Below are 56,410 nucleotides of genomic sequence, written 5' to 3'. Positions count from 1 at the left end.
CCTGATTACTCATGACCCTCACGCATTATGACGTCGCTTGTCGCCGGATTATTCATTGCAAAATTAAAATATGTCATCCCGGCCCCGGTTCTGGCCATGTCGACGGGAATTGGTATGGAGCATTTTGCGCGTCGTTCGCAAGTCCCTTAAGGAAATTGGGCGCAATTGCTTGCGCCCAAGGCAACTATGTCGTTATTTTCCCACAGCGTTGTTGTGGGTTGTGGCTTTCGCTCAATAGGTCATTTTTCTTTTGAGTGCCTGATAAAGCGACGAATAGGCATAGGTATCCTCGCCGCCGCGATCGCGAATCTCGACCAGTTGCATGCGGGCGCCTTCAATGTCGCCATCCAGAATCAGGGCCTGGCCCATGTAGGACCGCGCCAGGAGATAGTTTCCGTCGCGGGCAATCGCCTTGCGGTAATAGGTCATGGCGAGATCGACCCGACCCGCCTTGCGGTTGGCAAAGCCAAGATAGTTGAGAATGCGGGGATCATCCTGATTGCGGGCAAGTTTCAGGATCTTGATGGCATTCTCATATTGGCCGGCATAAGCGAGTTCGCGTGCAGCCTTGTAGAGATCGGTATCGTTGAATCCGCTCTTCTGCGGATCGACGCATTCCTTCTTCTTTTCGTCCCAGACCTTGCCATCCTTGCATTCGGTGGTGGTCTTGGTGGGCTCGGGCGGCGTTCCTGAATCGGATCCTGCAGCCTGGGCCCAGAGCGGGGCAGACAGGAACAGAACAGCAATTGCTGCCGTCAGGGTTCCCTTTGAAAGAGCGGATTGCAGCATTTCAGTTCTCCTCTTCCTCACGAATTCGGTTTGTGCCGGTTGCCGGCGACCACAGGCGTAAGCCTCCTTCCGAATTTGCTAAATCGCAAGTGATTTCTTCGTGATTGGGGTCTTCCGAATTGGGGGAAAATGATTTAATCAATCATTCGATTAAAAACTGGAGATGGATGATGGATCGACCGATCTCAGGCGCGGAAGTCACGCGCAATACACTCGTGGAATCAGCGATCCGGCTTTTCGGCGACAAGGGCTATGATGCCGTTTCCACCCGCGAGATTGCCGATCTTGCAGCGGCCAATATCGGATCGATCGCTTATCATTTCGGTGGCAAGCCGGGTTTGCGGGTCGCTTGTGCTGAACATGTGATCACGATGATCCGCGGCATTGTCGGCCCGTCCTTTTCGCGCCCACTCCCCCGGCTTGGCCAGAACGAGGCGCTTTCGACGATGGAAGAGATGTTGCGGGTCTTCTGCAATTTCTGGCTCTGCAATCCTGACAGCCGTATCTATGTCAACTTCGTCCTGCGCGAACTCCTGGAAGTGAACAATGTCACCGAGGTCTTCTATGATGGCTGGATGAAGCCGATGCATATCCGCTTCTGCGAATTGTTCGGAATGGCAACCGGGCTCGATCCCAATTCGGACGAAGTCAAGATTGCCGTCTTCTCCTTTGTCGGGCAGGTCTTCCATTTCCGCGTCGGGCGGCCGCTGATCATGCGCCGTCTTGGGTGGACAGAGATCGGTGACCCGGAGGTGAAATCGATCATCGATGGCCTGATCCGCAATACGCGGGCAATCGTGCTGGCCTACCGGGGGCAATCCTGATGGATTTCTTATGCAGCATTCCCCTTTTCGTTTCCCTGATCGGTGGCTGCCCGGCGCCGCAACCGGTCGCCACCGGCTATGTCGAAGGGGAATATGTGCTGCTGGCTCCCGTTGAGACAGGTCGGATCGAGACGATCCTCGCCAAGCGGGGCGATCGCCTCAAACGTGATCAAACCATCGTTTCAATGGAAGCGCAGGACGCGGAGATCGCCGTCGACGAGGCGGCTGCCGCCATCGACCAGGCCCGCGCCCAGCTGGCGAACCTCAAGGAGGGACGGCGTCCGGAGGAAATCGCGGTCATCACAGCCGCGCTCAATTCCGCCCAGGCGCAGGCCGATGAGGCGCGGCGGGTCTATGAGCGCCAGAAAGACCTTCTGGCACGTGGCATCGCCCCGCAATCGGATTTCGATGGTGCCAAGACCCGTTACGATCAGGCAAAGGCGCTCGTGGAGCAAAGTTCGGCCAATCTCGAGGTAGCCCGTCTGCCGGCGCGGCCGGAAGAGATCCGCTCTGCCGAAGCGCAGGTGCGGCAGGCCGAGGCGCGGCTGGCCAATGCGCGCTGGCGGTTCGACCATCGTCAATTGAAATCGCCGGCCGATGGGGTGGTGGACGACGTCATCCGACGGGTGGGGGAAGTTGCCGGTCCCTCGCAACCGGTCCTGTCGATCCTGCCCGATGGGGGTGTGAAGATCCGCCTTTATATACCCGAAGCCATGCTGTCGCAGCTCGCGCCCGGCCGCAAGCTCGCCGTACGGTGTGATGGCTGCGCGGATAGCCTGACCGCGACGATTTTCTACATCGCCGATGGTCCAGAATTCACGCCGCCGGTGATCTACTCGCTCGAGAACCGCCAGAAGCTCGTCTATTTGATCGAGGCGCGGCCCGATGATCCGCATTCCGCCCTGAAGCCGGGGCAGATTGTCGATGCGGTACTGGCGGACAAGCCGCAATGAACGCGATCGAGGTCAGGGGTCTGGTCAAGCGTTTTGGCGACCGGGTTGTCGTGGACAATGTGTCGATGAATGTCGAGGTCGGCGAGATCGTCGGATTTCTCGGGCCTAACGGATCGGGCAAAACCACGACCATCCGCATCATGTGCGGTCTTCTGAAGGCCGATGCCGGCAGCGGCAGCGTGCTGGGCTTCGATCTCTCCAGCGAGGCGCTCAAGATCAAGCGCGAAGTTGGCTATATGACGCAGAAATTCTCCTTCTACGAGGATCTGTCGATCGAGGAGAACCTGCTCTTCGTCGCTCGCCTATATGATCTGAAGCCGGCGCGGAAATATGTCGACGACACTTTGGCGGATCTCGGCCTTACCAGCCGGCGCAAGCAGCTTGCCGGCAAGCTTTCGGGCGGCTGGAAACAACGGCTGGCGCTGGCGGCCTGCATCATGCACAAGCCGAAGCTTCTGCTGCTGGACGAGCCGACAGCAGGCGTCGACCCCAAGGCGCGGCGGGAGTTCTGGGACGAGATCCACCGGCTGGCGGCACGCGGGCTCACCGTGCTCGTCTCGACCCATTACATGGATGAGGCGGAGCGCTGTCACCGCATCCATTATATCTCCTACGGCAAGCTGCTTGCCAGCGGCACGGTGGAAGAGGTGGTCGCCAATGCGGGTCTGATTACCTTCGTTGTCGAAGGCGAAAATGTCTCCGCGATTGCGGATGACCTGAGACAACAGACGGGTGTCGATCAGGTCGCCCCCTTCGGCAAGGCGCTGCATGTGGTCGGGCGCGAGCGGGTGACACTCGAACAGGCGCTCGCGCCCTATCGGAACCGGACGGATCTGAAAGTGGCGGAGGGTCGCACCAGCCTCGAGGATGTCTTCATCCAGTTCATGGCAACGTCACGGGACAATATGGAATGAGCGCGATGTTCTCCATCTCCCGCCTGATGGCGATGCTCTACAAGGAGTTCATCCAGATGCGGCGCGACCGGCTGACATTTGCGATGATGCTCGGTGTGCCGCTTCTGCAGCTGGTTCTGTTCGGCTATGCCATCAACAGCGATCCGAAAGGATTGCCGGCGGCGATCGTCACCTCTTCGTCGGATCGCTATGTCCGTGCCATGGTCTCGGCGCTCGAACTGACCGGGTACTACCGTTTCGTCAAACCCAGCGTCAGCGCTGCCGAAGCCGAGGCTCTGCTTGCCAGTGGCGAGGTTTCCTTTGTTGTCACCATCCCATCGGATTTCGCTCGTCGGGTGGAGCGCGGCGATCATCCGCAGATCCTGATCGAAGCGGATGCGACCGATCCATCGGTGGCATCGGGCGCCATTTCCACGCTTTCGACCGTCACGAGCCAGGCCCTGTTGCGCGAGCAGGGTCTTGAGCGACAGGCCGCCGAAAGCAGTGCCAATGCGCTCGAGGTCGTCGTCCATCGCCGCTACAATCCCGAAGGCATCACCCAGTATAACATCGTGCCGGGCCTGCTCGGCGTCATCCTGCAGATGACGATGGTGATGATGACCTCCATGGCGCTGACGCGGGAAACCGAGCGTGGCACGATGGAAAATCTGCTGGCGATGCCGGCAAGCCCGCTGGAAATCATGCTCGGAAAGATCCTGCCCTATCTTGCCGTCGGGGCAGTGCAGGTTTCGGTGGTCCTCATTGCGGCGAAGATGCTCTTTCATGTGCCGTTCGTCGGCGACATGGTGCTGCTGCTCTCCTCGATCCTCGTTTTTGTTCTGGCGCTGGTGCTGCTGGGCTATACGATCTCGACGGTGGCCCGCACGCAGATGCAGGCGATGCAGCTGACGTTCTTCTTCTTTCTGCCGTCGATATTGCTGTCGGGTTTCATGTTTCCCTATCGCGGCATGCCGGATTGGGCGCAGCTGTTCGGCGAGATCTTTCCGCTCACCCACTTCCTGCGCATCATCCGGGCGGTGATGCTGAAGGGCGCCGATTGGGCCGGCATTGCCCATGAAGTCAGCGTTCTCTGGCTGTTCGTCTTCGCCTATGCCGGGCTGGCACTCCTGCGCTTCAGGCGGACCCTGGATTGATCAGCGCATCCTGATGGGCGAGCGCGATCGTCTTGCCATCATCGCCGAGGCTGTAGCGTTTGCGATTGAGCGACCAGGCGCCCGGCTCGCCGTCGATCTCGAGAAGATTGTATGCGGCATTCGGGCGGTTGCCGCCCGGTCCCTGGCTGGCAGACGAAATGCCGACCACGGGCACGCGGCGTTGCTTGCCATTGAGCCAGTAAAGCGTGTTGAGATGGGTGTGTCCGTGCAGCACGAGTTCGGCGCCTGCCATATGAAGGACGGCGGCGAAGCGTCTTATGCCGATCATGCGCTTGTAGCTGGCGATAGCGCCGCGGATCGGCGGGTGATGGATCATCACCACCCTGAAGAAACCGCGCGCATCGAGGTCTTTCAGGTGATTGGCGAGTTCGCGGGCCTGCCGGTCACTGAAAAAGCCCGAAGCCATGAAAGGCGGCGTTGCCGTAGCAGTCGAAACGCCGATGAGGGCCACCCGATCGCGGATCCGCACATAGGGAAAGGTCTGGCTCGGGGTCAGGGTCGCGCTTTCGAACCCGTCGCCCCGCATCCAGGGCGCCCATTTGCCGCAGGTCTTTTCGATCGCACCCGGCACATAGGCGTCATGATTTCCCGGTACGACGGAGACGGTGGCCGGGTCCGGCAGGGTCGAGAGCCAGCGCGAGGCTGCTTCGATCTCGATATCGGTCGCCAGATTGACGAGGTCACCGGTAATCGCCAGATGGTCGGGCTCATGGGTTGCGATGTCATCGATGAGCAATTCCAGCGTATCGCCGAAAAGGTGCTTGCGCCGATTGCGGTGCCAGTTCACATATCCGGTAATGCGCTTCGACATCAGTTGGCGCAGCGTCAGGTCCGGCAAGGGGCCGAGATGCACATCGGAGATATGGGCGAGCTTGAACATGCCCTTCCATAAAGGCAGGTATCAGCAGGAGCAAGAGCCATGGACGATGTAACGCCACCGGAGATGAGCGCGATCCGTTACCGGATCCTGACGAAGATCGCGCATACGGTCTATTTCTTCATCAAGGGCATGACGGTGGGGGTGCGGGCTGCCTGTTTCGATGAACAGGGGCGCATCTTTCTCGTCCGCCATTCCTACATTCCCGGCTGGCACATGCCTGGGGGCGGGGTCGAGCGTTACGAGACCGTGCGACAGGCAATCGCCAAGGAGATCCGCGAAGAGGGCAATCTCGAACTTCTGGCGCCGCCCGAGCTCCTGCATGTCTATTACAATCGTCGCACATCCAAGCGCGACCATGTCGTTTTCTTCCGCTGCCTCGTCCGGCAAACGCATCCGCGGCTGGCCGATCGCGAGATTGTCGAGAGCGGCTTTTTTGCGCTCGATGCGCTTCCGGAGGCAACGACATCAGCCACCCGCCGCCGATTGGCCGAGATCAGCGGCGAGAAGGATTATGACGAGCTCTGGTGAGGCGGTCAGGCCTGTGCTCGCGCACCGTCATTGAGATGCTGCGACAGTTCCGTGATATGTTCGGGCGAGATGCCGCAGCAACCGCCCACCATCGTTGCGCCGGCATCGACCCAGCTCCTGGCCCAGCGCAGATAGCCGGGCGGGGTCAGGTCGGCACGAATGCCGTGCAGCGTTTCGTTCGCCGCCGCATCGTCTGCTTCGCTGGTGAAGGCGTTGGCATAAACGCCGATTTCCATCGGGATTGGTCCCAGTGCTTCGCGCGCGGCCCTGACGGCTGCTTCCATCACTTCCGGCTGGCTGCAGTTGAAGAGAAGCGCGGAGGCGCCAAGTTCGGCGGCGAGACGCGCGGCATCGGCAACGCTTTCGCCGGAGCGCAGGCGCGGGGCGTCGCGGCCTTCAAGCACCGCTTTGGAGTCGTGATCGTCAAGGGTGAAGGAGAGCCAGAGCGGACGCGGATCATCTCCCAGAAGGTCGCGAACGAGGCGAACTTCTGCCAATGAACTTTGCGTTTCGGCCAGCCAGTGGTCCACGGAGGGCGAAAGACCATCGATCAGCACTTCCAGGATCGGACGCGCCTCCTCGACCGTAAACAGGTCCGGACGGTAGGAGCCGAGAACGGGCGGCAGTGAGCCGGCGACCTTGATGCCATGCCGGTCGGCGACAGAGCGGGCCAGTTCGCCGGCCAGACGCGCCAGCCTGAGACCATCGGTTCTGAAACGCTCCTCTCCGATATGGAAGGGAACGACCGCATAGGAATTGGTCGTGATCACACGGGCGCCGGCGGAGGCGAAAGCATCATGGGCGCGGGCCACATGCTCAGGCGATTCAATCAGCGCCAACGCAGACCATTCCGGCTGCTTGAAGGGGGCGCCGGAACGTTCGAGTTCACGGCCCATGCCGCCGTCCAGAATTGTCACCACCATGATCGAATGCTCCTCCGCTTTCCCGTTTGTGGGTTGAGCCTTTAGTAGCCGATCGTCTAGTGGTTAGGCAAGGTCGATCTCCGGGCCGACAGGGACAATTCCCGTCGGGTTGATCGTCTTGTGGCTCTGGTAATAATGCCGCTTGATGTGATCGAAATTGACGGTCTCGGCGACACCGGGATGATTGTAGAGATCCTTGAGATAGCGCGTCAGAGCGGGGTAATCTGCAATCCGCTTCAGATTGCACTTGAAGTGGCCGACATAGACGGGGTCGAAGCGAACAAGTGTCGTGAAGAAGCGCCAGTCGGCCTCGGTCAGGCGATCGCCGAACAGATAACGGTTGGCACTCAGCCGTTCTTCCATGGTATCGAGGGCTTCGAAGAGCTTGCCGAAATTCTCTTCATAGGCCTCCTGCGTGGTGGCAAAGCCGCATTTGTAGACGCCATTGTTGATGCTGTCGTAGATTTTGGCATTGAGCGCATCGATATCCGCGCTCAGATCCTCGGGATAGAAATCCAGCCGGTTGCCGGTGATGTCATCGAAGGCGCTGTTGAACATGCGGATGATTTCCGCACTTTCGTTGGACACGATCGTACCGGTCTTCTTGTCCCAGAGCACGGGCACGGTCACGCGGCCGGAATAGGTCGGATCGGCCTTGGTATAGACCTGCCAGAGGGCCGATGAACCGAACAGATGATCGGTTGTGGCCGCGCCCTCGTCACGGAATTCCCAGCCATTCTCCAGCATCAGGGGATGGACGACCGAAACATCGATATGGTCTTCCAAGCCCTTGAGCTTGCGGAAGATCAGCGTGCGATGCGCCCAGGGACAGGCCAGCGACACGTAAAGATGATAGCGACCGCTCTCGGCGGCAAAGCCACCTGTTCCCGTCGGGCCGGCGCTGCCATCGGCGGTCACAAAATTGCGGAACTGCGAAACCGATCGGACGAAGCGGCCGCCGCTCTTGGATGTGTCGTACCAGACATCGTGCCACTGGCCGTCTACGAGCATGCCCATGATGAATTCCTTTCCTTGCTTGCCGGCAATGTGGCGCGTCTTGAGGCTAAAATCGATAGCGGATCGTTGAACGCTGCGTTTTTGCCCTTGGCGAAGCAATTTTTTCCTGCTATCGGCGCCGTCACATTTTCTGAAAAGGTCAGATAACGCTTATGACATTCCTGCGACGACCACGATGACGATCTCTGGGTTCCAGCAAGTTCCTTGCCGGACCGTCCGTTATCCTGTCTGTTGCACTCCGGAATTGTCTCCTCATGAAAAAGCATGACCTTGTCTATCTGACCGAAGACGCGTCCCACGATCACGCCATCGAAATCATCAATGACGAAGCGTTCGGCCCCGGTCGTTTTGCCCGTGCCGCTGCGCGGATCCGGGAGCAGGGACCGCATGACCGGTCGCTCTCCTTCGTCTGCGCCGACCGTGGCGAAACCATTGCCTCGGTGCGGATGACGCCGGTCTCGGCCGGTTCGGTCAAGGGCCACCTGCTCGGACCGCTTGCAGTCCGGCCGTCGCACAAGAATATGGGGATCGGCCGCGAACTGGTGCGGATTGCCATCGAGGCGGCCAAGCGCAAGGGCTCGGAGGCGATCATTCTTGTCGGTGATCCGCCTTACTATATGCCGCTCGGTTTCGAGAAGGTCGCCTATGCGGCGCTCGAATTTCCCGGACCTGTCGATCCCGCCCGCGTGCTGGTGGTGCCGGTCGGCGAGGAGATCCATTCGAGGCTGAAGGGCAAGATCGGCTGGCGGCCGGAAGCGGCCTAACGGCCCTCGCGCCACCAGGTGGCACCGAAGCCGAGAAGCAGCAGGCCCAATCCGAGCAGGCCGCCGAAGAGCGGCAGGGACGTGATGCCCTTCAACACCGTCTCGTCGGTCATGCGGATGACCATGCGGTTCGGATCGTCGATCCGCACCTGACCGCGCACGGTGAGGATCTGCGGCAGACTGATCGTTCCGCTGCCGTCATCCAGCCGATGCACGATGCCCTTGCTGGCTTCGGCCAGGGGCTTCAACTTGTCTTCGGTGGAAATCATCTCGCGGAATTCCGGCGCATCGACCGCCCCGACATGGACGAGGGTGGCGAACTTGTCATTGCGGACTTCAAAGAGACCGGTCGAGCGCGTCTTGAAGGTGCCGCGATAGAGGCCGGGCTCGGCTTGCTTCAGGGCGAGCGTCGTCTCCGTGCCATCGGGCGCCCGGATGATTGCCTCTTTCGGCGCTGGACCGAGCGTCTGGCGGGTGACCTCGATCTCGCGGCCACGGCCACGGGCCGTCAAGGCTTCCTCTTCGAGTGCGGGTTCCTTCATCAGCCAGTGGGCGATGCGTCGATAGAGATCGACATGCGGTCCGCCGCCTTCGAAGCTGCGGGCCCAGAGCCAGCCCTGATCGGAGAGCAACATGGCGATGCGCCCTTCGCCGACGCGCGAGAGAACAAGAAGCGGCGACTTGTCGGGGCCATCCATGATGACATTGCCATCCGGCGGGTTGACCGCAACCGAGCGGAACCAGCGGCCCCAATGCGGTGGTTCGCTTTCTGCGCCATGCAGCCCCCTTGTGACCGGATGCTTGGCTCCAAGTTCGGAAAGGCGCGGGAAGAACGGTTTCACGGTCATGTCGCCGGTCGGCATGGCGGGCAGCACGCTCGACAGCGGCGTATAGGCAATGGAATCACTGCCGGCATGTTCGGGACCGGAGACCAGAAGCAGCGCGCCGCCATCGCGCACATATTGGGCGATATTGTCGTAATAGAGGATCGGCAGCACGCCGCGATGCTGGTAGCGGTCGAAGATGATCAGGTCGAAATCCTTGATCTTCTCGACGAAGAGTTCGCGGGTCGGGAAGGCTATCAGCGACAGTTCGTTGATCGGCGTTCCATCCTGCTTTTCCGGCGGCCTGAGAATGGTGAAGTGGATGAGATCCACCGACGTGTCGGATTTCAAAAGGTTGCGCCAGGCGCGCTCGCCGGCATGCGGCTCGCCGGAAACCAGCAGCACTCGCAGATTTTCGCGGATACCATCGATCGACTGCACGACGCGATTGTTGATCGGGGTGATCTCGCCGGCAATCTCTTCCACCGAAACTTCGACGATGTTGGTCCCTGCGAGCGGCAGGGAGAAGCGGATACGGCGTTCCTGGCCGACCTGGGCATCGATCCGTCCGGTCAGTTCACCATTGATCTTGAGCAGGATCTCGACCGGTTCGCCGGCGGGACGACCATCGTCGATCACCCGCAGAACCATCTCCTGTTCCTGATTGACGATGCCGAAACGCGGCGCTTTGACGATTTCGATCCGCCGGTCATATTCGCCCTTCCGGCCGGTTATCAGACCATGCACCGGAGCATCGATGCCAGCCAGCCGGTTGTCGCGCGGCAGGTCGTGGATCTGGCCGTCGGTGACGGCAATGACGGCGCCGATGCGGGCGGGCGGCACGTCCTGAAGGACGCCGAGGACCGAGCTGATCAGCCGCGTCGAATGGGTGTCGCTTCCGTCATCGCGAGCGGCATCGATCACGCGCGGCTCGATGCCCGGGTAGCGGGAGAGTTCCGCCTTCAATTCAGCAATCGCCTTGTCGGTTTCGGCGGTGCGGCCCGCCACATCCTGGCTCTGGCTGCGGTCGGCGGCAATGGCCACGATGGTCGAAAGCGGTTCGCGTTCCTCGTTGAGGATCAGCGGATTGACGAGCGCGCCGAGCAGGAAGGCAAGTGCGAAGCTCCGGATCAGCACGCCGCGCTGGCGCCGGTAGAAGCCGAGCGCGACGAGCAGGGCGGCCAGCAGGGCGGCAAGGCCGATGAGCGGCAGCGGCAGGAAAGGATCGATCGTGAGCGTCATGTCACTGTCCCAACCGTTCGAGCAGGGCCGGCACATGCACCTGGTCGGCCTTGTAGTTGCCGGTGAGCATATACATCATGATGTTGACGCCGGTGCGGTAGGCCATCTCGCGCTGGTTCTCGTCCGGCGGAACGAGCGGCAGAAGCGGCGCGCCCATGTCATCGATCGCCCAGGCACCGGCAAAATCGTTGCCGGTAATCAGGATCGGCGTGACGCCATCGCCCGCCCGCGCCGGGCGGCCAGGATCCGGCTTGCCATGCGGCTGGGCTTCGATCCAGAGCGGACTGCCGGCATAGCGGCCCGGATAGGCTTTCAGGAGATAGAAGCTCTTGGTCAGCACATGGTCGTTCGGAACCGGTTCCAGTGGCGGAATGTCGATGCGGGCGAGAATGGCGCGCAGCCGCTGGGTATTGGCGCTCACAGCACCTGAGGCCGAAAGCGCGGAGAACTGGTCGCGCGTGTCAAAGAGAACGGTGCCGCCCGAGCGCATATAGGCATCAACGCGGCTGATTGCGTCTTCGCTCGGCATCGGCGCGGTTGCCGTCACCGGCCAATAGAGGATCGGGAAGACCGCCAGTTCATCCTTGGTTATATCGACGCCGACCGGGTCGCCCGGTTCCAGCGTGGTGCGGTAGAAGAGATAGTCGGTGAGGCCGGCGAGACCGCGTTCCGAAATCCGGTCGACCTCCTGCTCGCCGGTGATCACATAGGCGAGATGGGTCTTGTCGAGCCGTGCCATCAGCTGTTCGTCGCCGGGGCGGCTGTCATCGGCGCGCGCGAAATCCGGTGCAGTTCCCGAGACGATGAAGGCGGCAAGCAGGGTCAGCGCAGAAGCACTGATACGGCGGCTGAAGGCGCCCGAGAAGACGAGCATTGCAAGTGTATCGGCAAGAGCAAGAATCATGGCGGCGATCAGGAACCAGGGGGTGAGCGACCGGCTTCCATCGCCGACAAGCCCCGCCTCTTCGTAGGCAAGCCCTGCCGGAATGGAAAGGGCATTGAGCGGCGTGTCGGCATCGAACAGATTGACGGCCTGGAACCCGTCTTCGGACCCATAGAGGCCGGGCGGGCTTGCCGAGGAAATTGCCGGTTTGCTGTAGGCCTGGATGGGCTTGGCCGAACCCGTTTCCGATGTCAGCGCTCCATCGGCATCGAGCAGCCGGTAAGGCTGCAGCAGCGAGGCTTCCGCCCCCTTGCCATTGCCCTGCAGGCTGGTGCGCGCCAATTGCACGATCCGGCGCAGCATTTCCACGAAACTGCCGGACAGCGGCAGGTTCGACCAGCTTGTCTCGGCACTGACATGGAAGAGAACGATCCGGCCGGCACCGAGGTCGCGGGCCGTCACCAGTGGTGTCCCATCCTTGAGGCTTGCCCAGGTGAGGTTGTCGAGTTCGTCGGACGGTTCGGCCAGCACCTGGCGATTGACGAGCACGCCGTCGGGAACCGGAAGACCTTCGAACGGACTGCCGGTGCGGAAGGCATCGAGAGGCTGCGGCTCTGCCCAGGACATGGCGCCGCCGAGCGCACGCTCGCCGGTGCGCAAGCGTACCGGGATCAACGGATCATCGGCCGATGCCGTGGCCAGCCGTGGTCCGGCAAAACGCACCAGCGTACCGCCGGCCTCGATCCAGTTCGTGAGCGCGGTCTCGGCACTCGTCGGCAGGCGTCCGATATCGGCGAGCACGATCACGGACGGCTTGCTTTCGATCAGCTTAGGAATTGCGGTGGCGAGGTCGACACCCTGCGCTTCGCCAAGATTGGCATAGGGAGCAAGCGCGCGGTTGATATAGTAAAGGGGCGACAGCAGCGGCTGACTGCGATCGCCGACTTCGCCCGAGACCAGGCCGACGCTGCGGCGCTTGAAACTGTCATCCAGCAGACGGGTGCCGCCGGCGGTCTTCTCGCCATCGAGCGTCAGGCGCGCAAAATCGTTACGCAGTTCGTAGGGCGTCTCGAGCGTCGCGCTCTTGCGGGATTCATTGACCGCAAAGGCCACCTGGGTCTGGTCGATGATGCGGCCCTGCAGATCCCGCGCCGAGAGATTGACCACCAGAGGGGCACTCGCATCGAGACGACGCAGGTCGACCGTCATGCGGTCGGCACTGTTGGCGGCATCGGCAATCACGATCGCATCCTGATTGCTGCGGCCGATGAGATCGAAACGCGAGGGGCCGAGCCTTTCGATCGCCTGCAACAGCGGCCCATCCCCTTCGCTGGCGATGCCATCGGTGATGAAGGCGACGAGGCCGGGTTTCTGTCCGGCAAAGCTCGCTTCGAGTGCTGCGGCGGTGCGTTCGCGCAGGCTCGGCAGGGGGCGCGGGCGGGCCGCGGCCAGCAGGCGCAGTGCCTCGTTTGCTGCCATCGGCGTTGCATCCTGGCTGTCTTCGGCGGTCAGGAGAAGGCTCACAGGCAGATCCCGCGCTGCGGCTTCCGAAATCAGCTGCGCGGCCGTCTGCCGTCGCTTTTCGAAGGCCGGTGCCGTGGACCAGCCATTGTCGAGCAGAACCACCAGCGGCCCATCGGCCGGGATACCGGCCGTGCGGGGATTGAGCACGGGTCCTGCGAGCGCGATGATGATGGCTGCGGCAAGCAGAAGCCGCAACAGGAGCAGCCACCAGGGCGTCGTCGCCGGCGTCTGCTCGCGGCGGCCGAGTTCGAGCAGCAGCCGGAAGGGCGGAAACACTTCGCGCTCTGGCTTGGGCGGCGTGAGCCGCAGGAGCCACCAGATCACCGGCAGCGCTGCGAGGGCCAACAGAAGAGCAGGCGTCGTAAAGGCGAGGGCACCCATCACGGCGCTCCGCCAATGGCGCGGCCCGGCTGGCCCGACAGATACATATGAACGGCGACGAGTGCCTCGGAGGCCGGTCGCGACGTGTTGTGGGCGATGTAGTTCCAGCCCATATGGCGGCACCCATCACGCAGGGCTTCACGCCGGGCGAAATAGAGCTGGCGATATTCCTCCCGCAATCCCTCGGACCGTCCCGAAAGGAACTTCTCGCCGGTGGCCGGATCGGTGAACTCGACCCGTCCCGAATAGGGGAAATCTTCCTCGACCGGATCGGACACTTCGACGATGTGGCCGCGAAGTCCGCGCTGGGACAGGGGCTGCAATTGCTGGAGCGTCTTGTCCGGCGGATCGAGGAAATCGCCGAACAGGACGATTTCGCTGGCGCCACGGATCATGCCCGTATCCGGCATCGACCCTTCGAGATCGGCATGGATCAACGCATGCGCCAACCGTTCGGCGGCATTGCGGGCGGTAATCGGTTCCATGACGCCCGGGCAACCGATGCGCTCACCGGAGCGGGCGACGATTTCCGCCGTTGCGAGCATCAGCACGAGCGCGCGACTTTCCTTGGAAACCATGCCGAGTTTCGAATGAAACATCATCGAGGGCGACATCGAGGCCCAGAGCCAGATCGTGTGGGCTGCCTCCCATTCCCGATCGCGGATATAGGTGTGGTCGTCGCGCGCCGAGCGCCGCCAGTCGATGCGGGTAATGCTGTCGCCTTCGACGAAGGGGCGGAACTGCCAGAAGTTTTCGCCGATGCCGCGCTTCTTGCGGCCATGCCAGCCGGAAATCACCGTATTGGCAATCCGACGGGCCTCGACCAGGCAATCGGGCAGCAGGCGCGCCCGCTCGCGGGCACGTGACAGGGCCGCCGCCGATGGCGTTGGCGAAACTTTATGGCCGATGGGCGCCACGATACCGTTGCCCGCTTATCCGCGACCGAGGGGCTCGACGAGCCGCCCGATCACTTCGCGAATGGTCACGCCATCGGCGCGGGCGGCAAAAGTCAGCGCCATACGGTGCTGCAGCACAGGTCCGGCCAGCGCCATCACATCATCGATCGAAGGCGCGAAGCGGCCATGATAGAGCGCACGTGCACGCGCCGTCAGCATCAGCGCCTGTCCGGCGCGGGGACCGGGACCCCAGGCCACCTTGGCATTGGCAAAATCATTGCCGTTTCCGGGGCGGGCGGAGCGTACCAGCGACAGGATCGCATCGACAACGCTTTCCGGCACCGGCATGCGGCGGATCAGCGACTGGATCTCCATCAGCCGGGTCGAGTCGATGACGGCACTGACTTCGGCTTCAGTGGTGCCGGTCGTCTCCAGAAGAATGCGCCGCTCGGCAGCAAGATCGGGATATTCGACGTCGATTTCCATCACGAAGCGGTCGAGCTGGGCTTCCGGAAGCGGATAGGTGCCTTCCTGCTCCAACGGGTTCTGCGTCGCGAGCACATGGAACGGCTGCGGCAGGTCATAGCGCTTGCCGGCAATCGTCACATGATATTCCTGCATGGCCTGCAGCAGGGCAGACTGGGTGCGCGGGCTTGCACGGTTGATTTCGTCGGCCATCAGAAGCTCGGTGAAGACCGGCCCCTTGATGAAGCGGAAACTGCGACGGCCGGCCTCATCCTGGTCCATGACTTCCGAGCCGAGAATGTCGGAGGGCATAAGGTCGGGCGTGAACTGGATGCGGCTGGTGCCGAGCCCCATGACGCGGGCGAGCGTGCCGACGAGCTTGGTCTTTGCCAGACCCGGAACGCCGACCAGAAGCGCATGGCCGCCCGAAAGCACGGCCAGAATGGTCTGTTCGACCACGTTCTCCTGGCCGAAAATCACCTTGGCGGTTTCGGTCTTCATGCGTGCGATATCGGAAAGGGCCTGTTCGGCCAGGGCTGCCACTGCTGCTTCGTCCAGTCGGGCATCCGCCGGTGTGATTGCGCCCATCATATCCTCCGGTGATAATGCCGTTGTCCGGGTCGAATCGGGTTTTGGCTTGTCTTGAATGGAGATAACACCTTACAGGGGTATCCCCGACAGACAAGCGAGATTCCGATCACGTCTTCGTCACAGATGGAATGAGAAGAGGTCAGAAGAATGGCAGACAGCGGAATGGGCCGTCAGACCGACGCGGGCAACCTGGCCGCGCTCATTGCCCGTGCCGCCGAAGATTCAGGCGGCCCGCGCGGACTGCCGCCTGTGGAAAAGTGGAACCCGCCCTTCTGCGGCGACATCGACATGGAAATCCGCGCCGATGGTACCTGGTTCTACATGGGCACACCGATCGGCCGCCAGCCTCTGGTGCGCCTGTTCTCGACCGTTCTTCGCAAGGATGAGGATGGCAATACCTATCTGGTGACGCCGGTGGAGAAGGTTGGGATCCGGATCGAGGATGCGCCGTTTCTGGCCGTCGAAATGAATGTCGAAGGCGAGGGGCGTGATCAGACACTCACCTTCCGCACCAATGTCGGCGATGTGGTCGTTGCCGGTCCGGACCATCCGTTGCGCTTTTCCATTGTCGGTGAAACCAACCAGCTCAAGCCTTACATTCACGTGCGCGGACGGCTGGAGGCGCTGGTGAGCCGGGCGGTGATGTATGATCTGGTGGCGCTTGGGGAAACAATGCCGATCGACGGGCGCGACATGTTCGTGCTCCGCTCGTCCGGCTCCGTCTTTCCGGTGATGCCTGCCGATGAACTGGACCGATTGTCACGATGAGCCAATTTACAGCGACCGATTTCCAACGCCGGGCCGAAGCCCATCTGGCCGGCAGCTATGGCGGCTTTCTCGACTATGGCGATTATCGCGCCAATCCCGGCATGAGCGTCATCGACAATCTGAACTTCCGGGATGCCGCCGTGCTGGTGCCGGTGGTCGATGAGCCGGCGGGTGCCCGGATGATCCTGACCAAGCGGACCGATTCCATGCGCAAGCATTCCGGCCAGATCGCCTTTCCGGGCGGCAAGCTCGATCCGGATGACCATGATGCCGCATCGGCGGCACTGCGGGAAGCGGAGGAGGAGATCGGGCTGCCGCGCCATTTCGTCGAGATCGTCGGAACCTTGCCGTCCTTTCCGGTGCCGACCGGCTTCCGGATCACGCCTGTTCTGTCCGTCGTCCGGCCCGGCTTTGCGCTGAAGCCCAATCCGGATGAGGTGGACTATGTTTTCGACGTGCCGTTGTCCTTTCTGATGGATCCGGACAACTACAGGCTTGGCCGGGCCCAGTTTTCGGGCCGTGAACGCAATTTCTACGAAATTCCCTACGAGGGGCATCGGATCTGGGGGATTACCGCCGGCATCATCCGCTCGATCTATGAAAGGTTCTACGAATGACGTCGGTTGCCGATGAGCCCTGGTTTGCCGATGAGGCGCTGCAGAAAATCCTCGCCGTGCTGAATGGCGAAGGTGGCGAAGCCCGCATCGTCGGGGGGGCGGTGCGGAATGCGTTACTGGGGTTGCCGGTCTCGGACATGGATATTGCGACAACGCTGGAACCCGAAGCGGTGCAGGCCCGCGCCGAAGCCGCAGGCATCCGTTGCGTGCCGACCGGCATCAAGCATGGCACGGTGACATTGGTCCTCGACGGACGTCCGTTCGAAGTCACCACACTCCGGACCGATGTGGAAACGGATGGGCGGCATGCCGAGGTGGCCTTCACCAAGGACTGGCAGGCCGATGCCGCGCGCCGCGACCTGACGATCAATGCCCTCTACGCTGATCGTTATGGTGTCGTGCATGATTATGTCGGCGGGCTTGAGGATATCCGGACGGCCACCGTGCGGTTCATTGGTGACGCGTCCGAGCGCATTGCCGAGGATCATCTGCGGATCCTGCGCTTCTTCCGTTTCTTCGCCCATTACGGAAGAGGTCGGCCGGACGCCGAAGGTCTCAAGGCCTGCGCGCGCGCAAAGGGCAAGCTGAAACTTTTGTCCGCCGAACGGGTCTGGTCGGAACTCAAAAAGCTCCTGTCGGCGCGCGAGCCGGGCAAGGCCTTGCTCTGGATGCGCACCACCGGCGTTCTGACGGAGATCCTTCCCGAGAGCGAGAAATGGGGCATCGATTCGATACCAGCGCTCATGCGCGCCGAAGCCTCTTTTGGCTGGCCGATTGATCCTCTTTTACGGCTTGCAGCGATCGTTCCGCCGGATGCCGAGCGATTAAGCGCCATGTCCAGCCGCCTGAAGCTTGCCAATGTCGAAAAGGATTTCTTCCAGACCTGGGCGCGGGCCAAACTGATCGCGGAAGAGGCGACCGAAACGGCGCTGAAGCAGGAGATCTACCACTTTGGTCCGGTTGGCATCGAAACGCGCCTGAAGCTCGCTCTCGTTTCGCTCTCCGCCGATCCGGAGCCGGATGTCGCAACGCTCGCTAAAATCGCCGTCCGTCAGAAGCAGCTTTCCATCGTCCAGACATGGCCGATGCCGACCATGCCCATCAGGGGTGCGGATCTGATCGAAGCTGGCTATGCGCCCGGACCGGCTTTGGGGGCGAACCTGGCCAAGCTCGAGGCGCTTTGGGTCGCATCAGGATTTTCCGCAACGGCTGCCGAGCTGATTGCCACACTGGGCGACAGCTGACCTCGATAGGGCAGCGGAACTGCCCGTTCTGACGCTCAAAAGGGTCGGTCAGCGAATGTGGTCGGGCATGGCCCAAGCTTCGAAGCAGGATGCATCCCGTTTCCTGTCGGTCGTGCCGCGATTGTCGTTGTCCGCATCGGGCGTCGTCAGACGTTCATAGTAGGAAATCTGGTCGATGAAATCCAACGTCCGCGGATCGACGGGCGCTGCAGCCGTTTTCGTCGCCTTGTCGTCAAGTGCCATGATACTCTCCTCCAGACCATCAGGACTGAAGGAATCTAGCATGATTCGTTTGGCGTTTGTATGACGCTTTGAGGTAAATGGCCTGAAAAAGGCGAAATATGTTCGTTTTGCGACAACTGTTTGTGTGCCACTTCCCCTTGTTTCGCCTTGGTCAATCTTTCAAGCTGACAAAACCAATGGTGCAGCCACGATTTACGGCCAGCGAACCACTGGCGGCAGCGAGGAGAGGATGGATTCGACATTGCCGCCGGTCTTGAGGCCAAAGGTCGTGCCGCGATCGTAGAGCAGGTTGAACTCCACATAGCGACCACGACGGACGAGTTGCTCGTCGCGATCCTCTTCGGTCCAGTCATTGTTGAAATTGGCGCGCACGATGCGCGGATAGACCAGCGAAAAGGCGCGGCCGACATCGCGGGTGAAGGCAAAATCGGCTTCCCAGCCACCCTTGTCGTCATCTGAATGCAGCCAGTCATAAAAGATGCCGCCGATCCCGCGGGGCTCGTTCCGGTGGGGTAGGAAGAAATACTCGTCGCACCAGGCCTTGTAGCGTGGGTAATCGGCAACAGCGTGGCGCGCGCAGGCAATCTCCATTGTCCGGTGGAATAGCTGGCTATCGGGGTCGTCCTGGGTCCGGCGACGATCCAGCACCGGCGTAAGATCGGCGCCGCCGCCGAACCAGCAGGAAGATGTGACCACCATGCGCGTGTTCATATGAACGGCAGGAACATTGGGATTGACGGGATGAACGATCAGCGAAATGCCCGATGCCCAGAAGCGCGGGTCTTCCTCGGCGCCCGGAATCTGTTTGCGGAACTCGGGCGAAAACTCGCCATGGACGGTGGATGTGTGAACGCCGGCCTTTTCGAACACGCGGCCTTCGAGCATCGACATGGTTCCGCCACCGCCGCGGCCCTCATCCCTGAGCCAGGGCTTGCGCACGAACCGACCGGGAGGATGGTTTGAAAGCGGTCCTTCGAGTTCTTCCTCCAGGCGTTCAAACTCGGCGCAGATCGAATCCCGCAAGGTTTCGAACCACTGGCGCGCCAATTCCTTCTTTTCCTCGATATCATCTGGCAGCCCGGGGGGAAGGTGCGGTCGTTCCATGTCGAATGGCATCCATGCTTGGTTTTAGCCATCGTTGTTATCAAGAAGTACCCTGAATCGAAAGGGAAAATAAACCATTGGAGCAGGTTCAGCCCCGTTGGCGGGCCAATGGTTCTGGGGCGGACATCACATTCGCGAATTTTTACCGAAAAGTCAGGATTATGAATGACGGTGTGCCAAAACAAGGACCCGGTGGGTGAAACGGGCAGAAATTTGACATTTGTCATTCCTCGTGAGCAATTTCGGGTCAATGATGTGTGAAATTCTGCCAGTCTCAATCCACGCTGGAAAAGGTGCAACGCGGGCAACAGGGCAAGATCAGGATCAAAATGTTTTTTGAGCGGTTCATGAGACGACATCCGGAAACTGGAGGGCTTGGCCTGTCCGGTCGACCGGGTGCGTCTGACAAGGACCTGCTCGGAAGCGGTGAAAAGTTCGACGTCAACAAGGCCTTGTCGCAGTATAACGCCCGCCGCGTGAAGCAGATGATCGTTGCGATCAACCTGCTTGCTGTCCTTTCGATCGCCAACAATCTGATTTTCGAGCGTGGTCTCTGGCTCAGCCTTTCGGCGGCGCTCGTTTTTGCGGTCATGTTCATTGCGCGCAGGTTCTATGACCGGAACCTGCCCGAAGCGGCGCAGTTCCTGTTCCTCTGGACAATTTTTGCCGCCGTCACCTACATTACCTGGCAGGGAGACGGTCTGCGCGACCAGATCATCCTCGGCAATTCGATCGCACTCGTCTTCACCGCTATTCTCGCGACGCCCAAGCATTTCTTTGTCATGTACCTTGCCGTCATCGCCAATGCGGTGGCGCTTGGGGTGGCAAACGAAAATGGCTGGGTCAATTACAGCCAATTCGCCTTTGATTGGGCGAATGTCGGCGATGCCGTGATGCTCTATTCCGTGACGGCCGTGACGGTGTTCATTCTTGCCAATGACATGCGCCACCTGCTGTCGCGCTACAATCACGAATATCGTAAGGCAAAGGCCTCGGAAGACGAGATCTTCCGGTTGGCAAACCATGATGCCTTGACCGGCCTGCCCAATCTGTTCATGGCCGAGAAGCTTTTTCGCGACGAGGTCAATGCCCGGCGCGGCGTCAAGATGAGCCTGGTCCTGATCGGTCTCGACAATTTCAAGTCGATCAACGATTCGCTCGGCCATGTGTTTGGCGACGATGTCTTGAAAATGATTTCGACCCGTCTCAAGGATCGAGCGGAAGAGGGGGATAGCCTGTTCCGCGTCAGCGGTGATGTGTTCGGCATCCTGACGAAGAGAGCGACGACGCCGGAAAGCCTTGCGGAAATGGCGGACTGCATACGGAAAAAGATCGCCGAGCCGTTGGAAAATGGTCATGAATTCTTTCTCCTGACCTGTTCGATCGGCGCATCGATCCGCCTCGATGTCTCGACCAGTTTCGAGCAATTGCGTCGTGAGGCCGACATTGCGATGTATCGGGCGAAAGACGTGGCGGCCAACAGCTATCGTCTGTTCGACGAAACGATGAACAATCAGGCCATCGAACTGGTTTCCATGGCCGCCAAGCTCAAGACCGCCATCGAGAAGAATGAATTCTCGCTTTATCTGCAGCCGAAAATCGATTTCAAGACCGGAAAGGTCAGGGGAGCGGAAGCCCTGTTGCGCTGGTTTCCGGACAAGGGGCCGCCGGTGCGGCCGGATCTTTTCATTCCGATTGCCGAGAACACCGGCATGATCGTGGAAATCGGCGAATGGGTTGTGCGCGAAGCCTGCCTGATGGCCAAGCGCATCCAGGATCTCGGCCATCCGGATTTCGCGGTCGCCGTCAATGTTTCCGCCGTGCAGTTCAAACATGGAAATTTCGAGCATATCGTTCTTGATGCGCTCTATGTCAGCGGTCTGGAGCCGCAATTCCTCGAGCTTGAACTGACGGAGTCGCTCTTTCTCGAAGATGAATATGACATTGCGGGCCAGATCGGTCGGCTGGCGGCCAAGGGCATCTCCTTCTCTGTCGATGATTTCGGCAAGGGCTATTCGAACCTCGGCAATCTCGGCCGCTTCGATATCAAGACGCTCAAGATCGACCAGGGCTTCATCTTCACCATGTTCGACTCGCCGAAAAATACGGCGCTTGTCGAGGCGATCATCGGCCTTGCGAAATCGCTCGGACTTTGCACGGTCGCTGAAGGCGTGGAAGACGAGAAGACGGCCGCCAAACTGCGCGAAGTCGGCGCCGACTACGGACAGGGATATCTCTGGTCCAAACCCTTGCCGATCGACGAGTTCATCGATTTCGTTTCGCCAGCCCGCAATTCGGCTGCCAGCTGATCTCTCCACCGATCTCGCTCAGCTTCATAGCAACATCGCGAAAGCGTCTGGCGATCTACGCTGGTTCAGGCTGCCAGAGCCTCCAGCCATTCAACGCCAAAGCTGATACAGCCAAGGCGGATCGCGATGCGCCTGAAGGAACGCGCTGTTCTTCGCTGAGTGCCCCTCTGGTCCGTGAGCGGATTTGCGCTCGAACAGAGACTGGACACTTTAGCTTTCTGCTGTGAAGCGTTGACAGCGTCACTCTCCTGTCCTCAGGGCCAGGGATGGCCGTTCACGACAGCGACTGTGTTTCCGGCCTCGCAGCCCATCCATCCTCCAATAAACTGAAGGGGGTAAAGCAACCGCCTGCAAGTCGTCAGACGGACCAGATTTTGGGACCGTCAAGCGCGGGCTCCCGGGCCATGATTTCCCAGCCTTCCGCCGGATGCTGGAGGAAACGAAAAAGGCGCCTCCCATGGGAAGGCGCCTCTCGAGACAGGAAGAAACCGGACGATCAGGCGAACAGCTTGCGGAAAGCCGTCGGATCATTGTTGGCAATGTTCAGCATCATCGTCAGCAACTGGGTGCGAATGTCGGTTGCCTTGGTCTCGGCATCGGCGTCTTCGGTTTCTTTGGCCGACGTCAGTTCGAGACTGTCGATCAGTGTGGGGATGGTGTTGTCGTCTTCGGCGAGTCGATCCTGAACAGCGCCAACACGCTCGCCGGCTTCGCGAAGGGCAACCCGGATCCGGTCCGCAACCTCGATCATGCCGGAAATTTCGTCGTGCGAATGCTCGTCGGTCACTGCGATCTCGTCGGAAATCGCGCCATTGTCGATCAGGTGGTAGGAATAGAAATCGCCGGAGCGGCCGAAGACGTCATAGGTGGATGTGAGAATGCCGTCCTCGGGATTGTCGTCGGAAATCAACGCCGTGCCGGTCGTGTCGAAATCGATCGTCTTGAGTTCGGCGGTTCCGTCTTCGGCGAGATTGACGGCGGACACGAGTTCCACCGGACCGGGCGTGCGGCCGACATCAAGCTTCAGCCAGTTGTCGCCGGAGATGGCGGCGGATTCGGCGAGCGAGCGAAGCTGTTCCTTGTCTTTTGTTATGGCGCTGTTCAGCCGATCGCGGTTAGTCGACGTGGTTGCTGCGAGCACGAGCTTTTCACGGATGTCGCCGACAATCTTGTTCGCGGCCGAGAGACCCTCCGCCGATTTTGTCGCAACGGAGTGCGCGTGCGTTATGGCGTTTCTCGGCATGTCGTCAGATAGGACCGAATTCTGCCTGTCGTTGTTCGCCGACGAAAACGTCCGCGAAGGTCTCGTTCCATCGTCTGACATGCGCGATGTCTCGCGGGTCTGCTGTTCGCGTTCGATCATCGGCTTTGCGGGTGCAAAGCTAGCGTTCATGGGACGCTGAACTGAAAATGCCGGAAGCTGCATGGTTTTCTCCCTGTCTTTGGGAGCATATTAGCCAAAGGTTGTTTGGCTTCCGTTGCGCGAACAATTACAATTTTATCGAACTGTGCCATTTTGATTGCCGGAGCGCTTCGCCGGCAATCATGGCCGCCGACAGCGCCACATTGATGGAGCGCGCCCCCTCGACCATCGGGATCAGGACGCGTGCATCGGCGCTCTCATGCACGGTCTCGGGAACGCCTGCACTTTCGCGCCCGAACAGGAGAATATCATCCGGACGATAGGTGTACTTGGTATAGGGATCTGCTGCCCGCGTTGAAGCCAGCACGAGACGCCGCCCGGAAGCCTTGCGCCAGTCCTCGAAATGGGACCAGCTCAGATGCCGGGTCAGAGGGGCGATTTCCAGATAATCCATCCCGGCACGGCGCAAATTGCGGTCGGAAGCATCGAAACCGGCAGGCTCGATCAGTTCCACCGACAGTCCGAGACAGGCGGCGAGCCTGAGAATTGTGCCGGTGTTTCCGGCAATGTCGGGCTGGTAGAGGGCGATCGAGAGACCGGTCATGGGCAATTCCAGGGCTAGGATAAGGTTGTGCCTATTTGGCAACATTTCCGGCGGTTTTCTGCAACAGTCTTGGCTTCTGTCATTCCGGGGCTAGATGATTTGAAGAAATCAGTCTACTAGAAGTTATCTTCAACGCGAACAGAGGAGGATGCCATGGATAACATTGCCGAGCACACTCTTCCCCGTCTGCTGGTTCGCGCCTCCTGATCCATTAGGATCATCTGAATTTTCTCAATAATCCAGTTTCGGGCAACAGGCCTCTTCTGCTTGACCTAGCCCTGACCTTTCTTCGCGAGATCGCTCTCGCTATCGGAGCATTCCATGTTTGCTTGGTTTGAAAACCGCATCAATCCCTATCCGACAGATGCGCCGCAACTGCCGCCCAAGGGCCTGTTCGCCTTCTGCTGGTATTATACCAAGCCGGCATGGCCCTGGCTGGTCGTGCTCGGTCTTTGCTCAATGGGCATCGCCGTAATCGAAGTGTTTCTCTACCAGTTCCTCGGCAATATCGTCGACTGGCTGAGCAATGCCGATCGCGCCACCTTCCTTGCAAAAGAGGGCTGGCGGCTGGCCTGGATGGCGGCACTGCTGCTGATCGGCATGCCGATCATCGGCTTGATTCATACGCTGACCATGCACCAGGTTCTGGCCGGTAATTTTCCGATGATCGCCCGTTGGCAGATGCATCGGTTCCTGCTGCGCCATTCGATGACCTTCTTTGCCAATGAATTTGCCGGGCGGGTGTCGACGAAAGTGATGCAGACCGCGCTCGCCGTGCGCGAAGTGGCGATGAAGATCATTGACGTCTTCGTCTACGCCGTCAGTTTCTTCGTCTCGATGCTGGCGCTGGTGGCTGCCGTCGACTGGCGTCTCGGCCTGCCGCTGCTCGTCTGGCTGATCATCTATATCCTGATCCTCCGGCATTTCATCCCGCGGCTGCGCCAGCTTTCGAGTGCCCAGGCCGATGCCCGCTCGATGATGACGGGCCGGATCGTCGACAGCTATACCAACATCGCGACGGTGAAGCTTTTCTCGCATGCCGGCCGCGAGGAGATCTATGCCAAGGAGGGCATGGACGAGTTTCTGGGCACGGTGCATGGCCAGATGCGGCAGATCTCGCTGCTCAACATTGCGGTCGATATCAACAACGTACTCGTGCAGTTCTCGGTTGCAGCTCTCGGCATCTGGTTCTGGCTGGGCGGCGAGGTCAGCATCGGCGCGCTGGCGGTCGCGATCGGCCTGTCGATGCGCGTCAACGGCATGTCCAACTGGATCATGTGGGAAGTGGCGGCGTTGTTTGAAAATATTGGCACCGTCTATGACGGCATGGGCATGATGACCAAGCCGCACGATATTCTGGACAGGCCGCAAGCCAAGGCGCTTGCCGCACCGCGCGGCGAGATCGTCTACGAGGATGTCCGCTTCCATTACGGCAAGCAGAAGGGTGTCATCGAGGACTTTTCGCTGACCATCAAGGCGGGTGAGAAGGTCGGACTCGTCGGTCGCTCCGGGGCCGGCAAGACGACGCTGATGAACCTGCTGCTGCGTTTCTATGACGTCGAGCGGGGACGCATCCTGATCGACGGCCAGGATATTGTGCATGTCTCGCAGGACAGTCTGCGCGCGCTCGTCGGTGTTGTCACGCAGGATACCTCGCTTCTCCACCGTTCGGTGTGCGACAACATTGCCTATGGCCGGCCCGATGCCACGGATGCCGAGATCATCCAGGCTGCCAAGCGGGCCAACGCCTGGGAGTTCATCGAGACGCTGGTCGATCCGCAAGGTCGTCGGGGCCTCGAGGCCCAGGTCGGCGAGCGTGGTGTCAAGCTCTCGGGCGGCCAGCGTCAGCGGGTGGCGATCGCACGCGTGTTCCTCAAGGATGCGCCGATCCTCATTCTCGACGAGGCGACGTCTGCGCTGGATAGCGAAGTCGAGGCGGCGATCCAGGAAAACCTGTTCCAACTGATGGAGGGCAAGACCGTGATCGCGATCGCTCACCGACTGTCGACGCTCACTGAAATGGATCGTCTGATCGTGCTCGACAAGGGCGTGATCCGCGAACAGGGCACGCATGGCGAACTGGTCGCTAAAGGCGGCATCTATGCTGATCTCTGGCGGCGCCAGTCGGGCGGCTTCATTGCCGACGATGCCGTTGTGGAAGCCTGATCATTGATGACGACAGACCCTGCGCCGGCGCGTTCGGCGCAGGCTGTCTTTAGATTTCCTAAAGTCATTTCCAGCTTTTCTCGATTCCCATCATCGCTTGTTGGTGTAAATCCGGAAAGGACTTTGAAAACCGGGGCCGCTTGCGCGCCGGCGTGAAGAAGAGGGTATGTGCGTGGCACGTTTCGGTGACTGGGTTCTGGCCATTGCCTCGGGTGGCATGCTGGCCGGCATGATCAAGATCAACAGCACTTTGGCACAGGAAACGACCGCGCTGACGGCATCCTGGACAGCCCATGCCGTTGGTGCTGCCGCTGCCGCCGTTTTCGTGCTCGCCAATCGGTCCTTTTCCGGTTCGATCGCACCTTCCGAACCTGCCGATGCGGGAAGGGCGCCATTGTGGTCCTATCTTGGTGGCGTGCCGGGTGCCTTCGCCGTGGCCCTGAGCGCCATGGCGGTCAACAGCGTGCTCGGCCTTTCGACTGCGCTGGCCTTTCTTCTGGCCGGACAGTTGCTGTTCGGTCTGTTTTCCGATGCGATCGGACTTCTGGGGACCCCGCGCCGGCGGCTTGGACTACTTGATCTCCTGTCCGTCATCCTGGTCGGGCTCGGCAGTTTCATCCTTCTGGAAGCGGGGAGCGCGTCATGATTTCTGCCATCCTGATTGCGCTTTGTGGCGGCGCCTTCGTTGCCGCCGGACGATCGATGAATGCGCGACTTGGTGAAGCCAAGGGTGTTTTCCAATCCTCGTTCTGGAACCATTTCGGTGGAGCCGTCTTCATTCTGCTTCTGATCCCGCTGTTCGGTTCGATCGAGTTTTCGGCGCTGGCAAAGGTACCGTTCTGGACCTTGACCGGCGGCGTGATCGGGGCTGGCTTCGTTGCGATCAGCAGCTTCGTCTTTCCCAGGCTCGGCGCGACGCGGTCGGCGCTGCTCATCATCGGCGGGCAGATGGGGGCAGGTCTCGTCATCGATATGGTGCTTGCCGGAACAAAGCTTGCGCCGATGCACTTTCTCGGCCTGGCTCTGATCGTCGCCGGCATCGTCGTTGCAAGGCTGCGGGGATAATGAGGTTCGAGGGCAGAAGTGCCTTTCGTATGACCAAGGCCGGCCCTATATAGACGCATGGCCATCACACGACTCTTCAAGCGCTTTGAATCCTGGATCGACCCTTTCCGCCGCAAGACTGATCTTCGCCCGCCGGGGTCTGTGCTCGGTTTTCTCTGGTTCTACGTCTCGCAAGCGAAATGGCCGTTTCTGGCCATGCTGGTGGTAGGCGGCCTCGTCGCCGTCATGGAGGCGTCGCTGTTCTGGTTCACCGGCCGCATCGTCGACATCCTCGATGCAACGCCCGCCGGCGGCGGTTGGAGCGGCCTGATCGCGAGCCACGGTTACGAGATTCTCGGCATGGCGCTCGTCATGCTGGTGGTGCGCTTTACCATCGTCGCCCTCAATGCATTGCTCGAAGAGCAGACGATCGTGCCCGGCTTTTTCAATCTCGTGCGCTGGCAGGCTCATGCGCAGGTGTCGCGGCAATCGCTTTCGTTCTTCCAGAATGACTTTGCCGGCCGGATCGTCACCAAGGTCTGGTCCGCCGGACAGTCGACCGGCGACCTCATGGTCTCGTTCCTGCAGGTGGTCTGGTTCATCATCATCTATGCGGCGACCACCATTGGCATGGTTTCGGGCCTCGACTGGCGCCTGGGGGTGACGGTTCTTGTCTGGCTCATCGTCTTTCTGCTGCTGGCCCGCTTTTTCGTACCGCGCATTCGCAAACATGCGCGCGAAACGGCTGAAGTCTCCTCCATGCTGACTGGACGGCTGACGGATTCCTACTCGAACATCCAGACACTCAAGCTCTTCGGCCGGGAAGAGGATAATGACCGCTACATCCGCGACGGCTTTTCCCTGTTCTATAAATCGATCATTCCCTTCACCCGGCATCTGACTGGGGTGCGCATGTCGCTTGCTTTCGTCTCCGGCCTGATGATCACGGCCATGGCAGCCCAAGCGATCGATCTGTGGCTGAGGGGCGAGATCTCGGCCGGGTCGGTGGCGTTCTCGCTGGCACTCATCCTGCGCCTGAACATGCTGCTCGGACGGCTGATGACCCAGTTCAACGGCATCATGCGCAATATCGGCACCATCCAGAATGCGGCGGAAATGATCGCCCAGCCGATCGGACTTGCCGATCGTCCGGATGCGACCGAGTTCCAGCCCGCCGCTCCGTCCGTATCGTTTGAAAATGTCAGTTTCCATTATGGAAAGGGCAGCGGTGTCATCGACAATCTGTCGCTTGTTGTTGCGCCGGGTGAGAAGGTCGGCCTTGTCGGTCGTTCGGGCGCCGGCAAATCGACGCTCGTCAATCTGCTCCTGCGCTTCTACGATGTTGAAGGCGGACGCATTCTGGTTGGCGGGCAGGATGTGCGGTCGGTCACCCAGCAGTCTCTACGTAACCAGATCGGTATGGTCACGCAGGATACCGCACTGCTGCACCGGTCGATCCGCGACAATATCCTGTTCGGCCGGCCGGATGCCGACGATGCGGCTCTGATCCGCGCGGCGCGGGAGGCGGAGGCGCATGATTTCATCATGGCGCTTGAGGATCATCGTGGCCGCAAGGGTTATGATGCTCATGTCGGCGAGCGTGGAGTGAAACTGTCGGGCGGCCAGCGACAGCGTATCGCGATTGCCCGCATGCTGCTCAAGGATGCACCGATCCTCGTTCTCGACGAGGCGACGTCCGCACTCGACAGCGAGGTCGAGGCCGCGATCCAGCAGAATCTCGACAAGCTGATGAAAGGCAAGACGGTCATCGCCATCGCGCACCGGCTGTCGACGATTGCCAGCCTCGATCGGCTCGTTGTCATGGACGGGGGCAGGATCGTCGAGGAAGGCAGCCATGCGGCGCTTCTGGCCCGCGATGGGCTTTATGCGCGCCTCTGGGCCCGCCAGTCCGGCGGCTTCATTGGGGCGGATATGTAAGCGTCTGGTCCTCAAGCACGACATCGGCAATCAGGCCGAAATGGTTCGAGCCGAGCGCATCGTCGAGCCGGTGCAACGATTTGAAACGCAGAGTCAGCGGCATGTCGTTACGGACGAAGACATGGTCGATGGCCATGCCGGCTTCGACGAAGTCGACCGGCCAGGTTGCCGGCTCCTTTTCCGCCGTCATGAAGCCGTTGACCCGCATGAAGTTGCGCACGCCCGGCGACAGGATCGATGAATTGAAATCGCCCGCCAGGATCAACGGTCCGGCAATCGGCTTGATGAACTGCGTGACACGGGCCATCTCGTGGTTCAGGAAACCGTCGAAATAGGGCTTGGTGAAATGGGCGTTGACGAAGGTCACCACCCGTCCATCGAAATCGATCGAGGCATAGAGCAGGCGATCGCGATAGATCGGGCTTGCGGTCTTCAATTCCGCCATCACGAAGGGGCGTTTGGACCAGAGGCTCTGATCGCAGGTGATGGTTTTGGCGCCGCAGCCGAGCCGGTAGGGATAGGTCTGCTTGATCCGGTCGATTTCCGGCCCGATCGGGGCGGATTCCTGGATGAAGATCACATCGGCGCCGGAATTGATCATCGCATCGGCGACATCCTTGCCGTGCGGATTGTCCCCCATGATGTTGACCGACATCAGGCGGAAGAGCGGTTTGGCATCGGGATCAAGGAGGCCGGGCTGCCGGAAGCTTCCGAGCATCATGTAACCATGCACAGCCAGACCGACAGAGGCGAGCACCAGCAGGAAGCCATAGAGGTTGCGGTAGATCAGAAAGCCCAGTGCTGCCATGAGGAAAGCGAGTGCTGCGCCCTGGATCTGGAAGCTGGCGAATGTGTGAAACAGCCAGTGACCCGTGACATAGCGGGCCGAAAGCACGAGGACGAGACAGGTCGCCAGGGTCGCGATGATGGTGGAGAGGGTCTTTCGCATGAGGGCCTACTGCTTCAGGGGCGTGATTACATCGACACCGATCCCGGCTAACATGCGAAGAGTCGCCTGACAATCGGAGCGAAGGCACATCGTTTGAGGTTCGGAGGCGGGGGCTTCCTCTTGACTTCGCTCAAATCGGGGTGGAAAGCGTCAATCAAAAGAAGTGCATGGCGCCAGAGAACAGATTTCCCGCGACATTGTGCCCACCTCCCCTTGCCAACACTGGACATAATCTGCAATCAAGCTTAGAACGCGCCCGAAAGTGGGGGATTCCTAGGCCTAATTGTGGCCTGTCAGGACCACTTGAAGGTTAAACGACACATTCGCGCAGAGGATAGAAAAGCCGTGAGCGGACATGAGACGACTAGCGGGGCAGAGGGCGGACCTACCCGCCGCGATTTTCTTTATTTGACGACGGGTATGGCGAGCGCTGTTGGTGCCGTCGCCGTTGCCTGGCCTTTCATCGACCAGATGCGTCCGGATGCTTCGACCCTGGCTCTTGCCTCGATCGAAGTGGACGTTGCTGCCGTCGAGCCGGGAATGTCGTTGACGGTCAAGTGGCGCGGCAAGCCGGTCTTCATCCGCAACCGCACGCCTGAAGAAGTCGAGGCCGGCAAGAAGGTCGAAATGTCCGACCTCAAGGATCCGGTCGCCCGTAACGCCAATCTTCCGGCCGATGCAACGGCAAGCGACATCGATCGCTCCGCCGGTGAAGGCAAGGAAAACTGGATCGTCATGATCGGCTCGTGCACCCATCTGGGTTGCGTGCCACTCGGTCAGGCAGGTGATTTCGGTGGCTGGTTCTGTCCCTGCCATGGTTCGCATTACGATACGGCCGGTCGTATCCGCAAGGGTCCGGCACCGCGCAACCTCGATGTGCCGGTGTTCTCCTTCGTTTCTGACACTGTCATCAAGATCGGCTAAGGGGGCATCTGATCATGAGTGTTGAACATCATTCCACATACGAGCCGCGAACCGGCGTCACGAAGTGGATCGATTCACGTCTGCCGCTGCCGCGGCTCGTCTATGATTCCTTCATTGCCTATCCGGTGCCGCGCAATCTGAACTTCGCCTACACCTTCGGCGCCATGCTGTCGGTGATGCTGGTCGTGCAGATCCTGACCGGCGTCGTGCTGGCGATGCACTATGCCGCCGAAGTCACGGTTGCCTTCTCGTCGGTCGAACAGATCATGCGTGACGTCAACCACGGTTGGCTCCTGCGCTATCTGCATGCGAACGGTGCCTCCTTCTTCTTTATCGCGGTCTATCTCCACATTGCCCGCGGCCTCTATTACGGTTCCTACAAGGCGCCGCGCGAAATCCTCTGGATCCTCGGCGTGGTGATCTACCTCCTGATGATGGCGACCGGTTTCATGGGCTACGTTCTGCCCTGGGGCCAGATGTCCTTCTGGGGTGCGACCGTTATCACCGGCTTCTTCTCGGCCTTCCCGTGGGTCGGTGATTGGATCCAGCAGTTCCTGCTCGGCGGCTTCGCTGTCGGCAACCCGACGCTGAACCGCTTCTTCTCGCTTCACTACCTGCTGCCGTTCATGATTGCCGGCGTCGTCGTCCTGCACGTCTGGGCGCTGCATGTCGTCGGTCAGACCAACCCGACCGGCGTCGAAGTGAAGTCCAAGAGCGACACCGTTCCGTTCACGCCCTATGCAACCATCAAGGATGCGCTCGGCGTCGTGATCTTCCTCCTGGTTTATGCCTGGTTCGTGTTCTACCAGCCGAACTTCCTCGGCCATCCGGACAATTATATCGAAGCCAACGCGCTGAAGACCCCGGCCCACATCGTTCCGGAATGGTACTACCTGCCGTTCTACGCAATGCTGCGCGCCATCACCTTCAATGTTGGCCCGATCGACTCCAAGCTTGGCGGCGTTCTGGTGATGTTCGGCTCGATCATCATCCTGTTCTTCCTGCCGTGGCTTGATACGTCGAAGGTGCGCTCGGCTGTCTACCGTCCGTGGTACAAGCTGTTCTTCTGGATCTTCGTGGCCAACGCGATCATGCTGGGCTGGCTCGGTGCCAAGCCGGCTGAAGGGCTCTACGTGGTGCTGTCGCAGATCGGCACGCTCTACTACTTCTCCTTCTTCCTGATCATCATGCCGTTGCTCGGCCTTCTCGAAACCCCGCGGCGTGTTCCCAACTCCATCACGGAAGCCGTGCTGGAAAAGAGCGCCAAGGCTTGAGAACCGGCTGAGAGGATAAAGATATGAAAAAGCTTTTCACGAGCATCGTCCTGGCCGCGGCCCTTGCTGGCTCTGCTGCCACCGCCGTTTCGGCGGCGGAAGAAGCCCACGACCTGAAGGCACAGGTGGAACACGCCATTGCAGGCGGCCACTTCCCTGTCCTGAAGCCGGTGGAACAGAAATGGTCTTTTGCCGGTTTCTACGGCAAGTATGACAAGGCTGCGCTGCAGCGCGGCCTGAAGGTCTACAAGGAAGTCTGCTCCGCCTGTCATTCGATGAAGCGGGTCGCCTTCCGGACGCTGACGGATCTCGGCTATACCGAAGCGCAGGTCAAAGCCTTCGCTGCCGAGTATGAAGTGCAGGACGGCCCGAACGCCGACGGTGAAATGTTCACCCGCAAGGCCGTTCCGTCCGATTACTTCCCGTCGCCGTTCCCGAACGAAGAAGCTGCCGCTGCCGCAAATGGCGGCGCTGCTCCGCCGGACTTCTCGCTGCTCGCCAAGGCGCGCGGCGTGGAACGCGGCTTCCCGCAGTTTGTCATCGACATGTTCGTTCCCTACCAGGAAGGCGGCGTCGACTATATCTACAACCTGATCACCGGTTACCAGGAAGCGCCGGCTGGCGTGGAAGTGGCTGAAGGCACGCACTTCAACCCGCACTTCATCGCCGGTATCGCGCTCAAGATGGCGCCGCCGATCTCGGCTGACCAGGTGACCTATGACGACGGCACGCCGCAGACGGTCGAGCAATATGCGCACGACGTCTCATCCTTCATGATGTGGGCTGCTGAGCCGCATCTCGAAGAGCGCAAGCGTACGGGTTTCATGGTCATGGTGTTCCTGCTCGGTCTCGCCGCGCTGGTCTACCTGACGAAGAAAGCGGTCTACGCCAACAAGCATTGATGCTTTGGTGCCATGAACAGGAAAGGCGGCCTCGTGCCGCCTTTTTGCTGTCATGGCGCCGGTTTTGTTCTATTGTCCCGCCAGGCCAAAAAGGCGCGGCGAAACTATATGGAAGCACAGATGGATACGCTCAAGGACACGCTGATTTCAGCCATCCGCACCATTCCGGACTATCCCAAGCCCGGCATCCTGTTCCGTGACATTACGACCCTGCTTGGCAATGCCAGCGCCTTCCGGCGTGCGGTCGATCAGCTGGTCTATCCCTATGCCGGTACCAAGATCGACAAGGTGGCGGGCATGGAAGCGCGCGGCTTCATTCTGGGCGGCGCGGTGGCGCACCAGCTGTCGGCCGGGTTCATTCCGATCCGCAAGAAGGGCAAGCTGCCGCATGAGACGGTGCGCATTGCCTATAGTCTCGAATATGGCATCGACGAAATGGAGATGCACAAGGATGCGGTCCAGCCGGGCGAAAAGGTCATTCTCGTCGATGATCTGATCGCGACCGGCGGCACTGCCGTGGGTGCGGTTTCGCTGTTGCGCCAGATGGGTGCCGAAATCGTGGCGGCCTGCTTCGTCATCGATCTGCCCGATCTCGGCGGCCGCAAGAAGCTTGAGGAAATGGGCGTCAAGGTTCGCACTCTGGTCGAGTTTGCCGGACACTGATCGATCCATCTGGGAGGAGTGGAGAGGATGAAGCAGGCATTGATTTTCTGGGGCGGCTGGGAAGGGCACACACCCGAGCGCAGCGCCGCAGTCGTTTCGCAGATGCTGGCGGCGAACGATTTTACTGTTACCGTCGAGGCGGGAACTTCGGTTCTTGCGTCGGCTGACCTCGCCCGCTTCGATCTCATCGTTCCGATGGTGACGATGTCGACCATCGAGAAGCCGGAACTTTCGGCCCTGACGGCGGCGGTTGCTGCCGGCACCGGCCTTGCCGGCTTCCACGGTACGATGGGAGACAGTTTCCGCAACGAGACCGAGTACCAGTTCATGGTGGGTGGCCAGTGGGTTTCCCATCCCGGCAACATTATCGACTACCGGGTCAACATCACCCGGCCGGACGATCCGATTGTCGCGGGAATCGGCGATTTCGCCTATCGCTCGGAACAGTATTACATGCATGTCGATCCGGCGATCGAGGTCCTGGCCACCACGACCTTCAATGGTGATCATCTCGATTTCATCGATGGCGCTGTGATGCCTGTGTTCTGGAAGAAGCGCTATGGCAAGGGGCGGGTGTTCTATTCGGCACTCGGCCATACGGCGGATGAGTTCGCGGTTCCCGAAATGCGCACGGTGTTCGAGCGCGGCGCCCTTTGGGCGGCGCGCTGAAGCCAACGCCTATTCGAATTCGACCACCGAACAGTCGAACGTGGTAACGAGCTCGCCCTGTTCATTTTCCGCCTCATAGGTGAGGTCGGCAATGAAACGGCCGGGCCGGCTCGGAACCGGGCGATCCGAGTTGAAGCGCATGAAAATGCGGATCGTATCGCCGGCGAAGACCGGTTTCAGCCATTTGAGATTGCGGATGCCGGGCGCCGGTCCCAGTTTGGGCGGTGTGCCGCCGGCCTTTGCAACAGCCTTGGCCTGGGCGACGATATTGTCGACATTGGCGCGCATGATGGCCGCACAGACATGCCAGCCGGAAGCGCAGAGGCCACCGAAGACCGAATCCTTGGCGCGTTCGGCATCGGTATGGAAATATTGCGGATCGAACTTGGTGGCAAAGTCCATGATCTTGTCGGCATCGAAATGATAGGTGCCGATCTCACGGCGCTCGCCGGCGGGGAGCAATTCGGACAAACGCATCAGGAGGCCTCCCGCATCCGGAACATGGCCGGATGTTCCATGATCATCACGGTCTCGCCGCGCTGGTTGGTGATTTCATGGCGGAACCGCACGAGGCCTATTCCGGGACGGGACCGCAGTTCGCGCGCTTCGAGCACTTCCATCCGGCCACTGAGACGGTCACCGGCAAGAACGGGCTTGCGCCACTCGACGAGATCGATGCCCGGAGCGCCCTCAGACGATGACGACAGGAGCATCGTATCGCAGAATTCGCGCATGGTGATGGCGCAGGTGTGCCAACCGGAGGCAGCGAGGCCGCCAAGAATGGAGGCTCGACCGGCTTCTTCCGACAGGTGGAATGGCTGGGGATCGAATTCAGCCGCAAAATCGATGATTTCCTCTGCCGTCACCTGACGCTCGGGATAGGTGAAGATCCGCCCCGGTGGCAGATCCTCGTACCAGTATTTGATTTCCTTCATTGGCTCATGCATCTTCCGTGCTAACAACGTTGCGCAAGAAAAGACTTTCCGGGAGCCAGTGCAAGTGCAATTCGACCTTTCCGATTGGGAAAAACGCAAGGCCGCGTTGCTTCCCCTGTTGCAGGATGCCACGAGCCGTGGCCTGCTGGCTTCCGAGCAAGCCGTCAAGCTCACCGATTATCTCGTGTCGCGCGGGCTGGATGCAAGACGGTTGGCGGCCGCTTCATCGGTCGAAGGCGAGGGACTGTCAGCGCCACGCGATGACAGTGCAGGCCCGAGCGAAGTTGCAGAAGCGCCGCGCTTCATTCGCGGCTTCCACGATATTCTGATCACGATCGGTATTCTGGTGCTGATCGCAGGTCTGGGTGGGTTGACGCGTGTCTATGTCATTCCGGTGGTCGCCATCGTGCTGGCGGAAATCCTCGTCAAGCGGCAGCGCCTGGCCTTACCGGCCGTGGTTCTCACGCTTGCCTTCGGGGGCTCGGTGGGTTTTGCGGCGGGAACCTTCATCAATGCCGGTTGGCCGGGAATGATGGAAGATCTACTGCTCACGCTGAGCGCGCTTTGCGCGGCCGTATGTCTGGCACTCTTCTACTGGCGTTACCAGGTGCCGCTGGCGCTGAGCGCCGTGATCGCCCTGGCCTTCGCCGTCGTTGTCGAAGGCGGCTCGCTCCTGATCTGGTCCGCATCGGCAGATCCGCTCTTCTATAGCAAGAGGCCATGGCTGGTGGCCTTCTATATCGGTGTTTTCGCTGTGCTCACATTCGGCATGGCGCTCAGGTTCGATCTTGCTGACCGGATGCGGGTTACCCGCCGGTCCGATGTGGCCTTCTGGCTGCATCTCGTGGCAGCGCCAGCCCTGCTTTATACGCTGATCGCGGTCATCTATCTGTCGCGCGGCAACCAGATCTTCGGGACGGAGCCGAGCCTCTGGCAGGCCGTCGCCATCGTCTTTTCCGTTGCGGCTCTGATGCTGACGGGGATTGTGCTCGACCGGCGCGCCTTCGTGACCTCCGGTCTGGTTTCGCTGGGGTATGCGATCAACATTCTCCTTAGCAAGGGTAGCCTGGAAGGGTTGCTCAAATCGGCGGATTCGCTGTTCTTCATCATCCTGATTGCGATCGGCGTCGTGGTTCTATCGCTTGGCATCGGCTGGCAGCCCTTGCGGCGGATCGTTGTCGGTGCCTTGCCGGAAAACCTCTCCGGCCGCCTGCCGCCGGTGGCGGCCTGAGGCCGGCCATGACAGGCTCGACACCCAGTTCCTGGCTGATGTCCTCGGTCTTCAGCGAACCGCTGGAGCCTCAGGCGCAGCGCGTTCTTTCTGACCTGCGGCCGCAACTGATCAAGGCGCGGTCGGTTCTCTTCCATCCGGGGGTGCGGCCGGAAGGGTTTCTGATCGTCATCGATGGCCGGGTCGGTGTCTATCTGGTCGGCAAGGGCGGGCGCGAGCTGTTGCTCTATTCCGTGAGCCGCGGCGAGACCTGTATCCAGACCACGCTTGGCCTTCTGGGCCAGGAGCCCTATTCGGCCGAAGCGGTGGCGGAAACCGATCTCGTGGCGGTGATGGTGCCGCAGGCGGTTTTCGAAACGCTGGTGGCCACGTCAGGCGCTTTTCGCGGCTTTGTCTTCCGCGCCTTTGCCGCGCGAGTGGCTGATGTGATGTTCGTTCTCGAGCAGGTCGCCTTCGTAAAGGTGGAAAGCCGGCTGGCCCATGTCCTGCGCGAGCGCGCCGATCCATCCGGCACCGTGAGTGCCACGCATCAGGAACTCGCCGTGGCGATCGGTTCGGCGCGCGAAGTGGTGACGCGTCAGCTGCGGGCGCTCGCCAGTCGCGGGCTCGTTGCGCTTGAGCGCGGGGCGATCGAGATCGTCGATCCGGCAGAACTTGCGCGACTGGCCGAGGAAATCGCCTGATCCGGTGACAATGTCACCGACGGATGCGCAGAAAGGGGTTATCGTCTGTTCATCAACGACACCATTGGGGTGTCATCGAAGGAGAGACGTCATGTTTGCCAAGAATATCGGAACCATCGATCGTGTGCTGCGCATCGCCGTCGGCCTGGCGCTGCTGGCGGCATTCTTCCTCACGCCCAACACCGGCGGCTGGCACTATGCCTATCTGATCGGCATCGTCCCGCTTCTGACGGGCCTGATGTCGTCCTGCCCGCTCTATTCGATCCTCGGCATCTCGACCTGCCCGGTCAAGCACTGATCGCGCAAGCGTCAAATGAAAAACCGGCGAGCTTGGGGCCCGCCGGTTCCATTGTCCTAATGATGTCTGACGCTTCGATCAGGTATTGAAGCGGAAGTGGATGACGTCGCCGTCGTGGACGACATATTCCTTGCCTTCGTCGCGGGCCTTACCGGCTTCCTTGGCCGCCACTTCGCCGCCGAGGGTCACGAAATCCTCATAGGCAATGGTGAAGGCGCGGATGAAGCCGCGTTCGAAATCGGTATGGATGACGCCGGCAGCCTGCGGGGCCTTGGTGCCACGCACGATCGTCCAGGCACGGCATTCCTTCGGGCCGACCGTGAAATAGGTGATGAGGTCGAGCAGGTGATAGCCGGCGCGGATCAGCCGGTCGAGGCCCGCTTCCTCAAGCCCGAGGGCGGAGAGGAATTCCTTGGCCTCGTCTTCCGGCAGTTGCGCCACTTCCGCTTCGATCGCGGCGGAAATGATCACGCATTCCGCACCCTGTTCGGTAGCCATCTTCGCCACCGCTTCGGTATGCTTGTTGCCGGTCGCCGCTTCTGATTCCGCAACATTGCAGACGTAGAGAACCGGATGCGAGGTGAGAAGGTTGAGGCCCTTCAGGATGTCGATCTCGTCGGCGCCGAGCGTCTTCAGCAGCAGGCGAGCCGGTTTGCCATCATGCAAGAGCTTGATGACGGCTTCCATCACCGGCAACTGGGCCGTGGCTTCCTTGTCCTTGCCGGTGGCGCGCTTGCGCGTCTGGTCGACGCGGCGTTCGAGGCTTTCGAGGTCGGCGAGCATCAGCTCGGTCTCGATCGTATCGGCATCGCCCACCGGATCGATACGGCCTTCGACATGGGTGATGTCGGTATCTTCGAAGCAGCGCAGCACATGCACGATCGCATCGACTTCGCGGATATTGGCGAGGAACTTGTTGCCCAGGCCTTCACCCTTGGAGGCGCCACGCACCAGACCTGCGATATCGACGAAGGAGATGCGGGTGGGGATGATTTCCTTGGAGCCGGCGATTGCCGCCAGCTTCTGCATGCGCGGATCCGGCACCGCCACTTCGCCGGTATTCGGCTCGATGGTGCAGAAAGGATAATTGGCAGCCTGCGCTGCGGCGGTCTTGGTCAGCGCGTTGAAGAGTGTGGACTTGCCGACATTCGGCAGCCCGACGATTCCGCATTTGAAGCCCATGATGCGATCCGGTCCCGGCAAATTGATTTGCCCATGCCTATGGGCAATGGGGTCCGCGAGGTCAAGCCTCGCGGACGAAATGCCGACAAAATAGTCGTTTCAGCCTCAGCCGATCGTCATCAGATTGGCATTGCCGCCGGCGGCTGCGGTGTTGATGCTGATCGAACGTTCCTCGACGAGGAGATCGATCGGATAGGCGCCATTGTCCGAAACCGGGTGGAGGGGAAGAATTGCCCCATTCCGACCGGCCGCTGCGGCTCCTGCCGCCAGAAGCGCATCCGCGCTTCCGCTGAAGAGGGCTGCGGCCAGATGCGGTTCCGTTGCCCAGTCCGTCGTCCGATCGATGCGGGCTGCGATGCTGGCGGGCAGGCCGGTCAGGCTCTCGGCATCGGAAACCGGTAGAACGATCCGGTTTCCGGTTGCCAGGATGGCGGCGATCTGTTCGAGACTCGCCTCGAGACTGTCGGCGAGGCTGAGGATGCGGCCGCGCGGCGTCAACCGGTAGAGATTGGTTTCCCCCACCGGTCCGGGCAGTTCCATTTCAGCGCCAAGGGCAGAGCCGGCAATATAGGTCGCGGCCTGCCTTGCGGCGCCATCCTGTCCGTTGGCCTTCAGCCACGCCAGAAACTGGGCCGCATCGGGGTCGACCGCGCCGCCGCGCACGGCAGGACGGTTGTCGTTGCCGGCATGGCGGAGCCGGGTGAGGTAGAGCGGGCCGCCGGCCTTCGGGCCGGTTCCGGACAGGCCTGAGCCGCCGAAAGGCTGAACGCCGACGACCGCACCAATGATGTTGCGGTTGACGTAGATGTTGCCGGCTTCGACTGTGCTGGTCACGCGCTCGATCGTCTCGTCGATGCGGGTATGCAGGCCGAATGTCAGGCCATAGCCGGTGCCGTTGATCGCCGCGATCAGGTCATCGAGTTCCTCGCGCCTGTAGCGCAGCACATGTAGCACCGGGCCGAACACTTCGCGACCGAGTTCGGCGATCGCGTCGATCTCGATGATGGTGGGGGCCACGAAGGTGCCGTTGGCGGTGGCACTCCCCAGCGGCAGGCGATGGATCGTCTTGCCGCGTTTGCTCATGGCGTCGATATGCGCCTCGATGGTGGCTTGCGCCTCGGCTGTGATGACCGGACCGATATCGACCGCAAGAGCGGTGGGAATGCCGAGCTCCAGCTCGTTGAGCGCGCCCTTGAGCATGGTCAGCGTCCGGTCGGCGATGTCATCCTGCAGGCAGAGAATGCGCAGGGCCGAGCAGCGCTGGCCGGCGCTGTCGAAGGCAGAAGCGATGACATCGCCCACCACCTGTTCGGGCAGTGCCGTGGAATCGACGATCATGGCATTCTGGCCACCGGTTTCGGCAATCAGCGGCACTGGGCGCCCTTCCGGTGTCAGGCGGCCAGACAGCTGCTTCTGGATCAGGCGCGCGACTTCGGTCGACCCGGTGAACATCACGCCGGCGCAGTCGGGATGGGCGACGAGAGCTGCGCCAACGGCACCAGCGCCCGGCACCAGCTGGGCGGCGTCAGCCGGAACACCGGCACTATGCAGCAGACGGATCGCTTCGGCAGCGATCAGTGGCGTTTCCTCGGCCGGCTTGGCGAGAACGGTGTTGCCGGCGGCCAGGGCTGCGGCGACCTGGCCGGTGAAGATGGCGAGCGGGAAGTTCCACGGGCTGATGCAGACGACCGGACCGAGCGCGGATGCGCCCGGCGCCTTTTCGGCTTCGTCGGCATAATAGCGCAGGAAGTCGACGGCCTCGCGCACTTCGGCGATGGCATTGGGATAGGATTTGCCGGCTTCGCGCACGATGAGCCCGATCAGAACCGGCATGCGGGCTTCCATGTCGTCTGCAGCCTTGCGCAGGGCATTGGCGCGCAACTGGACGGGGCTCCTACCCCAGCTTTCAGTGACCGCCATGGCCTTGACGAAAGCCGACGTAATATCGTCCGGCGTCGCATAGCGCGCATGGCCGACAATGTCGGTGCGGTCAGCCGGGTTTGTGACGGTGAGATCGGTGGCGGAAGCGGCCGCGGTTCCGGTCGGTTCCGCCGTCCAGGTCTGCCGGGCACTTTCCGCCAGAGCAGAGCGCAGCGTTTCGAGCACGGTTTCGTTGGAGAGATCGAGGCCGAGCGCGTTCTTGCGGTTGTCGCCATAGAGGTTGCGCGGATGGCGGATTTTGTCGTGCGGCTTGCCGACCGGTGTCTCGGCGGCCACGACATCGGCCGGATGGACGATCAGTTCCTCGACGGGCACGGCTTCGTCGGCGATGCGGTTGACGAAGGAGGAGTTGGCACCGTTTTCGAGCAGCCGGCGCACGAGATAGGCCAGAAGCGTTTCATGCGTGCCGACCGGCGCATAGATACGGCAGGGACGGTTGAGATTTTCAGCCCCGACCACCTGGTTGTAGAGCGGTTCGCCCATGCCATGCAGGCACTGGAATTCATAGTCGCCGATCGCGAAATCGGGTCCCGCCATGGTCATGATCGAGGCCAGAGAATGGGCGTTGTGGGTGGCAAATTGCGGGAAGATCTCCGCCCTTGCCGCAAGCAGCTTGCGCGCGCAGGCGAGGTAGGACACATCGGTATGGACCTTGCGTGTATAGACCGGATAGCCATCCAGACCATCGAGCTGGGCGCGCTTGATTTCGCTGTCCCAATAGGCACCCTTGACGAGCCGGATCATCAGCCGGCGGCCGGATCGGCGGGCAAGATCGATCAGCCAGTCGATGACGAACGGGCAGCGCTTCTGATAGGCCTGGATGACGAAGCCGATACCCTTCCAGCCGGCGAGATCGGCATCGAAGGCGAGGGCTTCCAGAAGCTCGAGCGACAGTTCGAGTCGGTCGGCCTCCTCGGCATCGATGTTGAGGCCGATATCGTAGCTCTTGGCGAGGGCTGCCAGTTGCTTCACGCGCGGCAGCAGTTCGGAAAGCACGCGATCGCGTTTGGCGCGGGAATAGCGCGGATGCAGCGCCGAAAGCTTGATCGAGATGCCGGGGCCGGCATAGACGCCACGACCGGCGGATGCCTTGCCGATCGCATGGATCGCGGCGACATAATCGGCGAGATAACGGGCCGCATCGGCAGCCGTCGTGGCCGCTTCGCCCAGCATGTCGTAGGAATATTGAAAGCCCTTGGCTTCGAGCGGCTGGCTGCGCTTGAGCGCTTCCTCGATCGTCTGGCCGGTGACGAACTGCTCGCCCATCAGCCGCATGGCGATATCGACCCCCTTGCGGATCACCGGTTCGCCACTGCGGGCAATCAGCCGCGTCAGGGCGGACGAGAGCGAGGCTTCGCTGGTGGTCGATGTCAGCTTGCCGGTCACGACGAGGCCCCAGGTGGCGGCATTGACGAACAGGGATGGGCTCTTGCCGACATGGGCATGCCAGTCGCCGCCCGAAATCTTGTCGCGGATCAGCGCATCGCGCGTCGCCGCATCGGGAACGCGCAACAGCGCTTCGGCGAGGCACATCAGCGCCACACCTTCCTGGCTCGACAGGGAATATTCATGCACCAGACCCTGCACGCCACCGCGATTGACATTGGCGCGAAGGCCTTCGACCAGCCTGCGCGCAAGGTTGGCGGTGCTGTCGCGATCGCTGTCCGTCATTTTCGCGAGATCCAGAAGCGGCAGCAGGCATTCTTCCTCGGGGCGACGGTAGGCGGCCGTGATTGCCTGGCGCAGCGAATTGCGCTCGATGCTGGCGGCAAAATCGGCAAAGGGGGTCGCTGCGGGAATGTCGGTGGTCAGGGGCAGGGTGGCCATGGCGTCTCGCTTCGAAAATGTGGGAAGGCAACGGATTTTTGACCCGTCATGTCGACGTTATATCGCGGAATATGCGGGATAAATAGCGAAAAAATAGGAGAGTATTTAGTTATAGTCACTGCCGGAGAGGCATAATGCGGTGAAAAATACAGATGCGGGTGAGTGCTGTCCTGCTCTTTCATCAATTCTTCATTCGATGGCATCAGCATGGTGCCACAATGGACACAATTGTCACCAATCTTCTCTCGGTCTGGTATTATGCGATCGCTGGCCTCTTCCTGCTGGTCATCGGTGCCGTGGCTCATGTCTTGCGGGCGGTGGCCAACCCTTTTCCGGACCGGCTTTCGGAAAATGATCGCGTCGATATGTTCGTGAGTTCGGGCTACGACTATAAGGATCGGCTTTTCGGCACCGAATATGACGAAGCCGGCTTCTACCGGCTCGACAGTCTGAAGAACCTGCGCAACTCGATGATGCTGACGCTTGCGGGAGGATGGCTGTTGATGCTGATCACGCCGGGCCTGTCGACACAGGTGGCTCAGGCGATCGACTGGCTCTGGGTGACGGTCTGGGATCTGTTTTTATACAGGATCGCCAATCTCGAATGGCTGTGAATGCGGCCGCGTCTTGAAATCCGCCGCCCGGCTCATCATAATAGAGAAACCTGAGCGCGACGGCGTTGCTGCCGGGTATTCCTGACATTTGCGAAGACAGAGGCACGCATGGGCCAGAACGATATCGTTTCGACACCCCAGACAAAGGTCCGGCCGAAAATCGAAAAGCCGCGCCTCTACAAGGTCATTCTGTTCAACGATGACTACACGCCGCGGGAATTCGTGCAGATGATCCTGCAGGCGGTATTCCGCACCGGCGATTCCGTCGGCTATCACATCATGATGACGGCGCACCGCAAAGGCTCCTGCGTCGTCGCCGTCTATACGCGCGATGTTGCCGAGACCAAGGTCAAGGAAGCGATGGACTATGCCAAGGACGCGGGCTTTCCGCTGATGTTCAAGGCCGAGCCGGAAGAGTGATCATTTCTTCTTCGGTTTCTTGACACCAAGCGCATCGGCAGTGATCCAGAACACCTCGCCCTGACTCTCCTCTGTATCAAGCCAGAAGAATTCGAGATCGGGGAATTCCTCTTCCAGAAGCTCGCGGCCGGTGCCGATCTCGCAGATCATGCCGCCGCCGGGATTGAGATGCTTCGGCGCTTCGGCCAGAAGCGTACGGACGAGATCCAGTCCATCCGGCCCGCCGTCGAGCGCCATGGCCGGTTCGCGCTGATATTCTTCCGGCAGCACCGCCATTTCCTCGTGATCGACATAGGGCGGATTGGTGATGATGAAATCGTACTTGCGGCCCTTTAGCGGGGCAAACAGATCGCCCTGGAACAGGTTGATCCGGCCTTCGAGATCATGGGCGGCGACATTCTTGCGGGCGACTTCGAGCGCATCGGGCGACAGATCGACGGCATCGACCTCGGCATTGGGGAAGAAGCGGGCGGCGAGAATGGCAAGGCAGCCCGAACCGGTGCAGATATCGACGGCACTTTCGACCGAATAGGGATCGGGAAGGAACAGCGAATCCTCTTCGCCGGAATATTCCGAAAACAGGATTTCACCGATGAAGGAGCGCGGCACGATCACCCGCTCGTCGACGAAGAAGCGAATGCCCTGGATATAGGACCGGCCGGTCAGATAGGCCGACGGTTTGCGGGTCGTCACGCGCGCCTCGATCCGTTCGGCGAGCAGGGTCCGTTCGGCGAGCGTCAGCCGGGCATCGAGAAAGGGATCGAGAAGATCGATCGGCAGGTCGAGACTGTCGAGAAGAAGGAAGGCGGCATCGTCGACCGCCGTCGTGGTGCCATGGCCAAAAGAGAGTTCGGCGGCCCGGAAACGGGAAATGGCATAGCGCCAGAAATCCCTCAGGGTTACCAGTTCGTTGGCGATATCTGCAGGGCTTGGCATGGTCGCGACTCCGTCTTTCCTTTGTTTATACCAAGCGTCGATGATAGGAACCGATTGCGCCGGAGCGATTTTGGTTTCCGGCGCGGAGAAAACCACAGTCGGACCAAAAGGTCCGGCGCGGATTTTCGACGACGTCCGGAGGGCAAAAGCGCCCGGTCCTTCGGATGGGCCGGACATCCTTCCCCGACTTTGTCGCAATCCTCGACCGATGCCTCTGCATCGCTCTCCGGTATGCTCCTCGTCGGATGACGGCGTCCGGTCCCACGCAATCGGTTTCTATCATCGACACTTGGTATTAATCCTCTACATGGGCTTCAGGCGCCTGACCAGCCTCGAACGAAGCGGGTTGTACAATCGGTTCAGAAGCGCATCTCAAATCCGGCCTTGGCGCGTTGAAAGCCTGTCTCCTGATAGAACGCGTGGACGGCAGGATTGTCGAGCCCTGTCAGCAGCATCAGCTTGTAGCAGTTGGCTTGCTGTGCCCGCGCCACGGCTTCTGCGATCAGGGCACGTCCGATACCCGTCCGGCGGTGCGCTTTGGCCGTGACGACATTTTCGAGGAACGCATAGGGCCGGGCGCTGCGTGTGAGGTTGGGAATGACGATCAGCGTCAGACTTCCGGCCGGCACGCCATCCCGCCGGGCGAGGAGCAGATCGACGCCCTTGCGGTTGAGGATGTCATCAAATGTTGTCGCAGCCACTGCCGGATCAAGGGCCGGATCGTCCGGATTGAACTCGGCATAGAGGGACAGGATCGCGCCGAGATCGGAGGCTTCGGCTGTTCGAATGGTGGTCGTCATGGATCGTCTCGTTCAATGGAAAGCCTGAATGCCGCCGCACGATGACGGTATGATGACGCCGTGCCTCACGACACGGCGTCTTCCGCTGTTCTCAGAGCCTGTAGGTTCTGATGGCATTGCCGCGTTCGAGGTCCTTGTTGGCCAGAAAAAGGTTGCCACGCGCTTCGGCCTGCCGTTCGTTCGTCAACAGTTGCAACAATGATTGCAGGCGGTTGATGGCCGCTGCCTTGTTGCGATGTTGCGACCGTTCGTCCCGGCAGACCACGGAAAGCCCGGTCGGGATATGGGTCGCCCGGATCGCGCTGTCGGTGGTGTTTTGGTGCTGGCCACCCGGTCCGCCAGCGCGAAAGGCTTCGAAACGGATCTCGGCTGGAAGGATCTCGGGTGCCGAGCGTCCGATATCGGCAAGATCGACGCGCTGGACACCCACGAACCAGTTCTGTCTCTTGTGGCCCAGTCGAACCGGGCTTTTGAAGATGAACCGGATCGTGCCTTCAAAGGAGGCCGCCAGCCGCTCGGCCTCTTTTCCTGTCAGCGTCGCGACCGCCGATTTCGGCCCGAGCCGATCCGGCGCAGGGCTTGGCGTTATGTCGCAATCGACCGACAGCGCTTTTGCCTCCTTCTCGAGAATTTCGATCAGCCGGCCGAGCGCGATGCGGCATTCCGCCGGGCCATTGCCGGATGTCAGAAGCAGTGTCACCTCAGTCATGGCGCAGCCTCCGTTCTCGGCTTTGATCGCGTCGGCGCTCGCGGGCCCTGCGTTCGTCCTTGCGTTTCACCTCGGCACCGCCTCCTGCACTCTTGTAGGTGATCAGCGGTTTCATGCTGGCCATCGGTCGAACGAGGCCGAACTGGACGAGATCGTCCACCACGGTTGCGGCATTCTTGTATGCGGTTGCCGCTTCCTCGATCAGAAGCGCGCGATCGTCGCAGATCACGCGGCCTCCAAACGAATTACCAGTCAGTGCCTCCCTCTCGGACCGGTTCAACCCAACCCGCCCATGCATGGCCTGGCGGTCGTATTTTCGCCCGGCGCCATGCGAAATGCCGCCGAGAGAAAATTCCGTCCCCGGAAGGGCCTCGACGATATAACTCAGCGTGGCCCGGGATCCCGCAATCGGCGCCAGCGCTCCGACGCTCACGGCTGCCGAACCTTTGTGGTGAACGAAGGCGCCAGCATCGCTGCGGACGAGATTGTGCGGAACATCGACGACCAGTCTGAGGTCGGCCCGCAGGCAGGCGGCCGCCCGTTCGGCGATGATACGGCGGTTGAGTTTTGCCCATTCGACTGCGCTGTCATGGGCGGTGAGCCAGACGGACCCCGCTTCATCGCCAGCGTCGAGCCCTTCCGACAGGGATCCAGCATGTTTGATCGTGTCGTGGACGATCAAGGCGCCGAGACTGCGCGATCCCGAATGGATGAGCAGATAAAGCCTCTGGCGGTCGATCGTTGCGTGCGTGTCGGCGCCTATCAGGCCGTGGACCGCCTGTAGTTCGCAGAAGTGATTGCCGCCACCCAGACTGCCGAGCGCATGTGGATGACAATCGGCAGGAAGGCCGCATTCTTCCAAGCGTTCTTCGAGGCTGGCGATTTCGATGGTCTCGAGCTGGCGAAACTGTTCGATGGCCTTATCGAGGCTGAGTTTGCGCAATGGCATGTCGAGTTCGAAAAGGGCCATGCCGCAGCCGATATCGTTGCCGATCAGCTGCGGATAGAGCCGGTCAGCGCGGGCGGCCATGCCCACCGGCCCATATTTGCCGGGATGGAGATCGGGAAAGGCAGCGACGGCTTGCATGGAAGCAAGTCGCGCGACCTGCTCAAGTTGAACTGTAGCCGCGCCTTCGATCCAGCTTGCGGCGGTGAAAAAGTGATGGATGGCGGCCATACGCACGCCATCGTTGGTCATGGAGACATTGTCTCCGGGAAAAGTGCCCATGTGTGATTTTCCAGAACAGGGTCAAGCGTCCGGCTGTGTGCCGGATCATATGGCCAATGAGCGCAAAGACGCTGATTAGACAGAAAGCCCGTGGGGGCGCAGGGAAATGCAGGTCATGTTCCGCTCCCGTTCCAGAGTATTGATGGCGCCTAAATACCGCTTGTGCTTCATGCGTCAAGCGCGATTGCAGCCTTTCGCCTCACGCAACTTTTCATGTTGCTTTGTCGCAACATCCATCTGAAGGGGTGTTTCGGCCGTTTGATGCAGCTCTCAGTCGTCTGACTTGCCTAGCAGTTTTTTCAGCATGTCAGCCATCGGCCCTGTTGCGGGAATGGCCGGCTTTCCGCCGCCACGGGCCTGGTGGATGTGGGATTTGCCCGGTGATGCCGGCTTGGCTGGCTTGGCTTTCGCCGTATCTGCCACGGGTGCTCCGCCGGTCAGCTTGTTCATGAACTGGCTGCCGTCGCCGGTAAAAATCAGGCCGGCATTGAGCGCAATGTCATCCAGAAGCGGATCGAGCCAGCTCTGGTCGGCCTTGGAAAAATCGCCCAGCACATGGTTATGCACCATTTCCTTGACACCCGGATGGCCGATGCCGAGGCGGATGCGGCGATAATCCTTGCCGCAATGGGCATCCATCGAGCGCAGGCCGTTATGGCCACCATGACCGCCACCATTCTTGATCCGCACCTTGGCGGGCGGCAGGTCGAGTTCGTCATGGAAGACGGCGATATCGGCCGGGCCGAGCTTGTAGAAGCGCATGGCTTCGCCGATCGCCTCACCCGAGAGGTTCATGAAGGTCTGCGGCTTCATCAGCAGGAACTTTTCGCCGCCGATCTCGCCTTCCGAAATTTCGGATTTGAACTTCTTCGACCAAGGCGAAAAGGGGTGTTTGCGGTAGATGGCATCGACTGCCATGAAACCGATATTGTGCCGGTTATCAGCATATTTGGCGCCGGGATTTCCCAGGCCGGCAATGATGCGCATGCCTTCCTCACTCGATCGAACCACGCTTCACGCGCAGCGCTGTCAGTCTGCCAGAGCGGCTTGAGAGTCAAGTATTTTCAGGAAAGGGCGGGAGCGAGGCTCAACCGGGAAGACTGCGCGGACGAAAGCCCGCGCAGTCTGGAAGAGATTACTCTTCGGTGCCGGACGTGCCGCCAGCCGGGGCAACGATCGTGGCGATCGTGAAGTCGCGATCGGTGATCACCGGGGTCACGCCAGCCGGCAGCTTGACATGCGAGATGTGCAGGCTGTCGCCGATCTTGTGGCCGGAAAGGTCGATCGTGATGAATTCCGGAATGTCGTTAGCCGGGCAGTGCAGTTCGACTTCGTGACGAACGATGTTGAGCACGCCACCGACCTTGATGCCGGGCGACTTTTCTTCGTTGATGAAGTGAACCGGAACTTCAACGGTGACGGTCGAGTTGCCCGACACGCGCAGGAAGTCGACATGCATGGTGAAATCACGCACCGGATCCAGCTGGTAGTCCTTCGGCAGGACGGAAATCTTCTCGCCGTTGACGTCGATCGTTGCAACGGTGGTCATGAAACCGCCGGCATGGATGCGAAGCGTCACTTCCTTGGAGGGAAGGGAGATCGACAGGGGGGCCTGCTTGTCACCATAGATGACGGCAGGGATAAGACCGTTGCGACGAAGTTCACGGGAGGACCCCTTACCAACCCGTTCGCGCAGCTCGGCCTTGAGCTCGTAAGTAGCGTGGCTCATGGCTATTCCTTTCAAGTGTTATGGAGGGCCAAGGAGCCATGGTCGGCTCGGTTGACCGGCATGCCTTTCGGCATGCCTCCGCCGTGCCTCCAAGGGTGTCCGGGCGGATGGCGGCTCATAATCCATCCATCCCGCGAATGCAAGCCTTGCCTGAAACGTTCCGACATTGACGCCCGATTGCCAAGCGGGCAAACATGCCGACAACAGATGTAACGGAGGATGAATTCGATGCGCAAGGCGCTCTATTCCACGGTCGCGGTCCTGATTGCAACCAGCCCAATTGCAGCCGGCGCTGCGGAAGTCACCCCGGAAGGGGCTCAGGCCATCGAAAAGTCCCTGACTTATTATCTGCCGCAATCGGTCATCGATACCGGCTTCCTGAAAGTGACGCCCGGCAGCAAACGCTATGAGATGAGTGTCGATCTCCAGAAGCTCGTCGACATGTTCAAGAGCCCGGATTTCACGATTTCCGGGCTGAAGCCGTTTGTTCATTATTTGACACCGCAGGATGATGGGCTCTGGAAGGTTGAGCTCAACGACCATCTCAATGTCAGCGGCAGCTTCATGGCCGAAGGCACGAAGAACGATTTCACCTACACGATCGACAAGATGGTGTTCGATGGTCTTTACGATCCGACCATCTACAATTTCCCCAAGGCAACGCAGACATTCGAGAAACTGCAGTTCAAGACCCAGGGAACCAACCCGAAATCGATTCTGGCCACCATCGATCGTATGGTTTCGGACAGCAGTGCCGTCAAACGTGCCGATGGGCTGGTGGATTTCGATGGCACATTTACTGGCAGCAAACTGTCTGAAGTCATCGAAGATCCGACTACCGGTCAGGTGACGATGGCGGCTGGCGCCATGAATGGAACGGTATCGGTCGATGGCGTCAATACGGTCGCGCTGCGTGATCTGATCATTTTCGTTGCCGATCTCGCACGCGCCAATCCGCAACAACTGACCGTCGATCAGGACCGTCAGCTCAAGGAGCTGATCAAGGCGAACATGCCCTTTGTCGAAAACCTGGCGGAGACCATCGGGTTCAGCGACGTCAAGATCAATGCTCAGGGCATGGACGCGTCGCTGGGAGAACTCACCTACAACATCGCCTTCAACGGCATTCGCAATGACAGCGAAGTCAGTTTCGGCATGAGCGCGCGCGATCTCGTGATGCCGGCCGGCATCCTGCCGCCGGGCACCGAGCCGGCGGTGCCTGAATCGGCAAGCTTCGGGGTGGCCGTCAAGGGGCTCGATCTCAAGGGCATGTTCGACTATCTGGTCGCCAATGCCGATTTCAGCAAGAACGAGCCGCTCACGAAGGAACAGTCCGACGAACTGGGTAAGATCGTTCTCGGCGACGGCATGATCAAGGTCGATTTCCGCGACGTGACCGTCAAATCGGCCAACTATGACATGGCGCTGTCGGGCACCATGCGGGTCGATCCGAACAAGAGCGACAAGCCGGAGGCGGATATCACCATCACCGCGCGTGATTTCGACAAGACGGTCGCCTACCTTCAGCAGACCGGGCAAACCGTTCCCGAATTCGGCCAGGCGGCCTTCATGGCGCTGGCGTTCAAGGGCTTCGGCGCGGCGCAGCCGGATGGAACCGTGATCTGGAACATGAAAATCGATGCTGCCGGCGATGTGACCGTCAATGGCCAGCCGATGAAGTTCTAGAAAGCAACTGACGCAGGATTGCGACATATTCTGCATGGGCGCCCGGGGCGGCCCTTGATCCTTGCGGATCGATGGTCCTTCATGAAATAGTGATATTTCGCTATGCACCGGGCGCAAGCATGTTATTCTTGCGTAATGGCCACCAGGACTGACGCTTTGGGAGGAGCAGATGCTTGGAATGAACCAGCATGCAGAGAAGGTCTATTCATCGGCGCGTGACAAGTCAGGCGCAGCCAGTTCACCGATCGCCGCATCCTGGCGCCGTTGCCTGACGCGACATGGTCTGGCTCCGGAGGAAAACCGCAAACCGGTGCAACTTTCGGGACGCGAGTTCAACGAAGCGATGGACCGTTCCGGCCATCTTATCCAGGCCGCTTCGAGCGAACTGGACTGGCTTCTGGGCATGGTCGGTAAAGCCGGCTGCTGTCTCGTCTTCACCGATTCCGATGGCGTGGTCATCGATCGTCGCGGTACGGCATCCGAAGACAAGGATTTTCGCGATCTCGGTCTTTGGATGGGTGCGCTCTGGAGCGAAGCCTCCGTTGGAACCAACGGCATCGGAACCGCACTTGCGGATGGCCGCATGGTCACGGTGTTTCGTGAGCAACATTTTCTGTCGAGCAATATCGGACTGTCCTGCGTCTCCGCGCCGGTGCGCGATCATCAGGGGCAGATAGCCGGTGTCATCGACATTTCGACCGCACGCCGCGATGTGACCGAGATGATGTTGCCGGTTCTGGCGCAGGCGATCCGGGACTCTGCTTCTCGCATCGAGATCAACCTGTTCCGTCAGGCCTATAGCGATTCCCGGATCGTGCTCGTGCCCTCGGCTGCGCATGGCGGCTCGGCGCTGCTTGCGGTCGATCGTGACGATATGGTTCTCGGCGCCACACGTGCGGCGCGCCTCGTGCTCAAGCTCGATGACAGAATGATTGAAGCCGGGGTGCCGGCCTCCGATCTTCTCCATGACGGGTTCAACAAGGATGGCGAGGATCTGCTCGAGGCCGAACGGGCTGCCCTTCGCCGCGCGCTGTCGCGAAACAACGGCAACGTCTCTTTGACCGCACAGATGCTGGGGATCAGTCGCGCAACCCTGCATCGAAAGATCAACAAGCTCGGTCTGGCCTGAACCGATCGCGGAAGAAGCGAATTTGCCTGAATTCATCGGGCTCAGTGCTGTTGGGTTCAAGTATCCTGAGTTGCGACCGCCGGTGAGATCTATTGGTCTTGTTTAAGCCTCGTTTAATGTAATCCTGATATCACGGATCTCTAACGTTGGGGATCCTTGATGCTTGCCGCATTGAAAAACGTCTTTTCAATACCCAGTGACCAACCGGAGCTGGTGGTTGCGCAATATTCTGCGTTTCGCAAGCAGGTGCCGTTGCTCTATGTGATGCTTGTAGCGAACACGCTCGCGCTCTCCCTGACGCACATCGTGGCTGCGCCGCTTTGGCTTGCGGTCGGGGTTCCGATGGCCTTCTACGTCATCTGTTTCGTTCGTGTGGTCCATTGGCTTCGCCAACGAAACGTGGTGATTTCGCCAGAAGAAGCCGCCGCCGGGCTTCGCTCCACAACGTTGCTTTCGATCGCTCTGGGATTCGCCTTCTGCGGCTGGGCCCTCAGTCTTTATGGCTATGGCGATCAGTTGCATGACAGCCACATTGCCTTCTATATCGGCGTCACGATCATCGGATGCATGTTTTGCCTCATGCATTTGCGTGCGGCGGCATTCATTCTCGGTATCGTGGTGTTGACGCCGTTTGCGCTTTTCTTCCTGATGACGGGTGTCGTGGTCTTCCAGGCGATTGCGATCAATCTACTGCTGGTGATCGCCACCGTCATATATGTCCTCAATGCCAACTTTCGCGATTTTTCCCAGCTGATCGATTCCCGTAGAAAGGTTCTGCAGAAACAGCAGGATATGCAGAGATTGCTGGCCGAAAACCAGAAGCTGGCCAATTCGGACAGTCTCACGGGCCTTGCCAATCGTCGCTGGTTTCTTGCCCAGCTCGATATCGAGCTCGAAAAGGCGCAAACCAGCGGTGGCCGGCTCGCTGTCGGTATCTTCGATCTTGATGGCTTCAAGCCGGTCAACGATGCCTATGGCCATGCGGCAGGCGACAAGGTTCTGATCGAGGTTGCGCGGCGACTGGAAAACCATTGTGGCAATGCAGTGCATATTGCGCGTCTTGGCGGTGATGAGTTCGGTTTCATCGTTACCAATGCCCCGGCAGATGCGACCCTGCAGGAGAATGTGGCTGAAGTCATTCAGCAATTGAGCCAGCCCATTCATCTGCCAGGCGTGGCGGCCCGCGTTGGTGCGTCTGCCGGCTTTGCCGTTTTTCCGGATGGTGGCCAGGCAGCGCAGGAGCTGTTCGAGCGTGCCGCACATGCGCTCTATCATGCCAAGCAGGCGGGACGGGGAACGTGCGTTCTCTTCACGCGCGCCCTTGCTACCGAAATCGCCTATCGCAGCCTTGTCGAACAGGAGTTGCGGGCGGCGGATCTCGACAAGGAAATGTCCGTTGTCTTCCAGCCGCTCTGGTCCGTCCGGGCCAACGGCATCTACGGTTTCGAGGCCCTGGCGCGTTGGACGACGCCGGCGCTGGGTTCTGTCCGCCCCGATATCTTCATCGCGGTTGCCGAACGGTGCGGCCTGATGGGCGGGCTCAGCGAGGTCATGTTCCGCAAGGCGCTGGTTGAAGCGGAACGCTGGCCATCGCATCTGTTGCTCAGCTTCAATCTTTCGGCCAAGGATATTTCCTCGACGCAGACCCTGACACGGCTTCTGACCATTCTGGAGGAGAGCCGGTTCGATCCGCATCGCCTCATTCTCGAACTGACCGAGACGGCCATGCTGGAAAATCTCAACGAGGCGTTTCGCAATCTCGAACGGATCCGAGAGCTCGGCATTGGGATAGCGCTTGACGATTTTGGCGTCGGACAGTCCAGCCTCGGCCAGGTTCACCGTTTGCCGATCTCGAAAATCAAGATTGACCAGAGTTTCGTCCGCGAGATCGACAGCAACGGCGTGGCGCGCAACATTGTCCGTACGATCATGGACCTTGCCCGCAACCTCGATTGCACCTGTATTGTCGAGGGGATCGAAACGGCTGAACAGGCCAATATCCTCAGTTCGCTCGGCTGCGAACTCATGCAGGGATATTATTTCGGCAGGCCGCTGGAGCCGACGGCCGCGCTTGAACGCGTCCAGTCATCAGAGCAGGCAAAGCCTGCCCTGAAGGCGATCGGCTGAGCGTTCGAAATCAATCGAACAGGCTCGAAACCGATTCTTCGAGGCTGGTGCGGTTGATGGCTTCGCCTATCAGGGATGCCGTCGAGATCACGCGGATATTGTTGGCCGAGAGAACCGCGGTGGTCGGCTGGATCGAGTCCGTGATCACCAGTTCCTTGAGCTTGGAAGCGGCGACGCGGTTGACGGCACCGCCCGACAGAACACCATGCGTGATGTAGGCCGTGACGCTGCTTGCACCATTGGCGAGCAGGGCATCGGCGGCGTTGCAGAGGGTGCCGCCGGAATCGACGATATCGTCGATCAGCAGGCAATCCTTGCCTTCCACTTCACCGATGATGTTCATGACTTCCGATTCACCGGCGCGTTCGCGGCGCTTGTCGACGATTGCAAGATTGCGGTCATTAAGCCGCTTGGCAAGCGAACGGGCACGGACCACACCGCCGACATCCGGCGAACAGACCATGACATTGTCAAGGTTGTAATGGGCCTTGACGTCGCGGGCCAGGATCGGAACCGCATAGAGATTGTCGGTCGGAATATCGAAGAAACCCTGGATCTGGCCGGCATGAAGATCGAGCGTCAGAACGCGGTCGGCGCCGGCTTCCGTGATCAGGTTGGCAACCAGCTTGGCCGAAATCGGGGTGCGCGGGCCGGGCTTGCGGTCCTGGCGGGCATAACCGAAATAGGGCAGCACGGCTGTGATGCGGCGTGCCGAGGATCGACGGAAAGCGTCGATCATGATCAGCAGTTCCATCAGGTTGTCGTTGGCAGGATAGGAGGTCGACTGGATGACGAACACATCCTCGCCGCGCACATTTTCCTGAATTTCAACGAAGATTTCCTGATCCGCAAAGCGCCGCACGCTTGCCTTGCCAAGAGGGACGTTCAAGTAGGAACAGATCGCCTCGGCCAGCTGCCGATTGGAGTTGCCCGCGAAAACCTTCATTTTGGCCCGCCTGTTTTTGTGCCGGATGGCGGCTTAATACCGGGCTTTCCCGTGAATGCAAGGGGCGTTGCGGATTTTCCTTAAGTTTCCCTCATGCTCTTTCGACTTTACGACCAATCGGCAACAGTCGATTTCATTGCGCCGCAACATCGCCAAGCGTGTCGGGCGAGCAGGTGGTGAAACGAAGGTCGCATTCGAGCCCCTGTCCTCGGCATTTTGCCAGCGCACCGGCAGCCGATGTCTTGGCATTCTTGTGCACCACATAGCCGAAATTGTCATTGGCCGGTCCTTCGCCCTTGAAGCGCGCCAGACTGAAGCATGCATCGGCGAATGTGGACAGCGGCTCGCAGGAGGAGTTGGATTTGCCCTCGCAGATCGCAACCGCATTTTCACGCGCCACTTTTTCCGAGATCTGGTTCTGGACGGCGTAGATGGTGCCGTTGGCATCAATGGCAGTCGCGCCCCAAAGCGGACGTTTCGACTGGATTCCGTCGCTCTGTGAAGAGGCGTTGCCTGGCGCCGCCGAGGCGAGTTTCTGTTCGGCGATCTTCTTTTCGCTGATCACGGAGGCCAGCTTGGCCGTCACCGCTTCCAGCTCCTTGGCGTAGAGATCCCGTTCCTTCTGCAGTTGGTTGAGCTTTTCGTCCGACGCCCCATTATTGGCGGCCGGAGCGGAGGCGGCTTCGGCACGGCTGTCGGCGAGTTCCTGATAGCGACGGGTGGCGGTATCGACCTGTTCGCGGGCTTCCGCCAGCATGTCCTGCGCTTCGGCAAGCGCCTTCTGGCGTTGTTCGAGCTCGGTTTTGTTGGCTTCGATGGTCTGGTTGAGCTGTTCGAGCTTTTCGGCGAGAGCAGTCTTTTCGAGATCGGCGCCGGTCGATTTCGCGGCAAGCGTTTCGAGCGTCTGGATCTGCGCCTGGGCGACGGAAAGCTTGGCAGTCTGGTCTCTGAGCTGCTGTTCGGTCTCGGCGAGCTTGGCATTGGCCGTATCGCGCTCGCTGTTGGCAGCCTTGATGGCTTCAGCTTGTTCAGCATCCTCTGCCGCTGCCGCTTCGTCATTGCTCTTGCGGAGCGCGGCGAGTTCGGATTGGGCGCTGGCAAGATCGGCCTTCGCCTTCTCAAGCTCTGACTGGCGCGTGCCCAACGCTTCCTCACTCTGCCGGATCTGTTTTTCGAGTGCGGCGATTGTCTGAGCGGCGTCACTGCTTTCGCCGGACGCCATCTTCTCCATCGCAGCCTTCTGTTCCAACAGGGAGGCTTCAAGCGTCGCTGCCTGCGCCTTCAGATCTTCTACCTGCTTCAACGCTGCATCGCGTTCTGCGGTGACGGTCGCAAGGGCCCCACTTTCATCAGAGGTCGTATCCGACGTCGCTTTCGGCTCGATGAGGCCGGCGGCCTGCTTTTCCTTTTCGTCGAGCTTGCTGATCAGCGACTGGCGTTCCTGCTGCCAGGCCCGTGATGCGGTCTGCACGGCCTGTTCGATTCGCCCGGCAAGGCCAAAATAGGCGATGCCGGCGCCGATCACGAAGAACAACGATGCCGCGATAGCGAGGGCTGGCCAGGAGAACCGCTTTGTGGAGGCTGGCTGTTCCGGAAAAGCATCCAGAGCTGCAGGATCCGGCGCATCGGATTTGGCCTCTGCCTTGTCGGAACTCT

General features: G+C 60.4%; 54 protein-coding genes (2 of these 54 cut by a window edge). 28 read left to right on the top strand and 26 right to left on the bottom strand.

The features are described from left to right. Positions 1–13, bottom strand: the start of a protein-coding gene (locus tag Q4481_RS09870; protein ID WP_304376192.1) for an RNA polymerase sigma factor. The gene continues 506 nt to the left of window position 1, outside the view; only the first 13 of its 519 coding nucleotides appear in the window; the start codon lies at positions 11–13; its stop codon lies off the left edge, out of view. A 218-nt stretch (positions 14–231) separates the two neighbouring features. Continuing rightward, positions 232–789, bottom strand: coding sequence for a hypothetical protein (locus tag Q4481_RS09865; RefSeq protein WP_304376191.1), 558 nt, complete (start codon positions 787–789; stop codon positions 232–234). Positions 790–959: 170 nt separating this feature from the next. Here Q4481_RS09865 and Q4481_RS09860 point away from each other — a divergent pair, with 170 nt between their 5' ends. The 4 genes from Q4481_RS09860 to Q4481_RS09845 are packed head-to-tail and all read left to right on the top strand — an operon-like array spanning position 960 to position 4,613. Continuing rightward, entirely contained in the window at positions 960–1,613 is a 654-nt protein-coding gene (locus Q4481_RS09860; RefSeq protein ID WP_304376190.1) for a CerR family C-terminal domain-containing protein, read from the top strand. Then, on the top strand, positions 1,613–2,566 hold the full coding sequence (locus Q4481_RS09855) for an HlyD family secretion protein (RefSeq protein ID WP_304376189.1): 954 nt from the start codon (positions 1,613–1,615) through the stop codon (positions 2,564–2,566). Before Q4481_RS09860 ends, Q4481_RS09855 begins: the two co-directional genes overlap by 1 nt. Continuing rightward, complete coding sequence (locus Q4481_RS09850) at positions 2,563–3,480, top strand: ABC transporter ATP-binding protein (RefSeq protein ID WP_304376188.1); 918 nt, start codon at positions 2,563–2,565, stop codon at positions 3,478–3,480. Before Q4481_RS09855 ends, Q4481_RS09850 begins: the two co-directional genes overlap by 4 nt. Continuing rightward, entirely contained in the window at positions 3,477–4,613 is a 1,137-nt protein-coding gene (locus Q4481_RS09845; RefSeq protein WP_304376187.1) for an ABC transporter permease, read from the top strand. The genes Q4481_RS09850 and Q4481_RS09845 overlap by 4 nt, the downstream gene beginning before the upstream one ends. Here Q4481_RS09845 and Q4481_RS09840 read toward each other — a convergent pair. Then, positions 4,594–5,514, bottom strand: a complete 921-nt coding sequence (locus Q4481_RS09840) for a metallophosphoesterase family protein (RefSeq protein ID WP_304376186.1) — start codon at positions 5,512–5,514, stop codon at positions 4,594–4,596. The genes Q4481_RS09845 and Q4481_RS09840 overlap by 20 nt on opposite strands. Positions 5,515–5,553: 39 nt before the next feature. On the opposite strand from Q4481_RS09840, the gene Q4481_RS09835 reads away from it, so the two are divergent. Next, the gene (locus Q4481_RS09835; protein ID WP_304376185.1) at positions 5,554–6,042 is read left to right on the top strand and encodes an NUDIX domain-containing protein; all 489 of its coding nucleotides are present in this window, start codon (positions 5,554–5,556) and stop codon (positions 6,040–6,042) included. A gap of 5 nt (positions 6,043–6,047) precedes the next feature. Here Q4481_RS09835 and Q4481_RS09830 read toward each other — a convergent pair whose 3' ends face one another. Further along, the gene (locus Q4481_RS09830; RefSeq protein WP_377353962.1) at positions 6,048–6,965 is read right to left on the bottom strand and encodes a homocysteine S-methyltransferase family protein; all 918 of its coding nucleotides are present in this window, start codon (positions 6,963–6,965) and stop codon (positions 6,048–6,050) included. Between the two features lie 63 nt (positions 6,966–7,028). Further along, positions 7,029–7,982 (bottom strand): glutathione S-transferase family protein, encoded by a 954-nt coding sequence (locus tag Q4481_RS09825; RefSeq protein ID WP_304376184.1) that lies wholly within the window; start codon positions 7,980–7,982, stop codon positions 7,029–7,031. 254 nt (positions 7,983–8,236) lie between these two features. Here Q4481_RS09825 and Q4481_RS09820 point away from each other — a divergent pair, with 254 nt between their 5' ends. Continuing rightward, entirely contained in the window at positions 8,237–8,746 is a 510-nt protein-coding gene (locus tag Q4481_RS09820) for a GNAT family N-acetyltransferase (protein ID WP_304376183.1), read from the top strand. Here the strand turns inward: Q4481_RS09820 and Q4481_RS09815 are convergent. Genes Q4481_RS09815 through Q4481_RS09800 form a run of 4 tightly spaced genes read right to left on the bottom strand, consistent with a single transcriptional unit; the run spans position 8,743 to position 15,549 of the window. Then, complete coding sequence (locus Q4481_RS09815; RefSeq protein ID WP_304376182.1) at positions 8,743–10,812, bottom strand: hypothetical protein; 2,070 nt, start codon at positions 10,810–10,812, stop codon at positions 8,743–8,745. The two genes, Q4481_RS09820 and Q4481_RS09815, sit on opposite strands and share 4 nt — an antisense overlap. Before the next feature lies 1 nt (position 10,813). Continuing rightward, complete coding sequence (locus tag Q4481_RS09810) at positions 10,814–13,600, bottom strand: DUF4159 domain-containing protein (RefSeq protein WP_304376181.1); 2,787 nt, start codon at positions 13,598–13,600, stop codon at positions 10,814–10,816. Continuing rightward, positions 13,600–14,517 (bottom strand): DUF58 domain-containing protein, encoded by a 918-nt coding sequence (locus Q4481_RS09805; RefSeq protein WP_304376180.1) that lies wholly within the window; start codon positions 14,515–14,517, stop codon positions 13,600–13,602. Before Q4481_RS09805 ends, Q4481_RS09810 begins: the two co-directional genes overlap by 1 nt. A 15-nt stretch (positions 14,518–14,532) precedes the next feature. Then, positions 14,533–15,549 (bottom strand): AAA family ATPase, encoded by a 1,017-nt coding sequence (locus Q4481_RS09800; protein WP_304376179.1) that lies wholly within the window; start codon positions 15,547–15,549, stop codon positions 14,533–14,535. Between the two features lie 150 nt (positions 15,550–15,699). Here Q4481_RS09800 and Q4481_RS09795 point away from each other — a divergent pair, with 150 nt between their 5' ends. From Q4481_RS09795 to Q4481_RS09785, 3 genes are read left to right on the top strand one after another with little or no spacing between them, the layout of a single operon-like run. Beyond that, complete coding sequence (locus Q4481_RS09795) at positions 15,700–16,320, top strand: DUF1285 domain-containing protein (RefSeq protein WP_304376178.1); 621 nt, start codon at positions 15,700–15,702, stop codon at positions 16,318–16,320. Beyond that, positions 16,317–16,937 carry a CoA pyrophosphatase gene (locus Q4481_RS09790; protein WP_304376177.1) on the top strand — a complete coding sequence of 207 codons (621 nt, stop codon included), beginning with the start codon at positions 16,317–16,319 and terminating at the stop codon, positions 16,935–16,937. Before Q4481_RS09795 ends, Q4481_RS09790 begins: the two co-directional genes overlap by 4 nt. Further along, positions 16,934–18,181, top strand: a complete 1,248-nt coding sequence (locus tag Q4481_RS09785) for a CCA tRNA nucleotidyltransferase (protein ID WP_304376176.1) — start codon at positions 16,934–16,936, stop codon at positions 18,179–18,181. The genes Q4481_RS09790 and Q4481_RS09785 overlap by 4 nt, the downstream gene beginning before the upstream one ends. Before the next feature lie 48 nt (positions 18,182–18,229). On the opposite strand, the gene Q4481_RS09780 is transcribed toward Q4481_RS09785, so the two are convergent. Next, the gene (locus tag Q4481_RS09780; RefSeq protein WP_304376175.1) at positions 18,230–18,424 is read right to left on the bottom strand and encodes a hypothetical protein; all 195 of its coding nucleotides are present in this window, start codon (positions 18,422–18,424) and stop codon (positions 18,230–18,232) included. 192 nt (positions 18,425–18,616) lie between these two features. Further along, positions 18,617–19,528 (bottom strand): oxygen-dependent coproporphyrinogen oxidase, encoded by a 912-nt coding sequence (gene hemF, locus Q4481_RS09775; RefSeq protein WP_304376174.1) that lies wholly within the window; start codon positions 19,526–19,528, stop codon positions 18,617–18,619. A gap of 347 nt (positions 19,529–19,875) precedes the next feature. Here hemF and Q4481_RS09770 point away from each other — a divergent pair, with 347 nt between their 5' ends. After that, entirely contained in the window at positions 19,876–21,837 is a 1,962-nt protein-coding gene (locus Q4481_RS09770) for a putative bifunctional diguanylate cyclase/phosphodiesterase (RefSeq protein ID WP_304376173.1), read from the top strand. Between the two features lie 496 nt (positions 21,838–22,333). On the opposite strand, the gene Q4481_RS09765 is transcribed toward Q4481_RS09770, so the two are convergent. After that, entirely contained in the window at positions 22,334–22,978 is a 645-nt protein-coding gene (locus Q4481_RS09765) for a flagellin family protein (protein WP_304376172.1), read from the bottom strand. A gap of 100 nt (positions 22,979–23,078) precedes the next feature. On the opposite strand from Q4481_RS09765, the gene Q4481_RS09760 reads away from it, so the two are divergent. Further along, positions 23,079–23,240, top strand: a complete 162-nt coding sequence (locus Q4481_RS09760) for a hypothetical protein (protein WP_304376171.1) — start codon at positions 23,079–23,081, stop codon at positions 23,238–23,240. A gap of 87 nt (positions 23,241–23,327) precedes the next feature. Here Q4481_RS09760 and Q4481_RS09755 read toward each other — a convergent pair whose 3' ends face one another. Then, on the bottom strand, positions 23,328–23,804 hold the full coding sequence (locus Q4481_RS09755; RefSeq protein WP_304376170.1) for a tRNA (cytidine(34)-2'-O)-methyltransferase: 477 nt from the start codon (positions 23,802–23,804) through the stop codon (positions 23,328–23,330). Between the two features lie 321 nt (positions 23,805–24,125). Here Q4481_RS09755 and Q4481_RS09750 point away from each other — a divergent pair, with 321 nt between their 5' ends. From Q4481_RS09750 to Q4481_RS09735, 4 genes are all read left to right on the top strand, one after another. Continuing rightward, a complete protein-coding gene (locus tag Q4481_RS09750; protein WP_304376169.1) occupies positions 24,126–25,970 on the top strand; it encodes an ABC transporter ATP-binding protein in 1,845 nt (614 codons plus the stop codon). A gap of 172 nt (positions 25,971–26,142) precedes the next feature. Continuing rightward, a complete protein-coding gene (locus Q4481_RS09745) occupies positions 26,143–26,616 on the top strand; it encodes a DMT family transporter (RefSeq protein ID WP_304376168.1) in 474 nt (157 codons plus the stop codon). Beyond that, positions 26,613–27,035 carry a DMT family transporter gene (locus tag Q4481_RS09740; RefSeq protein ID WP_304376167.1) on the top strand — a complete coding sequence of 141 codons (423 nt, stop codon included), beginning with the start codon at positions 26,613–26,615 and terminating at the stop codon, positions 27,033–27,035. Before Q4481_RS09745 ends, Q4481_RS09740 begins: the two co-directional genes overlap by 4 nt. 57 nt (positions 27,036–27,092) lie before the next feature. Continuing rightward, positions 27,093–28,952: an ABC transporter ATP-binding protein gene (locus tag Q4481_RS09735; RefSeq protein WP_304376166.1), complete on the top strand. Its 1,860-nt coding sequence runs from the start codon at positions 27,093–27,095 to the stop codon at positions 28,950–28,952. On the opposite strand, the gene Q4481_RS09730 is transcribed toward Q4481_RS09735, so the two are convergent. Beyond that, positions 28,933–29,901 carry an endonuclease/exonuclease/phosphatase family protein gene (locus tag Q4481_RS09730; protein WP_304376165.1) on the bottom strand — a complete coding sequence of 323 codons (969 nt, stop codon included), beginning with the start codon at positions 29,899–29,901 and terminating at the stop codon, positions 28,933–28,935. The genes Q4481_RS09735 and Q4481_RS09730 overlap by 20 nt on opposite strands. A 345-nt stretch (positions 29,902–30,246) precedes the next feature. On the opposite strand from Q4481_RS09730, the gene petA reads away from it, so the two are divergent. The 5 genes from petA (at position 30,247) to Q4481_RS09705 (ending at position 34,333) form a co-directional block, all read left to right on the top strand. Beyond that, positions 30,247–30,825, top strand: a complete 579-nt coding sequence (petA, locus tag Q4481_RS09725) for a ubiquinol-cytochrome c reductase iron-sulfur subunit (protein ID WP_304376164.1) — start codon at positions 30,247–30,249, stop codon at positions 30,823–30,825. Between the two features lie 14 nt (positions 30,826–30,839). After that, positions 30,840–32,099: a cytochrome b gene (locus tag Q4481_RS09720; RefSeq protein ID WP_304376163.1), complete on the top strand. Its 1,260-nt coding sequence runs from the start codon at positions 30,840–30,842 to the stop codon at positions 32,097–32,099. A gap of 23 nt (positions 32,100–32,122) precedes the next feature. Further along, on the top strand, positions 32,123–33,001 hold the full coding sequence (locus Q4481_RS09715; protein WP_304376162.1) for a cytochrome c1: 879 nt from the start codon (positions 32,123–32,125) through the stop codon (positions 32,999–33,001). A gap of 120 nt (positions 33,002–33,121) precedes the next feature. After that, on the top strand, positions 33,122–33,664 hold the full coding sequence (locus tag Q4481_RS09710) for an adenine phosphoribosyltransferase (RefSeq protein ID WP_304376161.1): 543 nt from the start codon (positions 33,122–33,124) through the stop codon (positions 33,662–33,664). Between the two features lie 27 nt (positions 33,665–33,691). Beyond that, positions 33,692–34,333, top strand: a complete 642-nt coding sequence (locus tag Q4481_RS09705) for a ThuA domain-containing protein (protein WP_304376160.1) — start codon at positions 33,692–33,694, stop codon at positions 34,331–34,333. 9 nt (positions 34,334–34,342) lie between these two features. On the opposite strand, the gene Q4481_RS09700 is transcribed toward Q4481_RS09705, so the two are convergent. Together Q4481_RS09700 and Q4481_RS09695 are read right to left on the bottom strand one after the other, a co-directional pair. Beyond that, positions 34,343–34,810 carry a MaoC family dehydratase gene (locus tag Q4481_RS09700; RefSeq protein WP_304376159.1) on the bottom strand — a complete coding sequence of 156 codons (468 nt, stop codon included), beginning with the start codon at positions 34,808–34,810 and terminating at the stop codon, positions 34,343–34,345. Then, on the bottom strand, positions 34,810–35,268 hold the full coding sequence (locus Q4481_RS09695) for a MaoC family dehydratase (protein ID WP_304376158.1): 459 nt from the start codon (positions 35,266–35,268) through the stop codon (positions 34,810–34,812). Before Q4481_RS09695 ends, Q4481_RS09700 begins: the two co-directional genes overlap by 1 nt. A gap of 64 nt (positions 35,269–35,332) precedes the next feature. Here Q4481_RS09695 and Q4481_RS09690 point away from each other — a divergent pair, with 64 nt between their 5' ends. The 3 genes from Q4481_RS09690 (at position 35,333) to Q4481_RS09680 (ending at position 37,480) form a co-directional block, all read left to right on the top strand. Beyond that, positions 35,333–36,499, top strand: a complete 1,167-nt coding sequence (locus Q4481_RS09690) for a hypothetical protein (RefSeq protein WP_304376157.1) — start codon at positions 35,333–35,335, stop codon at positions 36,497–36,499. A gap of 8 nt (positions 36,500–36,507) precedes the next feature. Continuing rightward, entirely contained in the window at positions 36,508–37,182 is a 675-nt protein-coding gene (locus tag Q4481_RS09685; RefSeq protein WP_304376156.1) for a Crp/Fnr family transcriptional regulator, read from the top strand. A gap of 91 nt (positions 37,183–37,273) precedes the next feature. Beyond that, positions 37,274–37,480, top strand: coding sequence for a YgaP family membrane protein (locus Q4481_RS09680; RefSeq protein WP_304376155.1), 207 nt, complete (start codon positions 37,274–37,276; stop codon positions 37,478–37,480). Between the two features lie 78 nt (positions 37,481–37,558). Here the strand turns inward: Q4481_RS09680 and ychF are convergent, their stop codons facing one another. Both ychF and putA read right to left on the bottom strand, forming a co-directional pair. Continuing rightward, a complete protein-coding gene (gene ychF / locus Q4481_RS09675; protein WP_304376154.1) occupies positions 37,559–38,662 on the bottom strand; it encodes a redox-regulated ATPase YchF in 1,104 nt (367 codons plus the stop codon). Between the two features lie 105 nt (positions 38,663–38,767). Further along, entirely contained in the window at positions 38,768–42,430 is a 3,663-nt protein-coding gene (putA, locus tag Q4481_RS09670; RefSeq protein ID WP_304376153.1) for a trifunctional transcriptional regulator/proline dehydrogenase/L-glutamate gamma-semialdehyde dehydrogenase, read from the bottom strand. Positions 42,431–42,648: 218 nt separating this feature from the next. Here putA and Q4481_RS09665 point away from each other — a divergent pair, with 218 nt between their 5' ends. Continuing rightward, positions 42,649–43,044, top strand: coding sequence for a hypothetical protein (locus Q4481_RS09665; RefSeq protein WP_304376152.1), 396 nt, complete (start codon positions 42,649–42,651; stop codon positions 43,042–43,044). A 108-nt stretch (positions 43,045–43,152) separates the two neighbouring features. Continuing rightward, a complete protein-coding gene (gene clpS / locus Q4481_RS09660) occupies positions 43,153–43,464 on the top strand; it encodes an ATP-dependent Clp protease adapter ClpS (RefSeq protein ID WP_304376151.1) in 312 nt (103 codons plus the stop codon). On the opposite strand, the gene prmB is transcribed toward clpS, so the two are convergent. The 6 genes from prmB to Q4481_RS09630 all read right to left on the bottom strand — a co-directional run bounded on the left by prmB (position 43,465) and on the right by Q4481_RS09630 (position 48,866). Next, positions 43,465–44,400: a 50S ribosomal protein L3 N(5)-glutamine methyltransferase gene (gene prmB / locus Q4481_RS09655; RefSeq protein ID WP_304376150.1), complete on the bottom strand. Its 936-nt coding sequence runs from the start codon at positions 44,398–44,400 to the stop codon at positions 43,465–43,467. 359 nt (positions 44,401–44,759) lie between these two features. Continuing rightward, on the bottom strand, positions 44,760–45,200 hold the full coding sequence (locus tag Q4481_RS09650) for a GNAT family N-acetyltransferase (protein ID WP_304376149.1): 441 nt from the start codon (positions 45,198–45,200) through the stop codon (positions 44,760–44,762). Between the two features lie 91 nt (positions 45,201–45,291). Further along, positions 45,292–45,909: a peptide chain release factor H gene (prfH, locus tag Q4481_RS09645; protein WP_304376148.1), complete on the bottom strand. Its 618-nt coding sequence runs from the start codon at positions 45,907–45,909 to the stop codon at positions 45,292–45,294. Continuing rightward, the gene (locus Q4481_RS09640; protein ID WP_304376147.1) at positions 45,902–47,137 is read right to left on the bottom strand and encodes an RNA ligase RtcB family protein; all 1,236 of its coding nucleotides are present in this window, start codon (positions 47,135–47,137) and stop codon (positions 45,902–45,904) included. The genes prfH and Q4481_RS09640 overlap by 8 nt, the downstream gene beginning before the upstream one ends. Positions 47,138–47,407: 270 nt before the next feature. Continuing rightward, complete coding sequence (gene pth / locus Q4481_RS09635) at positions 47,408–48,124, bottom strand: aminoacyl-tRNA hydrolase (RefSeq protein ID WP_304376146.1); 717 nt, start codon at positions 48,122–48,124, stop codon at positions 47,408–47,410. A gap of 148 nt (positions 48,125–48,272) precedes the next feature. Then, positions 48,273–48,866 (bottom strand): 50S ribosomal protein L25/general stress protein Ctc, encoded by a 594-nt coding sequence (locus Q4481_RS09630; RefSeq protein WP_304376145.1) that lies wholly within the window; start codon positions 48,864–48,866, stop codon positions 48,273–48,275. A gap of 228 nt (positions 48,867–49,094) precedes the next feature. Between Q4481_RS09630 and Q4481_RS09625 the strand changes: the two genes are divergently transcribed. From Q4481_RS09625 to Q4481_RS09615, 3 genes are all read left to right on the top strand, one after another. After that, positions 49,095–50,552: a hypothetical protein gene (locus Q4481_RS09625; protein WP_304376144.1), complete on the top strand. Its 1,458-nt coding sequence runs from the start codon at positions 49,095–49,097 to the stop codon at positions 50,550–50,552. A 169-nt stretch (positions 50,553–50,721) separates the two neighbouring features. Next, positions 50,722–51,681 carry a helix-turn-helix domain-containing protein gene (locus Q4481_RS09620; protein WP_304376143.1) on the top strand — a complete coding sequence of 320 codons (960 nt, stop codon included), beginning with the start codon at positions 50,722–50,724 and terminating at the stop codon, positions 51,679–51,681. 213 nt (positions 51,682–51,894) lie between these two features. Next, positions 51,895–53,808, top strand: coding sequence for a putative bifunctional diguanylate cyclase/phosphodiesterase (locus Q4481_RS09615; protein WP_304376142.1), 1,914 nt, complete (start codon positions 51,895–51,897; stop codon positions 53,806–53,808). Positions 53,809–53,818: 10 nt separating this feature from the next. On the opposite strand, the gene Q4481_RS09610 is transcribed toward Q4481_RS09615, so the two are convergent. After that, positions 53,819–54,754: a ribose-phosphate pyrophosphokinase gene (locus Q4481_RS09610; protein ID WP_304376141.1), complete on the bottom strand. Its 936-nt coding sequence runs from the start codon at positions 54,752–54,754 to the stop codon at positions 53,819–53,821. Positions 54,755–54,887: 133 nt separating this feature from the next. Then, positions 54,888–56,410, bottom strand: partial view of a DUF4189 domain-containing protein gene (locus tag Q4481_RS09605; protein ID WP_304376140.1) — the 3' portion only. The gene runs 574 nt beyond the window's last position; only the last 1,523 of its 2,097 coding nucleotides appear in the window; its start codon lies off the right edge, out of view — the gene reads right to left on this strand; it ends in the stop codon at positions 54,888–54,890.

Source organism: Fluviirhizobium alvei (assembly GCF_030551875.1).
Lineage (GTDB): Bacteria > Pseudomonadota > Alphaproteobacteria > Rhizobiales > Rhizobiaceae > Rhizobium_E > Rhizobium_E alvei.
This window is presented reverse-complemented; position numbering and strand designations above follow the sequence as displayed.

Coding starts and splice junctions, on each gene's coding strand:
- Q4481_RS09625 (WP_304376144.1), top strand. CDS start 49,095: ATGCGCAAGGCGCTCTATTCCACGGTCGCGGTCCTGATTGCAACCAGC.
- Q4481_RS09855 (WP_304376189.1), top strand. CDS start 1,613: ATGGATTTCTTATGCAGCATTCCCCTTTTCGTTTCCCTGATCGGTGGC.
- Q4481_RS09700 (WP_304376159.1), bottom strand. CDS start 34,810: ATGCGTTTGTCCGAATTGCTCCCCGCCGGCGAGCGCCGTGAGATCGGC.
- Q4481_RS09740 (WP_304376167.1), top strand. CDS start 26,613: ATGATTTCTGCCATCCTGATTGCGCTTTGTGGCGGCGCCTTCGTTGCC.
- Q4481_RS09790 (WP_304376177.1), top strand. CDS start 16,317: ATGAGCCAATTTACAGCGACCGATTTCCAACGCCGGGCCGAAGCCCAT.
- Q4481_RS09610 (WP_304376141.1), bottom strand. CDS start 54,754: ATGAAGGTTTTCGCGGGCAACTCCAATCGGCAGCTGGCCGAGGCGATC.
- clpS (WP_304376151.1), top strand. CDS start 43,153: ATGGGCCAGAACGATATCGTTTCGACACCCCAGACAAAGGTCCGGCCG.
- Q4481_RS09800 (WP_304376179.1), bottom strand. CDS start 15,549: ATGGGCGCAATCACACCGGCGGATGCCCGACTGGACGAAGCAGCAGTG.
- prfH (WP_304376148.1), bottom strand. CDS start 45,909: ATGACTGAGGTGACACTGCTTCTGACATCCGGCAATGGCCCGGCGGAA.
- Q4481_RS09815 (WP_304376182.1), bottom strand. CDS start 10,812: ATGACGCTCACGATCGATCCTTTCCTGCCGCTGCCGCTCATCGGCCTT.
- Q4481_RS09650 (WP_304376149.1), bottom strand. CDS start 45,200: ATGACGACCACCATTCGAACAGCCGAAGCCTCCGATCTCGGCGCGATC.
- Q4481_RS09770 (WP_304376173.1), top strand. CDS start 19,876: ATGAGACGACATCCGGAAACTGGAGGGCTTGGCCTGTCCGGTCGACCG.
- Q4481_RS09735 (WP_304376166.1), top strand. CDS start 27,093: ATGGCCATCACACGACTCTTCAAGCGCTTTGAATCCTGGATCGACCCT.
- Q4481_RS09640 (WP_304376147.1), bottom strand. CDS start 47,137: ATGGGCACTTTTCCCGGAGACAATGTCTCCATGACCAACGATGGCGTG.
- Q4481_RS09710 (WP_304376161.1), top strand. CDS start 33,122: ATGGATACGCTCAAGGACACGCTGATTTCAGCCATCCGCACCATTCCG.
- prmB (WP_304376150.1), bottom strand. CDS start 44,400: ATGCCAAGCCCTGCAGATATCGCCAACGAACTGGTAACCCTGAGGGAT.
- Q4481_RS09620 (WP_304376143.1), top strand. CDS start 50,722: ATGCTTGGAATGAACCAGCATGCAGAGAAGGTCTATTCATCGGCGCGT.
- Q4481_RS09680 (WP_304376155.1), top strand. CDS start 37,274: ATGTTTGCCAAGAATATCGGAACCATCGATCGTGTGCTGCGCATCGCC.
- Q4481_RS09760 (WP_304376171.1), top strand. CDS start 23,079: ATGTCGTCAGATAGGACCGAATTCTGCCTGTCGTTGTTCGCCGACGAA.
- Q4481_RS09705 (WP_304376160.1), top strand. CDS start 33,692: ATGAAGCAGGCATTGATTTTCTGGGGCGGCTGGGAAGGGCACACACCC.
- ychF (WP_304376154.1), bottom strand. CDS start 38,662: ATGGGCTTCAAATGCGGAATCGTCGGGCTGCCGAATGTCGGCAAGTCC.
- Q4481_RS09820 (WP_304376183.1), top strand. CDS start 8,237: ATGAAAAAGCATGACCTTGTCTATCTGACCGAAGACGCGTCCCACGAT.
- Q4481_RS09785 (WP_304376176.1), top strand. CDS start 16,934: ATGACGTCGGTTGCCGATGAGCCCTGGTTTGCCGATGAGGCGCTGCAG.
- Q4481_RS09630 (WP_304376145.1), bottom strand. CDS start 48,866: ATGAGCCACGCTACTTACGAGCTCAAGGCCGAGCTGCGCGAACGGGTT.
- Q4481_RS09845 (WP_304376187.1), top strand. CDS start 3,477: ATGAGCGCGATGTTCTCCATCTCCCGCCTGATGGCGATGCTCTACAAG.
- Q4481_RS09665 (WP_304376152.1), top strand. CDS start 42,649: ATGGACACAATTGTCACCAATCTTCTCTCGGTCTGGTATTATGCGATC.
- putA (WP_304376153.1), bottom strand. CDS start 42,430: ATGGCCACCCTGCCCCTGACCACCGACATTCCCGCAGCGACCCCCTTT.
- Q4481_RS09695 (WP_304376158.1), bottom strand. CDS start 35,268: ATGAAGGAAATCAAATACTGGTACGAGGATCTGCCACCGGGGCGGATC.
- Q4481_RS09685 (WP_304376156.1), top strand. CDS start 36,508: ATGACAGGCTCGACACCCAGTTCCTGGCTGATGTCCTCGGTCTTCAGC.
- Q4481_RS09830 (WP_377353962.1), bottom strand. CDS start 6,965: ATGGTGGTGACAATTCTGGACGGCGGCATGGGCCGTGAACTCGAACGT.
- Q4481_RS09835 (WP_304376185.1), top strand. CDS start 5,554: ATGGACGATGTAACGCCACCGGAGATGAGCGCGATCCGTTACCGGATC.
- Q4481_RS09715 (WP_304376162.1), top strand. CDS start 32,123: ATGAAAAAGCTTTTCACGAGCATCGTCCTGGCCGCGGCCCTTGCTGGC.
- Q4481_RS09860 (WP_304376190.1), top strand. CDS start 960: ATGGATCGACCGATCTCAGGCGCGGAAGTCACGCGCAATACACTCGTG.
- Q4481_RS09840 (WP_304376186.1), bottom strand. CDS start 5,514: ATGTTCAAGCTCGCCCATATCTCCGATGTGCATCTCGGCCCCTTGCCG.
- Q4481_RS09750 (WP_304376169.1), top strand. CDS start 24,126: ATGTTTGCTTGGTTTGAAAACCGCATCAATCCCTATCCGACAGATGCG.
- Q4481_RS09795 (WP_304376178.1), top strand. CDS start 15,700: ATGGCAGACAGCGGAATGGGCCGTCAGACCGACGCGGGCAACCTGGCC.
- hemF (WP_304376174.1), bottom strand. CDS start 19,528: ATGGAACGACCGCACCTTCCCCCCGGGCTGCCAGATGATATCGAGGAA.
- Q4481_RS09720 (WP_304376163.1), top strand. CDS start 30,840: ATGAGTGTTGAACATCATTCCACATACGAGCCGCGAACCGGCGTCACG.
- Q4481_RS09825 (WP_304376184.1), bottom strand. CDS start 7,982: ATGGGCATGCTCGTAGACGGCCAGTGGCACGATGTCTGGTACGACACA.
- Q4481_RS09865 (WP_304376191.1), bottom strand. CDS start 789: ATGCTGCAATCCGCTCTTTCAAAGGGAACCCTGACGGCAGCAATTGCT.
- Q4481_RS09810 (WP_304376181.1), bottom strand. CDS start 13,600: ATGGGTGCCCTCGCCTTTACGACGCCTGCTCTTCTGTTGGCCCTCGCA.
- Q4481_RS09730 (WP_304376165.1), bottom strand. CDS start 29,901: ATGCGAAAGACCCTCTCCACCATCATCGCGACCCTGGCGACCTGTCTC.
- pth (WP_304376146.1), bottom strand. CDS start 48,124: ATGCGCATCATTGCCGGCCTGGGAAATCCCGGCGCCAAATATGCTGAT.
- Q4481_RS09780 (WP_304376175.1), bottom strand. CDS start 18,424: ATGGCACTTGACGACAAGGCGACGAAAACGGCTGCAGCGCCCGTCGAT.
- Q4481_RS09755 (WP_304376170.1), bottom strand. CDS start 23,804: ATGACCGGTCTCTCGATCGCCCTCTACCAGCCCGACATTGCCGGAAAC.
- Q4481_RS09850 (WP_304376188.1), top strand. CDS start 2,563: ATGAACGCGATCGAGGTCAGGGGTCTGGTCAAGCGTTTTGGCGACCGG.